The sequence below is a fragment of the Corynebacterium pseudokroppenstedtii genome (assembly GCF_019754945.1).
GTDB classification, from domain to species: Bacteria; Actinomycetota; Actinomycetes; order Mycobacteriales; family Mycobacteriaceae; genus Corynebacterium; species Corynebacterium pseudokroppenstedtii.
This window is the reverse complement of the sequence record NZ_JAEUWU010000004.1, coordinates 57,672-115,342: the sequence shown is the minus strand read 5'-3', so window position 1 is coordinate 115,342 and position 57,671 is coordinate 57,672. Positions and strand designations below refer to the sequence as shown.

48 protein-coding genes and 1 tRNA gene (2 of these 49 cut by a window edge) are annotated in these 57,671 nt (G+C 57.7%); 27 read left to right on the top strand and 22 right to left on the bottom strand.

What is annotated here, in order from left to right; genetic code table 11:
• The 3 genes from guaB to guaA form a co-directional block, all read left to right on the top strand.
• On the top strand, window positions 1-355 hold the final stretch of the coding sequence (guaB, locus tag JMN36_RS07770) for an IMP dehydrogenase (RefSeq protein ID WP_221924181.1). The gene continues 1,160 nt to the left of window position 1, outside the view; only the last 355 of its 1,515 coding nucleotides appear in the window; its start codon lies off the left edge, out of view; its stop codon occupies window positions 353-355.
• A 93-nt stretch (window positions 356-448) separates the two neighbouring features.
• Window positions 449-1,603 carry a GuaB3 family IMP dehydrogenase-related protein gene (locus JMN36_RS07765; protein WP_221924180.1) on the top strand — a complete coding sequence of 385 codons (1,155 nt, stop codon included), beginning with the start codon at window positions 449-451 and terminating at the stop codon, window positions 1,601-1,603.
• A 126-nt stretch (window positions 1,604-1,729) separates the two neighbouring features.
• A complete protein-coding gene (gene guaA, locus JMN36_RS07760) occupies window positions 1,730-3,304 on the top strand; it encodes a glutamine-hydrolyzing GMP synthase (protein ID WP_221924179.1) in 1,575 nt (524 codons plus the stop codon).
• Between the two features lie 80 nt (window positions 3,305-3,384).
• Here guaA and JMN36_RS07755 read toward each other — a convergent pair whose 3' ends face one another.
• Window positions 3,385-3,849, bottom strand: a complete 465-nt coding sequence (locus JMN36_RS07755; protein WP_221924178.1) for a hypothetical protein — start codon at window positions 3,847-3,849, stop codon at window positions 3,385-3,387.
• Between the two features lie 434 nt (window positions 3,850-4,283).
• Here JMN36_RS07755 and JMN36_RS07750 point away from each other — a divergent pair, with 434 nt between their 5' ends.
• The 3 genes from JMN36_RS07750 to JMN36_RS07740 are packed head-to-tail and all read left to right on the top strand — an operon-like array spanning window position 4,284 to window position 8,036.
• Window positions 4,284-5,156: a hypothetical protein gene (locus JMN36_RS07750; protein WP_221924177.1), complete on the top strand. Its 873-nt coding sequence runs from the start codon at window positions 4,284-4,286 to the stop codon at window positions 5,154-5,156.
• A complete protein-coding gene (locus tag JMN36_RS07745) occupies window positions 5,153-6,883 on the top strand; it encodes a Y-family DNA polymerase (protein ID WP_221924176.1) in 1,731 nt (576 codons plus the stop codon). The genes JMN36_RS07750 and JMN36_RS07745 overlap by 4 nt, the downstream gene beginning before the upstream one ends.
• A 31-nt stretch (window positions 6,884-6,914) precedes the next feature.
• Entirely contained in the window at window positions 6,915-8,036 is a 1,122-nt protein-coding gene (locus JMN36_RS07740) for a sucrase ferredoxin (RefSeq protein WP_221924175.1), read from the top strand.
• Window positions 8,037-8,096: 60 nt separating this feature from the next.
• Here the strand turns inward: JMN36_RS07740 and JMN36_RS07735 are convergent, their stop codons facing one another.
• The 3 genes from JMN36_RS07735 to JMN36_RS07725 are packed head-to-tail and all read right to left on the bottom strand — an operon-like array spanning window position 8,097 to window position 10,869.
• Window positions 8,097-8,867: a methionine ABC transporter permease gene (locus tag JMN36_RS07735; RefSeq protein ID WP_370659570.1), complete on the bottom strand. Its 771-nt coding sequence runs from the start codon at window positions 8,865-8,867 to the stop codon at window positions 8,097-8,099.
• Window positions 8,867-9,979: a methionine ABC transporter ATP-binding protein gene (locus JMN36_RS07730; RefSeq protein WP_236883035.1), complete on the bottom strand. Its 1,113-nt coding sequence runs from the start codon at window positions 9,977-9,979 to the stop codon at window positions 8,867-8,869. The genes JMN36_RS07735 and JMN36_RS07730 overlap by 1 nt, the downstream gene beginning before the upstream one ends.
• On the bottom strand, window positions 9,979-10,869 hold the full coding sequence (locus JMN36_RS07725; protein ID WP_221924174.1) for a MetQ/NlpA family ABC transporter substrate-binding protein: 891 nt from the start codon (window positions 10,867-10,869) through the stop codon (window positions 9,979-9,981). Before JMN36_RS07725 ends, JMN36_RS07730 begins: the two co-directional genes overlap by 1 nt.
• Before the next feature lie 608 nt (window positions 10,870-11,477).
• On the opposite strand from JMN36_RS07725, the gene JMN36_RS07720 reads away from it, so the two are divergent.
• The gene (locus JMN36_RS07720; protein WP_269150705.1) at window positions 11,478-14,669 is read left to right on the top strand and encodes an error-prone DNA polymerase; all 3,192 of its coding nucleotides are present in this window, start codon (window positions 11,478-11,480) and stop codon (window positions 14,667-14,669) included.
• Between the two features lie 37 nt (window positions 14,670-14,706).
• On the opposite strand, the gene JMN36_RS07715 is transcribed toward JMN36_RS07720, so the two are convergent.
• Window positions 14,707-15,294 (bottom strand): tRNA (cytidine(34)-2'-O)-methyltransferase, encoded by a 588-nt coding sequence (locus JMN36_RS07715; protein ID WP_236883036.1) that lies wholly within the window; start codon window positions 15,292-15,294, stop codon window positions 14,707-14,709.
• A 75-nt stretch (window positions 15,295-15,369) separates the two neighbouring features.
• The gene (locus JMN36_RS07710; protein WP_046202149.1) at window positions 15,370-16,134 is read right to left on the bottom strand and encodes an SDR family NAD(P)-dependent oxidoreductase; all 765 of its coding nucleotides are present in this window, start codon (window positions 16,132-16,134) and stop codon (window positions 15,370-15,372) included.
• A 723-nt stretch (window positions 16,135-16,857) separates the two neighbouring features.
• Between JMN36_RS07710 and JMN36_RS07705 the strand changes: the two genes are divergently transcribed.
• The gene (locus tag JMN36_RS07705; RefSeq protein WP_221924172.1) at window positions 16,858-19,575 is read left to right on the top strand and encodes an ATP-dependent Clp protease ATP-binding subunit; all 2,718 of its coding nucleotides are present in this window, start codon (window positions 16,858-16,860) and stop codon (window positions 19,573-19,575) included.
• A 35-nt stretch (window positions 19,576-19,610) separates the two neighbouring features.
• On the opposite strand, the gene JMN36_RS10915 is transcribed toward JMN36_RS07705, so the two are convergent.
• Entirely contained in the window at window positions 19,611-20,654 is a 1,044-nt protein-coding gene (locus tag JMN36_RS10915; RefSeq protein WP_221924171.1) for an HhH-GPD family protein, read from the bottom strand.
• Window positions 20,655-20,873: 219 nt separating this feature from the next.
• Here JMN36_RS10915 and JMN36_RS07695 point away from each other — a divergent pair, with 219 nt between their 5' ends.
• Entirely contained in the window at window positions 20,874-21,542 is a 669-nt protein-coding gene (locus JMN36_RS07695; protein ID WP_221924170.1) for a carbonic anhydrase, read from the top strand.
• A gap of 115 nt (window positions 21,543-21,657) precedes the next feature.
• A complete protein-coding gene (locus tag JMN36_RS07690) occupies window positions 21,658-22,371 on the top strand; it encodes a hypothetical protein (protein ID WP_221924169.1) in 714 nt (237 codons plus the stop codon).
• Between the two features lie 158 nt (window positions 22,372-22,529).
• Here the strand turns inward: JMN36_RS07690 and JMN36_RS07685 are convergent, their stop codons facing one another.
• Window positions 22,530-23,189, bottom strand: coding sequence for a hypothetical protein (locus tag JMN36_RS07685; protein ID WP_221924168.1), 660 nt, complete (start codon window positions 23,187-23,189; stop codon window positions 22,530-22,532).
• Window positions 23,190-23,400: 211 nt separating this feature from the next.
• Between JMN36_RS07685 and JMN36_RS07680 the strand changes: the two genes are divergently transcribed.
• The 3 genes from JMN36_RS07680 to rlmB all read left to right on the top strand — a co-directional run bounded on the left by JMN36_RS07680 (window position 23,401) and on the right by rlmB (window position 26,497).
• Window positions 23,401-23,991, top strand: coding sequence for a CarD family transcriptional regulator (locus JMN36_RS07680; RefSeq protein WP_012731009.1), 591 nt, complete (start codon window positions 23,401-23,403; stop codon window positions 23,989-23,991).
• 40 nt (window positions 23,992-24,031) lie between these two features.
• A complete protein-coding gene (gene cysS, locus JMN36_RS07675; protein ID WP_221924167.1) occupies window positions 24,032-25,453 on the top strand; it encodes a cysteine--tRNA ligase in 1,422 nt (473 codons plus the stop codon).
• 81 nt (window positions 25,454-25,534) lie between these two features.
• Complete coding sequence (gene rlmB / locus JMN36_RS07670; protein ID WP_221924166.1) at window positions 25,535-26,497, top strand: 23S rRNA (guanosine(2251)-2'-O)-methyltransferase RlmB; 963 nt, start codon at window positions 25,535-25,537, stop codon at window positions 26,495-26,497.
• Between the two features lie 241 nt (window positions 26,498-26,738).
• Here rlmB and JMN36_RS07665 read toward each other — a convergent pair whose 3' ends face one another.
• Window positions 26,739-28,118, bottom strand: a complete 1,380-nt coding sequence (locus JMN36_RS07665) for an MFS transporter (protein WP_221924165.1) — start codon at window positions 28,116-28,118, stop codon at window positions 26,739-26,741.
• 208 nt (window positions 28,119-28,326) lie between these two features.
• Window positions 28,327-29,268, bottom strand: coding sequence for a LysR family transcriptional regulator (locus JMN36_RS07660; protein WP_221924164.1), 942 nt, complete (start codon window positions 29,266-29,268; stop codon window positions 28,327-28,329).
• 172 nt (window positions 29,269-29,440) lie between these two features.
• On the opposite strand from JMN36_RS07660, the gene JMN36_RS07655 reads away from it, so the two are divergent.
• The 4 genes from JMN36_RS07655 to JMN36_RS07640 all read left to right on the top strand — a co-directional run bounded on the left by JMN36_RS07655 (window position 29,441) and on the right by JMN36_RS07640 (window position 33,004).
• The gene (locus JMN36_RS07655) at window positions 29,441-30,712 is read left to right on the top strand and encodes a flavin-containing monooxygenase (protein ID WP_221924163.1); all 1,272 of its coding nucleotides are present in this window, start codon (window positions 29,441-29,443) and stop codon (window positions 30,710-30,712) included.
• A gap of 9 nt (window positions 30,713-30,721) precedes the next feature.
• The gene (locus JMN36_RS07650; RefSeq protein WP_221924162.1) at window positions 30,722-31,135 is read left to right on the top strand and encodes a RidA family protein; all 414 of its coding nucleotides are present in this window, start codon (window positions 30,722-30,724) and stop codon (window positions 31,133-31,135) included.
• A gap of 62 nt (window positions 31,136-31,197) precedes the next feature.
• Window positions 31,198-31,866, top strand: coding sequence for a DUF1028 domain-containing protein (locus JMN36_RS07645; protein ID WP_221924161.1), 669 nt, complete (start codon window positions 31,198-31,200; stop codon window positions 31,864-31,866).
• Window positions 31,859-33,004 carry a M20 family metallopeptidase gene (locus JMN36_RS07640; protein WP_221924160.1) on the top strand — a complete coding sequence of 382 codons (1,146 nt, stop codon included), beginning with the start codon at window positions 31,859-31,861 and terminating at the stop codon, window positions 33,002-33,004. The genes JMN36_RS07645 and JMN36_RS07640 overlap by 8 nt, the downstream gene beginning before the upstream one ends.
• A gap of 165 nt (window positions 33,005-33,169) precedes the next feature.
• On the opposite strand, the gene JMN36_RS07635 is transcribed toward JMN36_RS07640, so the two are convergent.
• From JMN36_RS07635 to JMN36_RS07625, 3 genes are read right to left on the bottom strand one after another with little or no spacing between them, the layout of a single operon-like run.
• The gene (locus tag JMN36_RS07635; protein WP_236881747.1) at window positions 33,170-34,063 is read right to left on the bottom strand and encodes a metal ABC transporter permease; all 894 of its coding nucleotides are present in this window, start codon (window positions 34,061-34,063) and stop codon (window positions 33,170-33,172) included.
• 32 nt (window positions 34,064-34,095) lie between these two features.
• On the bottom strand, window positions 34,096-34,854 hold the full coding sequence (locus JMN36_RS07630) for a metal ABC transporter ATP-binding protein (RefSeq protein WP_221924159.1): 759 nt from the start codon (window positions 34,852-34,854) through the stop codon (window positions 34,096-34,098).
• 9 nt (window positions 34,855-34,863) lie between these two features.
• Window positions 34,864-35,865 carry a metal ABC transporter solute-binding protein, Zn/Mn family gene (locus JMN36_RS07625; protein ID WP_221924158.1) on the bottom strand — a complete coding sequence of 334 codons (1,002 nt, stop codon included), beginning with the start codon at window positions 35,863-35,865 and terminating at the stop codon, window positions 34,864-34,866.
• Between the two features lie 232 nt (window positions 35,866-36,097).
• Between JMN36_RS07625 and JMN36_RS07620 the strand changes: the two genes are divergently transcribed.
• A complete protein-coding gene (locus tag JMN36_RS07620; RefSeq protein WP_221924157.1) occupies window positions 36,098-37,291 on the top strand; it encodes a LacI family DNA-binding transcriptional regulator in 1,194 nt (397 codons plus the stop codon).
• Between the two features lie 24 nt (window positions 37,292-37,315).
• Here the strand turns inward: JMN36_RS07620 and JMN36_RS07615 are convergent, their stop codons facing one another.
• From JMN36_RS07615 to JMN36_RS07600, 4 genes are all read right to left on the bottom strand, one after another.
• Entirely contained in the window at window positions 37,316-38,173 is an 858-nt protein-coding gene (locus JMN36_RS07615; protein WP_221924156.1) for a trehalose-phosphatase, read from the bottom strand.
• Between the two features lie 8 nt (window positions 38,174-38,181).
• Complete coding sequence (locus JMN36_RS07610) at window positions 38,182-38,553, bottom strand: 2Fe-2S iron-sulfur cluster-binding protein (protein WP_221924155.1); 372 nt, start codon at window positions 38,551-38,553, stop codon at window positions 38,182-38,184.
• A complete protein-coding gene (locus JMN36_RS07605) occupies window positions 38,546-40,072 on the bottom strand; it encodes an alpha,alpha-trehalose-phosphate synthase (UDP-forming) (RefSeq protein WP_221924154.1) in 1,527 nt (508 codons plus the stop codon). The genes JMN36_RS07610 and JMN36_RS07605 overlap by 8 nt, the downstream gene beginning before the upstream one ends.
• A gap of 112 nt (window positions 40,073-40,184) precedes the next feature.
• Window positions 40,185-41,180, bottom strand: a complete 996-nt coding sequence (locus JMN36_RS07600; RefSeq protein ID WP_221924153.1) for a LysR family transcriptional regulator — start codon at window positions 41,178-41,180, stop codon at window positions 40,185-40,187.
• A gap of 102 nt (window positions 41,181-41,282) precedes the next feature.
• On the opposite strand from JMN36_RS07600, the gene JMN36_RS07595 reads away from it, so the two are divergent.
• Window positions 41,283-42,503, top strand: coding sequence for a TDT family transporter (locus tag JMN36_RS07595; protein ID WP_221924152.1), 1,221 nt, complete (start codon window positions 41,283-41,285; stop codon window positions 42,501-42,503).
• A 432-nt stretch (window positions 42,504-42,935) separates the two neighbouring features.
• Here the strand turns inward: JMN36_RS07595 and JMN36_RS07590 are convergent, their stop codons facing one another.
• Window positions 42,936-43,403, bottom strand: a complete 468-nt coding sequence (locus tag JMN36_RS07590; protein WP_012731021.1) for a hypothetical protein — start codon at window positions 43,401-43,403, stop codon at window positions 42,936-42,938.
• A gap of 101 nt (window positions 43,404-43,504) precedes the next feature.
• Window positions 43,505-45,127, bottom strand: a complete 1,623-nt coding sequence (gene thrE, locus JMN36_RS07585) for a threonine/serine exporter ThrE (RefSeq protein ID WP_221924151.1) — start codon at window positions 45,125-45,127, stop codon at window positions 43,505-43,507.
• A 226-nt stretch (window positions 45,128-45,353) separates the two neighbouring features.
• Between thrE and JMN36_RS07580 the strand changes: the two genes are divergently transcribed.
• A tRNA-Thr gene (locus JMN36_RS07580) sits at window positions 45,354-45,426 on the top strand.
• 523 nt (window positions 45,427-45,949) lie between these two features.
• Window positions 45,950-46,849 (top strand): Abi family protein, encoded by a 900-nt coding sequence (locus JMN36_RS07575; protein WP_236881746.1) that lies wholly within the window; start codon window positions 45,950-45,952, stop codon window positions 46,847-46,849.
• Between the two features lie 187 nt (window positions 46,850-47,036).
• Here the strand turns inward: JMN36_RS07575 and trhA are convergent, their stop codons facing one another.
• Window positions 47,037-47,747 carry a PAQR family membrane homeostasis protein TrhA gene (gene trhA, locus JMN36_RS07570; RefSeq protein ID WP_221924149.1) on the bottom strand — a complete coding sequence of 237 codons (711 nt, stop codon included), beginning with the start codon at window positions 47,745-47,747 and terminating at the stop codon, window positions 47,037-47,039.
• Complete coding sequence (locus JMN36_RS07565; protein WP_221924148.1) at window positions 47,744-49,828, bottom strand: alkaline phosphatase family protein; 2,085 nt, start codon at window positions 49,826-49,828, stop codon at window positions 47,744-47,746. The genes trhA and JMN36_RS07565 overlap by 4 nt, the downstream gene beginning before the upstream one ends.
• 308 nt (window positions 49,829-50,136) lie before the next feature.
• Here JMN36_RS07565 and JMN36_RS07560 point away from each other — a divergent pair, with 308 nt between their 5' ends.
• The 4 genes from JMN36_RS07560 (at window position 50,137) to JMN36_RS07545 (ending at window position 53,811) form a co-directional block, all read left to right on the top strand.
• Entirely contained in the window at window positions 50,137-51,039 is a 903-nt protein-coding gene (locus tag JMN36_RS07560; protein ID WP_221924147.1) for a S1 family peptidase, read from the top strand.
• Window positions 51,040-51,125: 86 nt separating this feature from the next.
• The gene (locus tag JMN36_RS07555; protein WP_370659572.1) at window positions 51,126-52,100 is read left to right on the top strand and encodes an ATP-binding cassette domain-containing protein; all 975 of its coding nucleotides are present in this window, start codon (window positions 51,126-51,128) and stop codon (window positions 52,098-52,100) included.
• A 42-nt stretch (window positions 52,101-52,142) separates the two neighbouring features.
• Entirely contained in the window at window positions 52,143-52,907 is a 765-nt protein-coding gene (locus JMN36_RS07550; RefSeq protein WP_221924145.1) for an ABC transporter permease, read from the top strand.
• A 103-nt stretch (window positions 52,908-53,010) separates the two neighbouring features.
• Window positions 53,011-53,811 (top strand): fructosamine kinase family protein, encoded by an 801-nt coding sequence (locus JMN36_RS07545; RefSeq protein WP_221924144.1) that lies wholly within the window; start codon window positions 53,011-53,013, stop codon window positions 53,809-53,811.
• Between the two features lie 39 nt (window positions 53,812-53,850).
• On the opposite strand, the gene JMN36_RS07540 is transcribed toward JMN36_RS07545, so the two are convergent.
• Window positions 53,851-54,945 (bottom strand): AbrB family transcriptional regulator, encoded by a 1,095-nt coding sequence (locus JMN36_RS07540; protein ID WP_221924143.1) that lies wholly within the window; start codon window positions 54,943-54,945, stop codon window positions 53,851-53,853.
• Window positions 54,946-55,135: 190 nt separating this feature from the next.
• Here JMN36_RS07540 and JMN36_RS07535 point away from each other — a divergent pair, with 190 nt between their 5' ends.
• Together JMN36_RS07535 and JMN36_RS07530 are read left to right on the top strand one after the other, a co-directional pair.
• Window positions 55,136-55,840 carry a response regulator transcription factor gene (locus tag JMN36_RS07535; RefSeq protein WP_204582289.1) on the top strand — a complete coding sequence of 235 codons (705 nt, stop codon included), beginning with the start codon at window positions 55,136-55,138 and terminating at the stop codon, window positions 55,838-55,840.
• A gap of 134 nt (window positions 55,841-55,974) precedes the next feature.
• Window positions 55,975-57,671: the 5' portion of a sensor histidine kinase gene (locus JMN36_RS07530; RefSeq protein ID WP_301731841.1), read on the top strand. 118 nt of this gene lie beyond the right edge of the window; 1,697 of the gene's 1,815 nt are visible here — the first part of the coding sequence; the start codon lies at window positions 55,975-55,977; its stop codon lies beyond the right edge, outside the window.

Genomic DNA, 57,671 nt, shown 5'->3' with positions numbered 1-57,671 from the left:
CAAGCAGTACAAGATGTATCGTGGTATGGGTTCGCTGGGGGCTATGCAGGGCCGCGGTCTGAAGGGTGAGCAGCGGTCGTACTCGAAGGATCGCTACTTCCAGGCGGATGTTCGCAGCGAGGAGAAGCTGGTCCCGGAGGGGATTGAGGGGCGTATTCCGTTCCGCGGACACATTGATGGCATTGCTCATCAGCTTGTGGGTGGTTTGCGTGCCGCCATGGGGTACACCGGTTCCGCGACGATCGACGATCTTCACGACGCCAAGTTTGTGCAGATCACGGCGGCGGGGCTTCGGGAGTCGCATCCGCATGACATCCAGATGACGGTGGAAGCGCCCAATTATTACCAGCACTAGAGGTTGGTCGGGTCTGTTGGCGCTGAGCGAATTGTTTTTGTTGTCGGCAGCCGGTTCGGGCTGCCTGTCACTGTGAGGAAATACAGAAAAATCATGCGTGAAGTTGTGGAAATTGGTTTGGGGCGGGAAGCTCGCCGGACATATGGGCTCGATGACATCACGATCGTGCCTAACAGGCGCACGCGGTCGTCGAAAGATGTGGATACTTCGTGGACGATTGACGCGTACCACTTCGGCATTCCCGTCCTGGCGCAACCGAGCGACGCATTAACCAGCGTGGATTTCATTAGTGAAATGGGCCGCCTGGGGGGCGCTGCGGTTATTAATGCTGAAGGTCTGTGGGGCCGAGTGGCGGACATGGACGCTGCCGTGGAGCAGATCGTGTCGACGGCCTTCGATGAAGAGGGCTATGACGATGGGCAGATGACCAATCGGGCTATCCCGCTGTTGCAGAAACTGCATGGTCTGCCGCTGGATAAGGATTTATTGTCGGACCGTATTCGCGACGTTCGTGCTTCGGGCGTGACGACGGTGGTCCGCGTTTCGCCACAAAACGCTCGGGAGTTAGCTCCGGTGGTGGTCGCGGCGGGTGCCGAGATCGTCGTCATTCAAGGAACGTTGATTTCTGCCGAACACGTATCGGCTGATGGCACGCCCCTGAACCTGAAGGAGTTCATCGGCTCACTGGATGTTCCCGTCATTGCGGGGTCCGTGTTGGATTACACGACCGCTATGCATCTGATGAGGACGGGTGCAGCCGGCATTATCGTCGGCGGCGGATCGACGACGAATGCGGACACGCTGGGTATCGACGCTCCGAAGGCGACGGCCATTGCCGACGCGGCGGCTGCTCGTCGTGATTATCTGGACGAGACCGGCGGCCGATATGTCCATGTGATCGCGGATAGTGAGCTGAAAACCTCGGGTGAAATAGCGAAAGCCATTGCGTGTGGTGCTGACGCTGTGATGCTGGGGAGCCCGTTGTCGCAGGCAAAAGAGGCTGCTGCGACCGGATATTACTGGCCTTCAGTGGCTGCGCATCCGCGGTTCCCACGCGGAGTCATTGAAAACTTTTTTATTGAGCGCGATGAAGCCCCATCCTTGGAGAAAGTTCTCATGGGGCCGGCGACGGAACCATTCGGCAGCTTGAATCTGATCGGCGGTGTTCGTCGTTCGATGGCGAAGGCTGGGTACACGAATTTGAAGGACTTTCAGAAGGTTCAGTTGAGCGTACGGTCCTGGCTGTAACAGGTGATGTGATGGCGTTGGCGCCGTAGTGCTGACTGGTTTTGATGTCGCGGCGTCGACGTCGAAGAATGAGATGGAGTGAGACGGGGTCGAGGTTTGTCCATCTGACGCGGTAGAGTCATCTGCGTGAGTGAACAGCAACAAACCCCGTCTCCTGTTCTTGTCGTTGACTTTGGTGCCCAGTATGCCCAGCTCATTGCTCGGCGCGTGCGTGAGGCTCGCATCTATTCCGAGGTCATTCCGCACACCGCGTCGGTGGAGGACATTAAAGCGAAGCACCCGGCTGCGCTGATTCTCTCGGGTGGGCCCTCTAGTGTGTATGCTGATGACGCACCTGTTTTTGATCCCTCGGTGCTGGACTTGGGCGTTCCGGTGTTCGGCATTTGTTACGGTTTTCAGGCGATGACGCACGCGTTAGGCGGAGTTGTCGCGCGCACGGGGGATCGCGAGTATGGCCGGACGACGATGTCCATCGTCGGTGATGGTGGCCTCTTGCACGATGGCGCGGTCAATGATGTGTGGATGAGCCACGGTGATGCCGTCTCCGAGGCCCCCGAGGGCTTCGTGGTGACGGGCCGTTCGTCCGGTGCCCCGGTGGCTGCGTTCGAGGATGCGGATCGGCACATGGCCGGTGTGCAGTACCACCCGGAGGTTATGCATTCGCCCGAGGGACAGAAGGTTCTGGAGCGTTTCTTGACGCAAATAGCTGGGCTGAAGCAGACGTGGACGCCCGGCAATATTGCCGATCAGCTGGTGGAACAGGTCCGTCAGCAGGTCGGGCCTGAGGGGCGGGCCATCTGTGGTCTGTCCGGCGGTGTGGATTCGGCCGTTGCTGCTGCTCTGGTGCAGCGGGCGATTGGTGACCGCTTGACCTGTGTGTTCGTTGACCACGGTTTGTTGCGCAAGGGGGAGCGCGAGCAGGTTGAGAATGATTTTGTTGCGTCGACGGGCGCGAACCTGGTCACGGTCGACGAAACCGACGCGTTCTTGGCGGCGTTGAAGGGCGTGACGGACCCGGAGAAGAAGCGGAAGGCGATCGGTAACGAATTCATTCGTTCATTTGAGCGCGCTGTTGCTGGCGTGTTGTCCGATGCTCCGGAGGGTGCGCGCGTTGATTTCCTCGTGCAGGGTACGTTGTACCCGGACGTGGTGGAGTCCGGTGGGGGCAGCGGTACCGCGAATATCAAGAGCCACCACAATGTGGGAGGTTTGCCCGACGACGTTGAATTTACGCTGGTAGAGCCGCTGCGTTTGCTGTTCAAGGACGAGGTCCGCGCGGTGGGTCGCGAGCTCGGTTTGCCTAGCGCTATTGTGTCGCGCCAGCCGTTCCCTGGTCCGGGCTTAGGTATCCGCATCATCGGGGAGGTTACTTCTGACCGTTTGGCGACGCTCCGTGAGGCGGATGCGATTGTCCGCCAGGAGTTGTCCGCTGCGGGGCTGGACGATTCGATTTGGCAGTGCCCCGTGGTCCTGCTGGCGGATGTGAGGTCCGTCGGAGTGCAAGGCGACGGCCGGACCTACGGCCATCCGATTGTGTTGAGGCCAGTGTCCTCGGAAGATGCGATGACGGCGGATTGGACGCGCATTCCTTACGACGTCATGGAGAAGATTTCGACCCGCATTACCAACGAAGTCGCTGAAGTGAACCGCGTCGTGTTGGACTGCACGTCGAAGCCCCCGGGAACGATTGAGTGGGAGTAGGCCGCATCGGCGTGAGCGGGGCGGCCGACGCTTGAGCGGGGACCCTGTCGGCGTGTGAACCGGGGGAGTCCCCGTCGGCACTACGGGTTGTCCGGTTCTTGGGTGTACGCGGTGCCGTCGATCCAGGGGAAGACGAGGTAGTTATAGACGCTGGCTACGACAAAAGCGATGATGCCCAGGAACGTTCCCTGCATGGGGATAACGGGGAGGATCATAAGGGCTAGCCAGTCGGGGAAGAGGGGGATGAGCCGTCGGACTGTGGTCCGGTATTCCCCGTATCGATTCATGTAGGCGGCGTTCACGTCGCGTCGGTACGGGTGAATAGTGATGAAAAGTAGCCCAGCTCCTGCGAGGACGATGAGCAGGATGACTTTAAGCAGCGGCGCGATGGCGAAACCCATGACGCCCACAGCGCCACCGAGGAGAAGCGACGCGATAGTTCGTACCAGATTCGGCGTTGAAACCGTGGTGATGTACTCGGATTCAGATAGTTCGTGGTCGGATGTTTCACGGTTGTTGTCGCGGTGAGTGTCGTCGTTAGTCATATGTTTCAGGGTAGTTGTTTGGCCATCACTAGCGGCTATTGTGCCTAGGTCTGGGAGACTGACCAGGCGTTTTCTTTGTATTCGGGGCCGGGCGGAAGATCATGCGCGGCCCCTCTAGACTTTTTATATCGAACATGCGTACGATAATTCCACGAGTTTTCGATTTTTATGTCCGGACGGACCGGTACAACTGTCCATAGCTCCTTCGGTTCGAAGGTGCGATGAGTATGAAGTATAGCCGACGCTCAACGAAGAAGAAGGTGGACGATAGTGGCTTATTTTTATGGGTACGTAAGTTCTAAAAATCGTATATCGTCCACTCTGCGAGCTATGTGGATGTGGTGGTTGTCTCTCCTTGTGTCGCCTCGTGGCCTTATATATGAGCAGTTAAAAGTGCATTTTTATCCTGCGCTGGGTGTGAGGGCTGATCAAAGATGACACAGGCGGGAGCTGGTGCAGTAGCTGCGGACCTTACTGCACTTTCGAATGATGAAAAAGTGGAGATCCTGCGCTCGCGCATGGCGCATCTGGTGTCGGTCCCAGACTATCCTCAAGCCAAGGAATCCGACTCTTTGCCGTATTCCGGTGAACGACGTTCACATACTGAGGAAAAAGAATCGTTCGAACGTTCGATGCTGGACGTTCTCTCTCTGCAGGGGCCACTGGGGGAGCTGACATCGCTGGGCGGTCTCCCGCGTGGCGCGGCGACGTCGATTGCGGATTGCCCGACCGCGCTGGTGCACATCATTGCCCAGGTAACCGCCGCAGGAAAACACGTTGCTGTTATCGGATTGAGCGACCTCTTGTGGGCCGCGGTCTCAGATGCGGGCGGTGATTTATCGTTAATCGCCGTGGTCGATTGTCCCGAAGCTACTGGCAACGCGGACATCAACGCCCCGGATCCTCTCAGCGTGCTGGGTGTGTTGTGCGAGGGGATGGACCTTGTCATTTATTGCGGCCAGGGGCAAGCAGATGTGCCGCCATCCTTGGCGCGGCCAGTGATGAGCCGTGTGCGCTCGTCTCGATGTGCCCTTCTTGTCTGCGGTGTGCGGTGGCCTGGTGTTTCTTTGCGTATCGACGCCACCGTGAGCGCTTTTCGCGGTTTAGGTCGTGGACGCGGGCGCATTCGTGGCATGAGCGTGGATATGCGTGTGGAGGATCGGCATCGCCCTCCCCAGCGAGGGCAGTGGCACATGGGCGTGGGGTCCTTCGCCCAGCCGATACGCCACCACCGCCCGACGCAGACACACCATTGGCGCAAGAGTGTGAAAGCCCTTGACCTGAACGCAGTGGAGGCCGCAGTATGACACCGGGTAACTCTATTGATGCAGGTCAGCGCGCAGATAATCCCCATGGTGACCAGTCAGGTGTGCCCGTCGATGAGCGAACAATAGTCCTCTGGGTTCCAGATTTCCCTCTCTATGCTGCCCGCTGTGACAACGAGGTTCCGGACGGGCCACTGGCATTGGTGGACCAGCATAGTGTGTATGTATGCGACCGCCAGGCGCGGCATGTAGGAGTCCGACGCGGCATGAAACGCAGACAAGCTCAGTCGTTATGCCCGACGATGCACATCATGCCCGCCGACGACGACCGTGATGCCAGATATTTTGAAGACTTTGTTGCCGACGTCGATTCCATTTCCGCTGGTATCGAGCTTTTACGCCCCGGGCTCATTGCTGTGAAGTCCGCACCGCTGGTGAAGTATTACGGCTCGGAAGAACGCGCGATCACCATGGTTCTTGATGCGGTCGCTCGGCCGGGAGTGGACGTTATCGCAGGAGCTGCAGGAACACTGCCGACTGCGGTGTTCGCTGCTCGTCGGGGGATGACTATCCCGGAGGGGCACGATGCAGATTTCTTGGCCGGGCTACCTGTACGAACATTGTGCGAGGACAAAGCATTAGGTCAACCCCAAGAACTCGTGGACACCCTAGAGAAAATGGGCATAACGCGCATGAAGGACTGGGCGGACTTATCGCGGCGAGATGTCTCCTCTCGTTTTGGGGCAGAGGGTTTGTGGTGGTGGTCTATCGCCCGCGGTGCTCCATCGCGGAGGCTAGCTCCCCAAGAAAACAGCAGTGGCCTGGCCGTTACGCATCATTGCGATTCGCCCGAGTCCCGTTCCGATACGGTCGCGTTTATTGGTCGGCGTCTAGCAGCAGATCTTCACGATCAGCTGTCCGATAGAGGGCAAATATGTTTACGCGTTGCTATACGAGCACTTATTCGCACTCCCGATGGGAATCAAGAATTGGAACGAGTGTGGCGGTGCACTGACCAGCTCACCCAGCTCACCGAGCAAGCCATTGCCCAGCGAGTGCGGTGGCAATTGGAAGGGTGGCTTCACCGTTTTGTGTCACATGCTGCTGCCACAGCCGGGGAGTCCGAACATGAATCGGGTGCGCTCAATAACACTGGTGTGCCCGATAGCGTCGAGGTCGATGCAACCCCGGTAGGTGTGGGCGTACGCGAACTCACCCTTGACCCCATTGAAACGACAAGCAGCTCCATGCGTGGTTTATGGGGTGCGAAGGAAGACCATGCCGCCCATGCCGCATTAGCTCGAGTGCAGACAATGTTGGGACCAGACAGAGTATGCACTCCTGTGTTGAAAGGTGGGCGTGGCCCTGAGGACCGCATTGCTCTTGTTCCCGTGGGAGAATCCGTCCCTGATCTCCCGAGCAGCACGTATGCGTGGCCAGGTCAATTTCCAGCCCCCATTCCAGTCACCAAACGCGTCGAACGTGGGCCTAGTGCTGCACACCCTGCGAGTGGAGTCTCTCTTCTCGACGAAGACGGCCACGACATTATCGTGACAGGGCGCTCACTACTCAGTGCCCAGCCAGCCTGTGTGGCATGGGGAACTAAGCGCTATGACATCACAGGCTGGTCCGGACCCTGGCCCGTCGATGAGCAATGGTGGGCACAAGGACGCCGCTTCGCACGACTACAAGTGACCACAAACCAACCCAGCGGTCTGCTACTCATCTGTCGGGGAAAGAAGTGGCGAATTGAAGGCGTATATCGGTGAACCACGCAGTACGCGGGTACCCTCATGCTCTATGACCACCAAGGAAGGGCACATGGAGGAAGAAGCCACACAAGAAAAGGCAGCGGAACAAATACGTGCGGAGCGCGCGAGTTCAGCCCGTCAGGATGCTGAGGCCAATCAGTCCGACGAGGCGTGGAAATCTATGCGATGCTCAGACTTTGGCAACGAAGCTCTCCCCGGTACGGCCAAATCCATGACACTTTTCCTGGCGGTCGAATATCTCAAAGGGTGGGGCCGGGACATCATGGATGACGATGTCTTGGGAGACCTCACCGCGCCTCTCAAGAAAGTCCTTAAAGACAATGGCGCATCAATGCAGTTCATCCGAAAACCCGGCAGAGCTGGGCAATTCCGCGATGAAAGAAAACTCTATATAGCCAGAACAGACCAAGGCACCTGCTTTACGACGCGCATCTCCGGCGTCGAAGATCTCCTGCATCTCGACATCCAAGCTCTTGCCGACGGCACATGGGGGAGAAGCGAACTCCCCGCCCGGCCCGTGAAACGCGTCAACCACCCGATCATGCTTGTCTGCACGCACGGGAAAAGAGACCGCTGCTGCGCAATCAAAGGACGGCCCCTAGCAGCGGGGATGCAAACGTGCTTCTCCGGAGATGAAGTGTGGGAGACCTCGCACTCCAAAGGACACCGCTTTGCGCCCACCATGATCCTGCTCCCCTGGGGATACTCCTACGGGCGGATCCCCACAGGTCAAGCCATCGACGCCGTGAAAACCAGCGCGCAAGGACACATGTACCTCACGGGCTTGCGTGGCCGCGGCTGCTGGGATGCGCCCGGGCAGACCGCCGAAATCGCCGTCGCGCAACAGCTCGGAGCGCACACAGTTCCTGTCGGCAGTCTCGTCGTCAAAGAAACGACAGACCAGGAACAAGAAATAGCAGAAAAAGAAATAGCGGCCCACGACCGCACGTCGTCCAGAACCAACTCTGACGACCGCCATCCGAAAGACGCCCACCACCCAAAATTAGCCTGGCGAACCGTAGAAACATCACGGGGAGAAACGTGGGTTGTTCAACTCGAGCAGGTGTCGGCTGGGGACGTCATGGCCTCGTGCGGAAAACCCCCGAAACATGGAAAAACCTGGGTGGCACACCATGTCACCCAGGTCTAGATTCTTGTGCTAAGCGCAGCCGTCACCGTCGGCGTTAACGCGCCAACTACGCCAACTGCGCTATCGGCGCATGACCAGCCGCGCAAGCGTGTTACCAATCAACTGGGCGAATTGCACCAGGACGATGATAATCACCGTAGCCACCAAAGTGACGTTCCAGTCGAAAGCACGGTAACCATAGGTGATGGCGAAGTCACCCAAACCGCCACCGCCGATGTAACCGGCCATCGCGGACATATCGACAATCGCGATAAAGATGAACGTGTAACCCAAGATCAACGGGCCCAAAGCCTCACGGATAACCACGCTCCACAAAATCTTCAGCGGCGACGCACCCATCGCACGGGCAGCCTCAACAACGCCAGGATCAACACTCACCAGGTTCTGCTCCACAATGCGGGCCACCGCAAACGTCGCAGCAATCACCATGACGAACGTGGCCGCCTCCGTGCCGATCGTCGTCCCCATCACCGCCTTGGTCAGAGGACCGGCCGCCGCAATCAAAATGATGAACGGTATCGGGCGGATAATGTTCACCAAAATATTCAGCGTCCAATACAAAGGCTTATTAGCCAACACACCAGACGACCGCGACGCATACAACAACACGCCGATGATCAGGCCAAACAGGCCACCCAGAAGGATCGTCCACCCGACCATCCACAGCGTCGTCCAAAACGCTGTGATCATCGTGGGCTTCAGATTGTCCCAGTCCGTCGTTCCCGCCGCAAGAACGAGATCGCGCGCCACGGCGCTGTGAGCCACAGCATTGTGAATTGATGCGCCCACGCCAGCCACGGCGTCGGCAGTATGTAACGCTACGCTGACCATTAGTTGATCTCCTCACACTCGGTTAACTCGGCAAGACGGGCAACAACATCCTTGACGCCGTCCTCTGGCCCGGTCAGCTTCACCGTCAACCGTCCAAACGAATGCTCCTGGATATTATTCACAGCCCCATGCACGAACCCGACGGTCACATTTCTGTCGTTAGCCAGGGCAAATGCCGAGCTCAGGTCGCGTGCATCGTCGACACGAACCGTGATCAGCCGCTCACGCGGATTATCGGCCACCTCCGTGAGCAGCGAATCACGCTCGCGGCCCTCCGGAGTATCGCGAAGAGCAGTCGCGACGAACCGCTTAGTCACTTCCTCACGAGGATGCGAGAAAATCTCGTGCACCGGCCCATATTCGACGACCTTGCCCTTTTCCATCACAGCCACGCGGTCCGCAATAGAACGAACGACTTCCATTTCGTGGGTAATCACAACAATGGTGATCCCGAGCTCCCGGTTCACCTTGTGCAGCAAATCCAGAACATCCTGAGTTGTTTCCGGATCCAGTGCCGACGTTGCCTCGTCGGCAAGAAGAAGCGAAGGATCGGTTGCCAGCGAGCGGGCAATGCCCACACGCTGCTTCTGCCCGCCCGATAGCTGGTCGGGGTAGTTTTTGCCCTTATCTCCCAATCCGACGAAGTCGAGCAATTCCTTGACGCGCTTTGAGCGCTGAGAGCGCGGCACCTTGGCCAGCGCTAGAGGGTACGCCACATTCGCGGCGGCCGTGCGGGAATTCATCAGGTTGAACTGCTGGAAAATCATGCCGATGTTCTTGCGCAGGCCACGCAGTTTCCGCTCCGGCAGATCGGTGATCGTGGTGGTACCCAGCGTGACCGACCCCGAAGTGGGCCGATCCAAACCGTTGATCATGCGAACCAGCGTGGATTTACCCGCGCCGGAATACCCGATAACGCCCAGAATTTCACCCGGTTCGACGGTGAGAGAAATCCCATTGAGCGCGTGAGTATCCCGTTTTCCCTGTTTGAACGTCTTGGTGACATCGCGGAACTCCACTCGGGTGCCATGATCCGTCGGACGGTCATCAAAAGTGAGTGTGGAGCCGCTGGATGTCGGTTGGGCGGAATTCTCCGTTGGAATCAATGCCATTAGGATTCCTCCCGTGTTTTCTTTTCAGTATCTTTCAAAATATCCTCTAGTTGGTTAGCGGGGAGGTCGACAGATACGGACGTACCCTTTGAATCCTCAGCATTCGCCTTTTGGACGGCATCGCTGTGCCAAACTTTCACCAATTTCTTGATGTTTTCGTCATTCTTCTTTTCGGGACGAGTGGCGAGAACATTGATATATGGCTTTGCATTGTCAGCTTTGGGATCATCAGCGGCAATTGCCGTCTTCGGATCAATTCCCGCACGAAGAAGATACGTATTATTCACGACGGCGGGTGTTCCCTCACCCCAAGCCGTAGCTGTTTGAGCAGCGTCGACAGGGGTTACACTGACCTTTGATTGTGATTGATCGATATCCGCTGGGGTGGGGTTCAAGAGGCCCGTTTTCTTCAGCGTCACCAAGTGCTGTGCTTCGAGGAGATTAATAGCTCGTCCTTGGTTAGTACTGTCATTGGGGATAGCGATAGACGTTCCGTCTTTAAGATCATTAATGTCTGTATGCCCCTTATAGAACAAAGCGAGCGGAACAATTTCGGTCGAACCAACGGGAACGAGATCCGAATTAGATTCGACGTTATACGACGCCAAGAATTTAATGTGCTGGAATAAATTCACATCCAACACGCCCTCGCTGAGCGCAGTATTCGGCGTGTTGTAATCCGAGAAATCCTGGACATCCAAGTGGATGCCTTCTTTCTCAGCTTCTTGACGGAAAGCTGTCCATGCCGTTTTCGACGAATCGGTCGTACCAATGGTCACGGTGTTAGATCCACCGCTGCTTTCTCCCGGTGGATGGCACGCGGTGACGCCGGTCAGTGTGAGCCCGGACGCCAGGATGAGCGCGCTGAGACGCCGTAATGATGTGACCATGATCGTTGTGTCCCTTCATTCATGTGGTTGTCGTAATGATGTGATTGTCAGTGCGAGTCTCTAAAGCGCTGCGTCTAACTCGAGGCCACAGCGGTGAGGCCAGACAAGGCTGGCCATGCTCGGACGGTGGAGTTGAGCTCACGTGAACCGATACCCCAACGGCCAAAATCATAGACCAAGCTGTCTAATTGTCGAGACTCATTCTGCCTTCTTGTGAAGAGATATAAAAATTTGGGCCTAACGAGCGAGGTAACAAGCCATGTTGCGGCGGGATTATGGCCGATTTACGACGGGGGCGTGATGGGGTAGCGACGCAATAGGCGACGGGGTATTGGTGGGGTGGAGAGTGGGGTAGTGAACGAAAAATAGGGCGCTGCCAGGCAATGTCTTGGGTGTGGCGAATGGCACTAGCGATAATCGAACACGCGTACTAACCTATCGCTATGGATTGGGTGACGGCTCGAGGTTCGATGAATGGTAGGCCACTGTCGTGGTCGCGGCTGGAGCGTATCTTATCAGGAACGGATACCGAGCCCATTTCTTCCTCGGAGACACCACAAAGCGCCATGTCATCCAGTGTTTCTCCGATGCAATCGGATACGGCGACGATGATCTCTCATCAGGACGAGAGTCCTCGCGCTGGAGCTAACCAACGCGATCATATTCCCTTCGCTGAACTGCACGCATGTTCGGCATATTCCTTTCTCCGTGGGGCGTCGTCGCCCGCAGAGATGGTGGATTCAGCTGCCGAATTAGGCCTCGAAGTGCTCGCGTTGGTGGATCGTGACGGGGTGTATGGCGCTGTTCAATTCGCAGAGGCTGCCGCCGATTCCGGAATCGCCACCATCTTCGGCGCGGAGCTGACATTGACGCCGTCTGTTTCCTCACCCCAGGCTGCGTCGTCGTCCGCAGCCTCGTCATCGTCGGCGTCGCCTTCGTCGCAAAACTCGGTTTATTCTTCCCAGTCTGCGTCGTCGAAAAACGAAAGAATTTTAACGGTGCTGTGTCGTGGGGCGGAGGGGTATCGACGCCTGTCACGCGTGATTTCCGAAGCGCACATGTGTACGGGCGAGAAGAATGAGGTGCGTTATCCGCCTATTGACGAATTGGCCCGGCGCGGTGGTGACCACTGGATTATCCTGGCGGACTATTCATGGACGCCCCACCTTGATGAGCTCGTGGAGCATTTTCCTCGGGTTGTTGTGGAGCTTGACCGGCTGCTCGTGCCCGATGATGCTGACCGTCATGAAGAACAGTTGGAGGCCGCTGAACAGCTGGGTCTAGCGGCGGTGTATTCCTCCGCGGCCACCGCGGCGCGGCCCAAAAGTGGGCGTCTAGCTGGGACGAAAACAGCGCTGAGATATCGGAAAGATGTCGAGGATGCAGAGCCATACACGCATCCCATCGGTGGGACATACCTGCGCAGTGGGGCGGAAATGTTCGACGCCGATTATCCGGAACTCACGGCGAACACGCTTGCCGTGGCCCGTGAATGTGCCTTCACACTCACTACCATTGCGCCGGAGCTTCCCGATTGGCCGGTCCCGGAAGGATATACGGAAATCACCTGGCTCGAGCACATGGTGGAGGAGCGCGGCGCTGCGCGTTACGGCTCACGGGAGGATAACCCCGCAGCGTGGGCGCAAATTGATCACGAGCTCAACGTGATTGGGAACCTAAATTTTCCGGGGTACTTCCTCATCGTGACGGACTTGGTCGACTTTTGCCGCCAGGCCAATATCTTGGCGCAGGGGAGAGGTTCGTCGGCGAACTCGGCGGTGTGCTTTGCCCTTGGAATTACCAATGTGGATCCCGTTGCCGCCGATCTTCTCTTCGAACGCTTCCTCAGCCCGGAAAGGGAAGGCCCGCCGGATATTGATCTGGACATTGAGTCAGGCCGTCGGGAAGAAGTTATTCAATATTGCTATCGCAAATACGGCAGAGAAAACGCCGCTCAGGTGGCTAATGTCATTACATATCGACGACGGGGAGCCCTCCGCGATGCAGCCCGCGCCCTAGGGTATTCACCCGGCCGCATCGACGCGTGGGTGCGTGGCCTCGACGACGCCCCCAACGATGTAGCCACCCTTGCCGAGCAACTCCGCGGGCAACCCCGTCACCTGGGGATCCACTCGGGCGGAATGGTGATCTGTGACCGCCCCATTGCCGACGTCGTCCCCGTCGAATGGGCACGAATGGAGAACCGCTCCATCATCCAGTGGGACAAAGACGACGCAGCCAGCGGAGGTCTCGTCAAATTCGATCTCCTCGGGCTCGGCATGTTGGAAGCCATCCATCACGCCATCGACCAAGTCCGCGACCACCGCGGACGAACAGTGAATCTGTGGCAGCTAGGGCTCGATGACCCCGAGGTGTACGCCATGCTCGCCCGCGCCGACGCTGTGGGCGTATTCCAAGTGGAATCCCGTGCCCAAATGTCCGCCCTGCCCCGGCTCAAGCCACGCGAGTTCTACGATCTCGTCGTCCAGGTTGCCCTCATTCGCCCAGGTCCCATCCAAGGCGGGTCGGTCCACCCCTACATTCGACGTCGAAACGGTGAAGAAGAAGTCACCTTTGACCACGCCTGCCTCAAGGACGCACTAGCAAAAACGCTGGGTGTCCCGCTGTTTCAGGAACAGGTCATGAGGGTCGCCGTCGACGCCGCAGGATTCACCCCCGTCGAGGCCGACGCCCTGCGGCGTGCCATGGGGTCGAAGCGCTCCGCCAAGAAAATGGAGCAGCTCCACGCCCGCTTCGCTCGCGGCTGCCGGGATAAGCACGGCATGGATGAGACCACCATCACCACGCTATGGAAGAAAATCATTGCCTTCGCCGCCTACGGATTCCCCGAATCCCACGCACAATCCTTCGCGTCGATCGTCTACTTCTCCGCATGGTTCAAGCGCTACTACCCGGCGGAATTCTGCGTCGCCCTTCTCCGAGCCCAGCCCATGGGGTTTTATTCCCCACAATCACTTATTGCCGACGCCCGACGCCACGGCGTCGATATCCTCCCCATCGACGTCAACCACTCCGACGTGGAGGCCACCGCCCTCGACAACCCTGACCTGGAACCCGGCGCCGCCAACAGTCTGAGGCTGGGGCTCGGCGCTGTGAAGGGGCTCGGCGCCCGTGGGGCGGAAGCTGTCGTCCAGGCGCGCGCAGACGGCGGCCCCTTTACGCGAATCGCGGATCTGTCGCGCCGGGCGGGAATCAGTGTGCCCCAGGTGGAGGCGCTTGCCACCGCAGGTGCGCTCCGCAGCATGGGGATTGACCGGCGCGAAGGCCTGTGGGCTGCAGGAATTGCAGCTCATGAGCGGCCCGGCATGCTTCCCGGGATGAGTGAAATCTCGATACCGTCCCTACCGGGGATGAGCGCGTTTGAACTTGCCGCGGCTGACATAGCGTCGACGGGCATCACAGCCGATATCCACCCCGTCGAACTGCTGAGAAAACACCTGGATAATGCGGGGATCGTGTCCATTAGCCAGTTAGCGTCGTGCGAAGACTCCACCCGGGTGACCGTCGCGGGGACAGTCACCCACCGTCAGCGGCCAGGAACGGCAGGTGGTGTGGTTTTCCTCGGTCTGGAAGATGAAACAGGTCTTGCGAACATCACAGTGTCCCCCGGGTGCTGGACGCGTTACAGAACGGTGGCCCAAACATCGCGCATGGTCACTGTACGAGGAATCGTCCACAATGCAGCAGGAGTCGTCGCCGTGGTAGCAGATCGCATTGAATCTCTGGATACCACATTGGGAGGCGCCGCCCTTGCCGGACCATCACGAGATTTCCGGTGACAACCTATACGCCCCGGGCAAGCACTACTACGCCCACCTATACGCCCTGGTAACCAAGCTGCCGCCACGCTTCATAAGCACCCACCGCCGCCGCGTTCGACAAATTTATCGACCGGCGCCCAGGAAGCATAGGGATCCGCACGCGACTCGTAATCCGAGGATCGGCCAACGCCTCAGCACTCAGGCCCGTGGGCTCACAACCGAAAAGGAGCACATCGCCCCACTGGTAGGACACAGTGTCCACGCGCACCGACGTATGCGACGTGAACGCATACACCTTCGGGCCATCCGGCGCCCCCGCGCCCAGCGTCGTCAAACACTCGTCCAAGCTGGGGTGAATAGTCACATCCACCAAATCGTGATAGTCCAACCCGGCCCGTCGTAAATTCTTTTCCTCCAAATTGAACCCCAACGGTTCGCACAAATGCAGATGTGCCCCCACACCTGCACACATGCGAATCGCATTGCCAGTGTTCGGAGGTATCACCGGCTGGTCAAACACAACATGAAGAGGAGGGTTAGGGTTGCGGATCGTGTCTTCGCCCAGCGCACGCGCTATCCCATGGGCCCGATCATGCACCGAATTAAGATCGCGCACCGAATTCACATCAGCTTCACTCATCATGGATTACCGTACTCACCCTCAATCCACCGATTCCCGCTGCCACTGAGCCGAACTCGCTAACGTGCTCACTGCCACTTAGCTAGCCGTAGCACCACCGTCGATAGACAAGCTAGAGCCGGTAATCAGGCGCGCATAGTCGGAGCACAACCAAATAATCTGTGCAGCGACCTCATCCACCGTGGCCATTTCCTTGATCGAATTACGGTTCAGCAGCACTTTCTCTACGACTTCGTCTTCTGGGAGCCAATGGAGCGCAGCCTGCTGCCGGATCTGCTTCTGAACCTGTGCAGTCCTTGTAAAACCGGGGTTCACACAATTCGCCGTCACACCGTGAGGCCCACCCTCAATCGCCGTGACCTTCGTCAAGCCCTCCAAACCATGCATCGCGGACGTGTAGGCCACCCGCCCTTCCGACCCGCGGAGCCCATGCACGCTACACACATTCACAATGCGCCCCCACTCTTCCTCGTACATGTGGGGGAGTGCCGCCCGCGTCAGCAAAAATGGGGCCGTCAACATGGTGTCGATAATCCGATCCCAGTCCGCTGGTTCGTAATCCTCAATATGGGCAATCACCTGCGACCCTGCGCAGTTGACCAAAATATCGCAATCTAGCGTCATCTCCGCCAGGAGCTCATGGTCGCGCAAATCCACATCCCACACTTCCGCGGAACCACCGAGCTCATGGATATCGTCCACCGTTCCATCGGTATCCTGACCAATTAAATCAGCGACGATGACGTGCGCACCCGACGCCGCCAAAGCCCGCGCCGCAGCCGCACCAATCCCGCCGGCACCCCCAGTGACGACGGCGGTACGGCCACTTAAATCGACAGAAATAAAACCATGCGGTTCAGTTTCGACGACACTCTGGCCGGCGTTTGATTTCACATTCAACGATGATGCGGTGACGCTCTGGTCCTGCCGTGCGCCCGTGGTGTCGGTGGTATTCGCGGTGGCCTCGGCGCGGTCGAAATGTGATCCTTGTGCTTCATTCGTCGAGGAAGTCGAGGTTGAAGCGCTATCGGTGCCTACTGGTGTATCCGAGCCCTCCGAGCCGCCTGCGCCTCCTAAGCCTTCCGAGCCGTCGGGGCGAGGCGAAGCCGATTTCTTCCGAATCATGATGATGTGTCTCCCACGTGGTGTTGTCGATTAGTAATCATGCGCGCTGGAGCGCGATCGTTATGTTGGGCTACTTTAGCCAGCGCCGGGGAACCCCGCAGCCGCCGTCGCGGTGAGTTCGGGCGGGGGTGCCGTCGATCGTGCGATTTTGGGCCTCATATGGCTATGTTCGCTCCCGGCGTACGCACGTCTGAACAACCGTCGACAATGCCTTTGACCTGCATAAATAGGGGTGTGGCAGTATGTCTGATGTCCCGTTTTTGACGTTTTCGGGCAAGTAATCTCCTCCAAGGGGAAGTTCATGTCCGGCCCAGCCGTTACAGTGGTGTGAAACCATAAGTCGCTGGTGTGTCTGCAATCCAGTTCGGTGGGCATCCACCGTCCCGGAGGATAGAACCCAACGGCCGGACAACGCTTATTTTTCAACGCGAAGGACAGTACATGTTTGAGAGGTTTACCGACCGCGCCCGTCGTGTGGTTGTGCTCGCCCAGGAAGAAGCTAGGGCATTAAATCACAATTACATCGGTACAGAGCACATTCTGCTCGGCCTCATCCGCGAGGGTGAAGGCGTCGCTGCCAAAGCTCTCGAGTCGATGGGAATTTCCCGCGAGGCTGTCCGCAGCGAAGTAGAAGACATCATTGGTAAGGGATCACAGCCGCCCAGCGGTTACATCCCCTTTACCCCGCGCGCGAAGAAAGTCCTGGAGCTTTCCCTGCGTGAGGCTCTGCAGCTAGGCCACAAGTACATCGGTACGGAGCACATTCTGCTCGGCCTCATCCGCGAGGGTGAAGGCGTCGCCGCCCAGGTGCTCGTCAAATTAGGGGCAGATCTCCCGCGCGTCCGTCAGCAAGTTATCCAGCTGCTGTCGGGCTACGAAGGCCAGGGCGACGAGTCTCAGGAGCCGGGAACGAGCGAGCCCGCCGGCGCTGGCGTCGGTTCGGCCACGTTAGGGCGTTCGTCCAATAACGAGTCTGGGCGCAAGTCCAACTCGCTGGTCCTTGACCAGTTCGGCCGGAACCTCACCCAGGCCGCGAAGGACGGCAAGCTCGATCCGGTCGTCGGCCGTGAAAAAGAGATCGAGCGCATTATGCAGGTCCTCAGCCGCCGGACCAAGAACAACCCGGTCCTGATCGGCGAGCCCGGCGTTGGTAAAACCGCCGTCGTCGAGGGGCTTGCTCTGGACATTGTCAATGGCAAGGTCCCGGAGATTTTGAAGGACAAGCAGCTGTACTCCCTGGATATGGGCTCGCTGGTTGCTGGTTCTCGTTACCGCGGTGACTTCGAGGAGCGCCTGAAGAAGGTTCTTAAGGAAATTAACCAGCGCGGCGACATCATCCTCTTTATCGACGAGATCCACACCATTGTTGGTGCGGGTGCCGCCGAAGGTGCCATCGACGCCGCGTCGCTGTTGAAGCCGAAGCTGGCTCGCGGTGAGCTCCAGACCATTGGTGCCACGACGCTGGATGAGTACCGGAAACACATCGAAAAAGATGCCGCCTTGGAGCGTCGTTTCCAGCCTGTTCAGGTTCCGGAACCATCTGTTGAGCTGTCGGTCGAGATCTTGAAGGGCCTGCGCCCGAAGTATGAGGCACACCACCATGTGTCCATTACCGACGCTGCCCTCGTCGCAGCTGCGTCGCTGTCTGACCGTTACATCAACGACCGCTTCTTGCCGGATAAGGCCGTTGACCTTATCGACGAGGCTGGCGCGCGGATGCGCATCAAGCGGATGACCGCGCCGGAGTCCCTCCGCAAGGTCGACGAGAAGATCGCGAAGATCCGTAAGCAAAAAGAGGCGGCTATTGACGATCAGGATTTCGAAAAGGCTGCTGGCCTGCGCGATCAGGAGCGGAAGCTCGGCGAAGAGCGCGAGGAGAAAGAACGCCAGTGGCGTTCCGGTGAGCTGGAAGACGTCGCCGAAGTCGGTGAGGAGCAGATCGCTGAGGTCCTGGCGAACTGGACCGGCATCCCCGTGTTCAAGCTCACCGAGGAAGAGTCCGACCGGTTGCTGCACATGGAGGAAGAGCTCCACAAGCGCATCATCGGCCAGGAGGACGCAGTCAAGTCTGTCTCCCGCGCTATCCGACGCACCCGTGCCGGCTTGAAGGACCCGCGTCGTCCGTCCGGATCGTTCATCTTCGCCGGCCCGTCCGGCGTCGGCAAGACCGAGCTGTCGAAGGCATTGGCGGAATTCCTCTTCGGCGAAGACGATGCCCTCATCCAGATCGACATGTCCGAGTTCCACGACAAGTTCACCGCGTCGCGCCTCTTCGGTGCCCCTCCGGGGTACGTCGGCTACGAAGAGGGCGGCCAGCTGACCGAGAAGGTCCGCCGCAAGCCGTTCTCCGTGGTGCTCTTCGACGAGATTGAGAAGGCCAATAACGAGATTTACAACACGTTGTTGCAGGTCTTGGAAGATGGCCGGCTCACCGACGGCCAGGGCCGCGTGGTCGACTTCAAGAACACCGTTCTGATCTTCACCTCGAACCTGGGCACCGGAGACATTTCGAAGGCCGTGGGAATGGGCTTCTCTGGGGTCGGCGAGACCGACGAAGAGGGCCGCTACGAGCGGATGAAGTCCAAGGTCAACGATGAACTCAAGAAGCACTTCCGCCCCGAGTTCCTCAACCGTATCGACGACATCGTCGTATTCCACCAGCTCACCCAGGATCAGATCATCCAGATGGTCGACCTGCTGGTGAACCGTGTGGGTATCGCCCTGCGCTCCAAGGATATGGACATCGAGCTCACCGACAAGGCCAAGAAGCTGTTGGCTAAGCGCGGATTCGATCCCGTTCTGGGTGCCCGCCCGCTGCGCCGTACCATTCAGCGCGAGATCGAGGACCAGCTCTCGGAGAAGATCCTCTACGGCGAGGTTGCCGCCGGTGAACTGGTCACCGTGGATGTTGAGAGCTGGGATGGCGAAGGCAAGGGCGACGACGCCAAGTTCACGTTCTCCACGTCGACGAAGCCGGGTGCCGTGATGGGCGAGGGCGAGTCCAGCCTGGAAGAACGCAAGGAGGATGCGGACGACTCCTCCGGCGAGGCCGACCAGATCGTGCCGATGGAGTACTCCTCTAACGCATCATCGGGTAGTGGCCCCGACGCTGGTACCTCAGGTTCCGGATCCGGCGCCGCCCAGCCCGAGTCGGAGTAGTTAAAGGACCCGGCCCCAAACCTGCTCGGCTAGGGCTATCGAGGGAGCCCTAGCTTTCCATCCGTGTCCACAACGAGCTCATCAACCAGGAGTGACTGGAGGGCTCGGTGGAGCTGTTCCTCGTCCTTCGACGCGTGTGCGATCGCGTCCCTATCAACGGGGCCAGTCGCCTCGCGCAGAACCTTCATGATCGCACCGCGGACTTGTCGATCCGTGCCTTCAAACTTCTGCACCCGGCGCGCCACAGCGGACCGTTCCGATTCGGTTGGCTCCGGGCAGCCCGCCAGGCGCCACGCACATGTGCGAACAAGGGGGCACTGCTCGCAGCGTGCCACTCGCGACGTGCACACCAGCGCGCCGAGCTCCATGATTGACGCCGAAAATACGGCAGAGCGCTCCACATCCGTCAGCTGCTCATTGCTCAGATGCCCGAGCCCGACGCCAGGACCGTCGAAAAAAGTCCCGGCCTCGACAGGGATCTCGGGCATTCCAGCCTTCTCCCGAATGCGCTGCACAATCGCGCCCACCGAGGAGCCGGCTTGTTCCTCCGATATCGGCATCAGCGCCCGCATATCATCCAGATCCGCGCGCCGCGCCGGGCCCTGCAAATACTTCCCGTGAACAGCGCGCGCCATCACACGCCGAATATTCGTATCCACGACAGGCACCGCCCACCCGTAAGCAAAACAGGCCACCGCCCGCGCGGTGTACTCACCGATACCGGGCAAATCAAGCAGCTCATCCACCGTGGTCGGCACCGCACCAGAATGCTTATCGACGATCCTCCGCGCGCACTCGTGAAGCCGAAGCGCGCGACGAGGATAGCCGAGACGACCCCACGCGCGAAGGACCTCATCACGCCCGGCGCGGGCGAAATCGGCTGGAGTGGGCCAACGGTCCATCCATTCGCGCCACGCAGGTTCGACGCGGGAGACCGGCGTTTGCTGGCTCATGACCTCGCTGAGGAGAACTCCCCACGCGGAGCACCCGGGCTCACGCCAGGGGAGATGGCGGCCCGCCAGGATAAACCAGTCGTTGAGTTCGTCGACAAGAAAAGGTTCTGAATGGCCAGTAGACATTGCGAATGATTGTAGTGCTGTGGCGAGTGAGTTGCTGCGGGCGGTCACGGGGCTGAGTACGGTTATTGAGTGACGCCCCTGATCACATCGCCCGGTGGTGACCTGCGTGTCCGTGTGCCCCTGATGACGCGCGCCGGTGATGAGCAGAGGTAGAGCCACCCATGACGAGTAGTGGCAATCAGCCAACCAGTATGTGGACTTTTCATCCGGAGGATTCTCATGACGACATCAGCACCCGGCTCCGACCCGCAGCCCACTCCCAGTACGAACGCGGACGATCGCACCCCGCAGGCCGTGTTGCAGCAGTTGCTGGACGGCAACGACCGCTTCGTGCAGGGCAAGGCATTGCGCCCGCACCAGGATCGCGACCGGCTGTCCAGCCTGACCCAGGGGCAGGCTCCGAAGGCCGTGGTTCTGGCGTGCTCGGACTCCCGTGTGCCTGTCGAATTGCTCTTTGACCAGGGCTTTGGCGATGTCTTCGTGATCCGCACAGCGGGCGAGATCGTGGACATGTCTGTGCTGGCCTCCCTTGAGTTCGCGGTGGAGGGCCTCGGTGTCTCACTGGTCGTGGTCCTGGGGCACGAGAGCTGCGGCGCAGTCAAAGCCGCCTCGGAGGCCATGACTCAGGGTGCCGTCCCGGAATCCTTCCAGCGCGTGCTGGTGGAGAAAGTCGCGCCATCGGTCATGGTTGCCCGCTCTAAGGGGCACACCACCACCGACGACTACGAAAAGCAGCATGTGCGGTCCATTGTTGATCACGTGGTCGGCCGCAGCCCGGAAATCACATCAAAGCTTGCCGACGGCACCGTCGGCGTTGTTGGTCTCCGGTATTTACTGGAAAACGGCCAGGTAGAGGCGGTGACCGCGCGCGGCGTTGCGATGCCGTGAACCGCAGCGGGCCGGGCGCGCACAACCACTCCGCGTCGGACTCCCAGACCTCCCATGAGGTGACACGCCGTCCGCTTTCCGGCGGGGCAGCGCGAGTTCCCGTTAATCTAGTCACGTGAGCGCTCAAGGTAACTACAACGGTCTTCCACATCCACCCGAGATCTATCGCCGGCGGAGAATCGCTGCCGTCGTCATCGTGGTTGTTGTCATCGCGTTGTTGTGGTGGATCATTTCGGCCTTGAGCGGAGGCGGGAACTCGTCATCAACCGCGACGGAATCCAGCGTCATGACGACCACGACGAAGTCGACAAAACCGACGACGTCGTCGCGCTCGTCGGAAAGCACGCGTCCATCGTCGGAATCTGAGAATCCTGATGAGTCCGAGTCGGAAGAGCCTGACGCTTCAGAAGAGCCGTCGGTGGCACCCGACGCGAAAGAGACGTGCAATGTCAATGACCTGCAGGTTGAGGCGCGCACGGATGCGGATTCTTACGAGCCGGGGCAGATGCCGCGCTTCTACTTGATCGCGCATAATCCCACCAAGGGGTCCTGCCATGTGGACCTGGCTAAGGCTCCGATGAAGTTTGAGGTCTACAACCTCGAGACCAATGAGCGCGTCTGGTCCGATGTGGACTGCAACAATCCGGCAGCAACGGGCGCGTTGGATATCGGCGCTGGTCAGACGAAGAATTACATGCTGAGTTGGTCCCGGACGACGTCCGCGCCGGGCGAGTGCTCGGACCGCGTCGCCGTCCCTAGTGGCTCGTATTACCTGCACACCTTGATTGGTGATCAGCACTCAGAGCCGACGACGTTTAACCTGACGTAGCAGCAGGGTGGCGGCGTGTGGCCGCCCGTGCGTGACAGCGGCAGAACGACAAAGTGACAGAGCGACACCGCGACATTACAAAGCCCCGGAAGAGTTCACTGTGAACTAGCCTCCGGGACTTCGGTCTACCTAGCTGCGCTTTAGCTCTCAGTCAGCTATTAATTGCTGAACTCGTCCTTCAAAACGCCTTCCTTGTCACGGTAGGTCTGGCCAGCTTCCGGAACGGACGCAGCGACCGGGGCCTTCATGGAAACCTCACCGTTATCCAGGGTGAAGGTGACGTTGACGGCGGTCCCTGGCGTGGGGGTCCCGTCGAAACTGGTGTGAACGTAGCTGACGCAGTTGATGCGCGATTCGCCATTGGGATCAGCCTTGGCGCTCTCCGACGCGGAGCTGTTGGTGTGCACATCGTTGGCCCCCATGGCCTCGATGGCCTTTTCGTTATTGCCGACGATCTGGCACTGTGGCTTCAGATCCTTGTTGCCATCGACCTTGACCTCTTGGCCATCGACGCTAATACGCTGCAGCTGGCGCTCAGTATTGGTGGGGTCGATGTTAGAAAGAGCGAAGGCGACGGCACCACCGTGGTCGTCGGTCTTGGGCTGGACGGTCACATCGCGCAGCGTGATGTTGTTGTCCTCAGCATTGGCTGCTCCCCCGTCGACGGCGGGGACTTGGTTGGCGGTCTGGGAAATTTGGCCCGCGCCGCATGCACTGAGGGCCAGTGCGGAACCGGCAGCGACAATGGCGATGCCGGAACGTAGGGAAGCCGACTTCAACGACATTTTGTCCTCCATAGGAAGCTGTGGGGCAGCCACGTATTCGTCTTATTTTGCGTCAGGGTTTTCTGTTCAGCGCACAGAATTTAATTATTACATTAACGCGACGTATCTGTTTCCACATAGTCTTGTGACGTTCGTCGTGGCTAATCAGGGGGTAGTGCTATGATAGACGCGCTGAAACGTAAATTTTCACACTGGTTTACCTGTCCGCACGCGGTGGGCGTGCGCGGCGGATCTGAAGGGACTCATGGAATTCAACATTGGGGATACCGTCGTTTACCCGCATCATGGTGCTGCCGTCATTGAAAAGAAAGAGCAGCGCCAGATTAAAGGTGAGACTGTCGATTATTTGGTCCTGAAGGTTCACCAGGGAGACTTAACGGTCCGTGTTCCGGAAAAGAACGCGGAGTCTGTCGGTGTTCGCGATGTTGTTGGGGAAGAGGGGCTCCTCAAGGTTTTCAGCGTTCTCCGTGAAACCGATGTTGAAGAGGCCGGCAACTGGTCCCGTCGGTACAAGGCCAACCAGGAGCGTTTGGCGTCGGGCGATGTGAACAAGGTTGCAGAGGTTGTTCGTGACCTGTGGCGTCGCGACCAAGACCGCGGCCTTTCCGCTGGTGAGAAGCGCATGTTGGCGAAGGCTCGCCAGGTGTTGGTGGGTGAGCTCGCCCTTGCCGACGGCACTGACGACGCCAAGGCCGACGCGATGTACCAGGAGGCCCAAGAGGCTATTGCCCGGCACCGCGCCAAGCTGTTGGGGGAGGACGAGGACTCGACGAAGAAGCCGGGCCCCTCGGATGATTCCGACATTATCGACTTGGACGAGGACGTCGAGGATTAGTTTTTCGCTAGGTCACGCTCCGAACCGATAAGCTGGGGGCGTGACTTTACGTATTTTCGATTCCGCGTCCCGTCAGTTACGTGATTTTGTTCCCCTCCGCGAGGGGCATGCGTCGGTGTATTTGTGTGGTGCGACAGTGCAGTCGGCACCGCATATTGGCCACCTGCGTTCGGGCGTGGCTTTCGATATTTTGCGTAATTGGCTGACCTACATGGGCCTCGATGTGGCGTTCATCCGGAACGTCACTGATATCGATGACAAGATTTTGAACAAGGCCGCGGAACACAATCGCCCCTGGTGGGAATGGGCCGCGACGTATGAGCGCGAGTTCCAGTGGGCCTACGATCAGTTGGGCGTGACGCCGCCGTCTTTGGAGCCTCATGCGACGGGGCATGTTCCTGAAATGATCGAGTACATGCAGCGGATTATCGACGCTGGCCACGGCTACGCTGTGGATGGAAACGTATACTTGAGTCCGATGTCCTTGCCTGATTATGGTTCCCTGTCTGGCCAGAAGCTCGACGAGATGGACCAGGGCGAATCCGCGGGAACGGGTAAGCGCGATCCGCGTGACTTCACGTTATGGAAGGCTGCGAAGCCGGGGGAGCCGAGTTGGGATACTCCGTGGGGTCGTGGCCGTCCGGGGTGGCACTTGGAGTGCACGACGATGGCCACGAAGTATTTGGACGCGGAGTTTGATATCCACGCCGGTGGCCTGGATTTGAAATTCCCGCACCATGAGAACGAGATCGCTCAGGCCCATGCTGCGGGTGATGGATTCGCCCGCTATTGGATGCATAACGGCTGGGTGACCATGGCTGGCGAGAAGATGTCGAAGTCCTTGGGCAATGTGCTGTCCGTGCCTAACCTTCTTCAGATCGTCCGGCCGGTTGAGCTGCGTTATTACTTGGGGTCAGCGCATTATCGCTCCATGTTGGAGTTCTCCGAGGACGCTCTGCGTGAGGCAGCCGCCGGGTATCGGCGTTTGGAGAAGTTTGTTCACGCGGCATCGAGTGTGGCGGCGAAGAATAACCGCACCTTGGGTCGCTCCGAGGTCACGGACGCGTTCACTGATGCGATGAATGATGACATTGGCGTTCCTGCCGCGTTGGCTGAGGTACACAATGTTGTTCGTTGGGCTAATTCGCGACTGGATGCGGCTCGTCGTGGCGATAGTGATGCCGTCGAGAATGTGATATCTGCAGGTGAGCAGGTTCGTGCGATGCTTGGTGTGCTGGGTGTTGACCCGTTGGACGAGAAGTGGCAGGAGATTGCCGCGGAGTCCGGTGTGGAACACGACGCCTTGGATACGTTGGTTCGCGCGGAGTTGGATATCCGTGCGAAAGCTCGCGCCGAGAAAGACTGGGCGACGGCCGATGCGGTGCGCGATCGGTTGGCAGCTGCGGGCATCGTTGTGACCGATACTCCCGCTGGGGCCGAGTGGGAGCTGTCGGAGCAGTAGGATCGTCGGGCGCTGAGAAATCGGGCCCCGAACACGACGGGCCCGGGAGTACATAGGCAGCTGGGGGCATAAGGAGGATTAATGGCAGGTCATTCACGGAACCATGGTGCTATTCGTAAATCGAACAAGAAGGGTGCGACGAAGGGTTCTGGTGGTCAGCGACGCCGCGGCTTGCGCGGCAAGGGGCCGACGCCGAAGGCTGAAGACCGCGTGTACCACAAGGCGCACAAGCGGAAGGTCGAGCAGCAGCGGAAGGCGTCCGGGCGTCACGACCGGCGTAATTTGCATGGTTCGGAGCTTGTTGTTGGCCGCAACCCGGTTGTGGAGTGCCTGCGGGCGAAGGTTCCGGCGACGGCTTTGTACGTTGCGGAGGGCACCGATAATGACGACCGCCTAACCGAGGCAGTGCGCGTTGCCGGTGATCGTGCGATCACTGTCCTGGAGGTTCCGCGCATTGAGCTGGACCGGATGACCGGGAACGGGATGCACCAGGGCCTCGGGTTGCTGGTTCCGGAATACCAGTATGTTGACGTTCAGGATTTGATTGATCGCGCCCACGCGTCATCGTCGCCGGGATTGATCGTGTGCCTGGATAACATCACGGATCCGAGAAACTTGGGTGCCGTGATCCGTTCAGTGGCTGCGTTTGGTGGTCACGGCGTGGTCATCCCGGAGCGCCGGAGTGCGTCGGTGACGGCGGTGGCGTGGCGGACCTCGGCGGGTACGGCTGCGCGCCTCCCCGTCGCGAAGGCGACGAATATGACTCGCACGCTCAAGCAGTTCCAAAAAGAGGGTTACCAGGTCGTCGGTTTGGATGCTGGCGGGGACCATACTTTGGATACCTACGATGGGACGACTCCGGTCGTGGTGGTTGTCGGATCTGAGGGCAAGGGCCTGTCCCGTTTGGTGTCCGAGACGTGTGACACGATCATGTCGATCCCGATGGCGGACAATGTTGAGTCACTCAACGCGTCCGTGGCGGCCGGTGTGGTGCTGAGTGAGTTTGCGCGGCAGCGTCGCGCGGTGAAGCCTCGGGGGCAGTAAGTCGGTTAAGCGACAAGTATCAGGATGGCCATCGGCTATATGTACGGCTTTGGCCCGCACATCGGGACTGTACTTGCTAGGTGTGTTCAAATCCTTTTAGGTCATGGACCGGAACGAACCCCCGAGCGAATCAGGCTGAATGCAAAGTCGGAGTATCAGAGTCCCGGGCGACCAGTGCGCGCTGGTCTGGATGGAGCCTGCAGCGTTTGGGTAGGCCCACACGGGGAGCGCGTGGGAGTGGTTAAGTAAGTCTCGGGTCCCGTTGGCCATTTAGATCGGTCTTCTGAGTCGACGGGGACTTTGCTTTCTTCAGGTCTGATGCGTGCAGGAGGGCGATCCCTTTAGTCTCGGGAATGGTCGCCACCGTGATAAGGCCGATCATTGCAACGACCATCAGGGTGTAGGCGGGAATCATGTCATTTCCAGTAACGTAGATAAGCCAGGTATTGATGTAAGGAAGAGTTCCAGCGAAGAATGCGCCCGCAATCGAGTAAGCTATGGAAAGACCTGACTGGCGGGTGCGGGTCGGGAACAACTCCGACACTGTTGCTGAGTGGGTACCTAGGATGAGCGCTAGCGGAGCTGCCAGGCCTAGGGTGGCCAGCAAGCTGTGAGCTACGGCACTGCTCTTCATTAAACTAAACAGGGGGAACGCTACCACGAGAAGCAGAATTCCAGCAGTGAAAAGGATTGGCTTACGCCCGATCCGGTCCGAAAAAATGCCGGAGAGGGGGATGAGCAGGATGGCAATGAGAGAGGCGACTGTGGAGAGCGTGGAGGCTACACCCGAATCAATACCGGCGACGGTCTCCTGGTAGGTCAGCAAATACACCATCACGACGTAGAAGGTACAGTTCATGAAGATTTCAATGCCAATTGTTTGGAAGAACTGTTTTCCATTTTGCCGGAAAACCTCTTTGATGGGGGCGTCGGGCACAGCGTCCTGGTCCTGCAGTACCTGAAATTCGGGGGTGTCCTCGATTTTCAGGCGAATCCACAGACCGATCGCAGCGAGCGGCACTGTCAGGAGAAACGGGATTCTCCAGCCCCAAGCGGTTGTTTGATCGGTGGTGATTGTCATATGCATGCCTGCGACGACCAGAGAAGCGAGAAGGAAGCCGAGAACGGAACCGAATTCAATCCAGGAGGTTCCGAAGCCACGGCGGTGCCGCGGTGAATATTCCGCGAGGAAAGCGGCTGCAGAACCAAACTCGCCACCGGCCGCGATTCCCTGAATTATGCGAGCAGCCACCAAGAGGATAGGCGACCAGATCCCGATTGTGGAGTAGGAGGGCAGTAGGCCAATGAGGAGAGTGCCGGCTGCCATCATGATGATGACTAGGGATAAGGTGCGTTTCCTGCCCAGAGTGTCGCCGATGTGGCCGAAAATCACAGATCCGAGTGGGCGGACGAAGAAGGCCACTGCGAATATTGCGAACACGGAGAGGAGAGCCGCAGTATCGCTCTGCTCGGGGAAAAAGACGTGAGAGATTGTGCTCGCTAGGTAGGCATAAATTGCCCAGTCGAACCAGTGGACCAAGACGCCGATGGCGCCCGCGATCGTATTCTTTTGTAAGGCCTTAGCCGTTGAGAATTTTGGGGCTGTAGTAGGGACGCTCATGAGGGTTCCCCTCTCTATTGGGTGAGCGCCACACGGTGACAGCGCACCGCGAGGCAGATCCTTAGTGGAGTTACCTACAGCCCAATAGGTGACTCACACCATAGTCAGATTTTCGAGATCCTGTCTAGGTCTACCGTCAAAATCCTTCTGCAGTCGGTTCACGATGGGGCCAAACGGCCGTTCATCCCACCGAAGCGAGTGCGGGTACTCAGAAATTCACCGTGCCTCGCATGAGTCCAGAGGAATGCACTTGTTCGAATTCCCTGCGACACACTTCTACGAAGGCGTTAGCTTTGCTGGAAAGGACCTGCTCAGCCAGATGAACGACGCCTATGCCTAATTCGACTCCAGGATCCTCGACAGGAATGCACACGAGCGTGTAACCATCGTTCGTGAGGTTGTGCAAGGGAGCATGGTTGAGGAGAGTGAAGCCGTGCCCCCTTGCCACCATGGAACGCACAGCCTCGAAGCTTTGGAATTTGTACCGAACATTCGGCTGTATTCCACGCTGCCGGAAAATCGAGAGGAAGTAGTTGGAGGATTTTCCTAGATCAAGCAGCACCATCGGTTCTTTCGCAAGGTCGGTTAGGCGGACCGATGAGCGGGAGGCGAAGGGGTGGCCCGCGGCGAAAGCGGCGTAAAGAGTAGCAGTGGCCAGGGGGATGAATTCCACTTCGTTGCCGTAATCGAAGTCATAAGATACGACGGCCTCGACGTCCCTTCGTACGAGCATCGGGGCAATCTCGCCAGCGGTAATTTCTTTCGTAGTCAGCTGGATCTCAGGGAAGCTGAGTTCGAAGGCCTCCACGAGTCGAGCGAGCCAGAATTGTGCCAGAGTGACAAAACAGCCAGCTTTGAAACGCCCGCTAAGTTCGTCGCTTCCGACGGCTTCGTGAGCTTCATCGACTGCCTGTAGGAGAGCAAGTCCGGCCTCATAGAACCGCCGTCCGCTTTCTGTGAGGATTACTCCCTTGGCGCGCTTTCGCTCCAAAAGTCTCGATCCAAGTGACTTCTCCAATTGCGCGATAGCGCTCGAAATTGACGATTGGGCGACATTCAATTCGTCGGCAGCGGCACTCATCGACGCTAGTTCGGCACTGCGACAGAAGTACATGACCTGCGGAATTGAGAAGTTCGGGACCTTCTTCATAGATAAAAATGATATAGAACTTCGGAAATTACCGCTTGAATTTCGATTTTATCTTTATGGATCATTGTTTCAACGGACACTGCTTCTCCCGGGATTGTTGCACCGGTAGAGGACAAGCCCCAGTCAGCCGTTACTCTCTCAGTTCATCTGCGACGTCCCGAAAGGAGCAACCTTGTCCATTACTAGAAAAGAGGTTGTAGTCATTGGCGCCGGTCAGGCGGGGATCGCCACCTCAGAGCATCTAGCGGCCAAAGGACTTGACCACGTGGTGTTGGAGCGTGATCAGATCGCATCGCGCTGGCGTAAGGAACGTTGGGACTCCCTTGTTGCCAATGGTCCGGCGTGGCACGACCGCTTTCCCAACATGCGTTTCACCGGCGATCAGGAGCGATTCGCCAAGAAAGAGGAGGTTGCCGACTACTTCGTTAACTACGTCGAGAAGTTTGATTTGCCGGTTCGTGAGGGGGTGGAGGTCAAGCGCGTCACCCGCAGGACAAGCGACCACGGCTTCACCGTGGAGACTTCAGATGGCGACTATGAGACTGAGTTCATCGTGGCCGCGACGGGTGCCTTCCAGGTTCCGGTGATCCCTGCCGTGGTGCCCGAGGAGGACGGGATATTTCAAATGCACTCCTCGAGCTATCACCGCCCCAGCGAGGTGCCCGACGGTGGCGTTCTCGTTGTTGGAGCGGGCTCGTCTGGGGTTCAGATCGCTGATGAACTCAATGATGCAGGTCGCACTGTGTATCTCGCGGTCGGTCCCCACGACCGGCCGCCGAGGTCGTATCGGGGCCGTGATTACTGTTGGTGGCTAGGTGTATTGGATAAGTGGGACATGGCCACGCCGGGATCGGGCGCGGAGCATGTGACGATTACGGTTAGTGGCGCCAAGGGCGGCCACACCGTGGACTTCCGAGACCTAGCGGATCGCGGGATTACTCTAGCGGGAAGAGCCGGTCCTTATGCACACGGGGTTATGAAGTTTGCCGACGATGTTGCCATCAACATTCACAATGGTGACGAGAACTATTTGTCTCTCTTGAGGGAAGCCGACCTCTACGTGGAGCGAAACGGCTTAGATCTCCCTGAAGAGCCTGAGGCATACGAGCTGCGAGACGACCCTGAGTGCGTCAAGAGTCCCATTAGGTCGCTCGACCTTAAAGCGAACGGCATCAACAGTATTGTCTGGGCTACTGGATTCGGCCGAGACTATCAGTGGTTAGACGTAGCCGAAGCGACCAATCATCTTGGCGTCCCTCAGCACGTGCGTGGCGTTTCCGCTGCCCACGGAGTGTATTTTGTGGGGCTTCCTTGGCAGTCTCGCCGTGGCTCATCTTTCATATGGGGTTCATGGCACGATGCCAAATACGTCGCCGACCAGATTGGCATCCAACACATGTACATGGAGTATCCCTCTCGGGACGACCAAACGATATTTTCCTAGGAGAAGCACATGAAATATAACCGCATTCGGCCGTTCAACACTGCGGACACCTACCCCGAGCAGAATCTTTCCAATGACCTTTGTCAGGCCGTCGTTGCAAACAATATGGTGTTCCTCCGCGGCCAGATAGGCCAAGACTTAGATACCCGTGAATCCGTAGGTATAGGCGACGTTAAGGTTCAAGCGGAGAAGGCGATGTCCAACATCGCCATGCTTATGGAGGAGGCCGGTGGTTCCTTAGAAGATATTGTCAAGGTCACCGTTTACCTCACAGACATTCGCTATCGTGAGGCCGTCTACAACGTGATGGGGAAGTGGCTTAAGGGCGTCTTCCCTGTCTCCACCGGTCTGGTGGTCGAGGCCCTTGCGCGACCGGAATGGTTGGTGGAAATTGACGCCACGGCTGTCCTCAGTGACAAGTAGTCTGAGGGACACAAAGTGTGACTACGTGGGGCTTCAGTGCTCCGAGAAAGGTTAAATCCACGATGACGTTCTCCATTCTTGCGCGTGATGAAACCGGAGCCCTCGGCCAGGCTGTGTCTTCATCTTCACCAGCGGTTGCTGCACGATGCCTTAACCTTCGTTGCGACATCGGCGCCGTTTCGTCTCAGAACATCACTGACCCTCGGTTCGGTCCGGCGCTTCTTGATCAGCTCGAGAAGGGTGAGACCGCCGTTGCAGCGCTCAAATGGCTCGAGACGAAGGATGACACCCTAGATTTCCGGCAGATCACCATCCTGCCGGCAAGGGGTGAGGGTGTTTCCCACTCCGGCGCTAAGACTCTGGGGACACATAGTCAAGTTGTAGGAAAAGACTGCGTCATAGCTGGAAACATGCTCGCCTCCGAGGACGTACCACAGAAGATGCTTGAGGTCTTCGAATCCGTCGCAGGCGATCTAGAATACCGGCTCTTGGCCGCCATGAAAGCCGGTTTGGAAGCTGGAGGAGAAGCAGGGCCAGTACATTCGGCAGGCTTGGGAGTGGTGCGCAACTCCGGCTGGATGGAAACGGATCTTCGAGTCGACTGGTCCGAGCGCCCGCTAACTGATCTGGAAAACCTCCTTGAAATATGGATGCCACAGCGGGACGACTACGTCACCCGCGGTATCAATCCCTCCACTGCACCCGCTTATGGAGTACCTGGGGATGAGTGATCAGATCCAAGACCTGAAGAAGCAGACCTCAACCTTTTTGTCGGATAACAGAGCCGAGCTCATCGAGCTGTCCGAGTGGTTGCATGCACACCCAGAGATAGCTTGGGAGGAGGTTGAGTCGTCGAAGCGCTGCGCAGAGTTTCTTCGTGAGCGAGGTTTCTCTGTCGAGCATCCCTATCTCGGATTCGAAACTGCCTTCCGTGCGGTGAAGGGAAGAGGGAACTTTACTATTGGGATAATGGCCGAGTACGACGCCCTTCCCGGGATTGGTCACGCTTGTGGCCACAATCTGATCGCCAGCATGTCGATCGGTGCTGGTCTGGCGCTCGCGAGCGTCGCCGACGAGTTGGGTATATCGGTTGAGGTCATCGGTACTCCCGCTGAGGAAGGCAAGGGGGGAAAGATCGAAATGCTCGACCGCGGCGCCTTCACGAACTTGGACTTCGCGATGATGGCGCACCCAGCGCCCGTTGACGTGGCGCGCGCTCGTCCCTTTGCCGTGCTGCATTGGGAGATTAACTTCTCTGGTCATGCGGCCCATGCCGCTTCTTACCCGACACAGGGGATAAATGCCGCAGACGCCTTCACGGTTTCGGAGGTCGCGATCGGCTTGTTGCGTCAGCAACTTCCTCCGACTGTTAGGGTCCACGGCATGATCACCAAAGGTGGCGACGCCCCGAACGCGATCCCGCACCGTACCCAGGGCCGTTGGTATGTGCGTGCCTCCACAATGGACGAACTCGAAGAGACCAGCAAGAAGGTCATCAATTGCTTCGAGGCCGGCGCCTTGGCTACAGGGTGCACTGTTGCCATTGAAGATGAGTCAAAGCCGTATTCAGACTTCGTCACGGACGAAGATGGACTGTCCTTTTACGAGGCGAACGCCGTGGCCTTGGGTCGAGATTTGCGCACAGAAGGGCCAGAGACGCTTATGTGTCATGCATCCACGGACTTCGCCAACGTCTCGCACGTCACCCGGGCCATCCACCCCTACATCGGTGTGGAGTGCTATCCGGTGCTTAATCATCAGGCGGAGTTTGCAGACGCTTGCACAGGCGAGATTGCGAACAAGACACTTCTCGATGGAGCCACCGCGCTAGCGTGGACGGGAATCGACGTCGCCAACGCAGAGAAGTAATTCGGCCTGCCCCACAAAGATTGGCTCGTATCGATGGAGACGGCAATTAAGTCATAGCGAAGCCAGCGACTAGTTCCCCGATAAACGGTAGGGAATGGAATTCGCGTTAGCGTATAGGGTTCCGCTCAACGCGGTCTTACTGAGGACGGTTCCCCCAGAGGGAAACTACCCATAATGTACTGGAGTGGTTTCGCGCGACGTAGCCTCCGATCCGATGATGACACGCTGCGTTCGCCACCCAATGAGGCGGCATACCAGGTAGATCGCGAACGAAATCGTCGTGACGAACACACTGACGGGGAGCCCGGGAGCCAGGGAGAGAACAAGCCCGCCCACTGCGGACACCTCGGCGAAGATCGTCGATAAGAGGACTGCTTTTCGTGGCGACGCTGTGACGTGAACGGCTGCCGCGCCGGGGGTGATGAGCAGGGAAACGACGAGGAGCGCACCGACGATCTGCACCCCTTGCGCGGCGACGAGTCCGACGAGGGCGGCGAACACGATGCTGATGGTGCGCAGGGGTATGCCGCTTGCTGCGGCGACGTCGGGGTCAACGGACGCGAAGAGAAGCGGGCGCCACAGTAAACCGAGCGTCGCGATGACAATGATGGTGATGGCGATGAGCATCCCCACAGCCGCGCCGGACACGCCCACGATTTGGCCGGTGAGCAGAGAGAATGCGTTGCTCGCTTTGCCGGGATAAATGTAGATGAAGAGGACGGAGAGCCCCATCCCGAAGGAGAGGATCACGCCGACGGTGCTGTCGGTATCTCGCATTCCGAGCACCGCGAGGGCGATGGCCGCCACGATGGATCCGACGACGGCGCCGGCACCGACATTAATCCCAGCGAGTAGCGCAGCCGACGCCCCCATGAGCGCAAGTTCCGATGTGCCGTGCACGGTGAATGACATGCGCCGCATCACGATGAGAGGTGCGATGAGCCCCGAGATGATCCCGAGCAGTGCGGCGGCCAGCAGGGCGTGGTGGACGAAGGGGTAGTGCAGGAGTTCGGTGGTGTCACTCCACCAGGTGTCCCAGGTGATCGTGGTGTTGGGCATGAAGCGGTGCGCTCTCCTAAACGATGACGTGCCTAAACGATGACGAGTCTGCCGTTGACGTGAACCACATCGACGTGGGTGCCGTACAGCTCGCTGAGGACGTCGGTCGTGATGACGTCGTCAATCGTGCCGATAGTGTGGCCATTCGGCGCAAGGTATAGCACGCGGTCGGTGACGTCGATAACGGGATTGATCGTATGCGTGACGAAAACGACGGCCGTGTTGTGGTCGCGTCGTTGTGCGTCGATGGTCCGGATCGCTTGCTTTTGTGCAGCGTAATCCAGGCTGAGCAAGGGTTCGTCGCACAGGAGGATATCGGGGTGCGTTGCGATCGCGCTGGCTTGACGGATCAGCTGCTGCTGGCCGCCAGAGAGGTGGCCGATGCGCCTATTTGCCAGGTGTGCCGCGCCGACGGTGGTGAGTGCCTCGGTGATCTGCGCTGCTGGGAGCCGTCGGCGGCGAAAGATACCGTGCCCACCGGATAGACCGACAATGTCCCGCGCGCGCAGTGGCAGCGTCGGGCTGAACATGCGTTGCTGTGGGATAAAACCGGTGGTCCCGTTGACATGGACATGCCCTGAGGTCAGTTTTCGCGTCCCGGTGAGGGCACCAAGGAGCGTGGATTTTCCTACGCCGTTGGGCCCGAGGACGGTGAGCCATTCGCCGGGGTTCAGCGTGAGGGACAGGTCGGTCCAGAGTGGCTCGATACTCGCTTTGCTGAGTTCGATGACGGCCCCGGAGGTACGGTCGGTAGCCCCGGCGTGACGGTGAGTAGTGCGCGGATTGTTCACGCGTTGGTCTTACTCCTTGCTGGCATCGTGGAGCCGTTGGACGGCCTCAGAGAAAAAGTCCAGGTAGTGGGTGCCTTTTTCCGGTGTTTCGTAGATATCCACAACCGGGATTCCCGCCTTCTTGGCAGCGGAGACGAGGTCCTTGGACACACTATCTTCGGTTTGCGGATTGTTAACCAGAATATCGACTTTCTTATCGTTGATGAGCGACGTGAACTCGGCAACATCAGCCGCGGATGGATCCGACTCCTTCAACGACGCACTGAGATAACCGTGCGGAGTCACATCCTCCATGGGGGATTCCTTTAGCAGGTACCCGGAGACGGACTCGGTGCTCGCCACCTTCTTGGCTGGCAGTGCCTTGATCTTCTCATCAATAGCGTGGAGTTTGTCGCTGAAGTCCTTGGTCGACGCCTTGATATCGCCGTTCTTGTCATTCAGCGTGTCCGCAATCTTTGTTGCAAAACTGTTGACGGTGGCGACGTCGTACCACACGTGAGGGTTGGTGGGCAGGTCGGAATCATTGTTCGCGTCGTGATCGTGCGCGTCTTCGCTCTCGTGATCATGCGCATCATGCGCGTCCGCGTCATGGTCGTGCCCATCATTCTCGTCCCCGTCGTGATCATGCTCCTCCTGAGGGAGGGCAGTGATGACGGTGGCGTCGGAACTGGCGTGCTCTGTCAGCCAGGTGTCGTACCCGGCCCCATTCCCGACGACGACGTCGGCGTCCTTAATCTTCGCCATATCCTTGGCGGAGGGGTTGTAGTCGTGGGGGTCGACGGAATCGCCCTCGATCAGGCCCGTGATCTTGACGTGGTCGTTGTCCTCCGCGATGTCGTGGACGACGTCGGCCCACAGCGCGGTTGATGCGACGACATTCACAGTGTCCGACGAACCAGACGTCGGGGAGGAGTCGTCTGAGCAGGCCGTGAGCCCGCCCATTCCGGTAAGAAGCCCAGTGGCGAAAATGAATGCTAGTGCTGACTGTCGCCTATTTTTTATCGCTCGCATGTCCCCCAATGAACCACTAATGAAATATGATGTCAATTGGTTTTCTTAAGCCCCTCCCAGCCCCGATAATGCGGCTTATTGACAACCAAAAGAGTTCGGGCACACCTCAGGGCAGAAAACAGATCATGGGCGCAAAACAGAAACCAAGCGCCCGCACCCAGCAAGCCTGCCCTCACCCCGGAATGCGCGAAAGCCCCTTCCCGGTAGTGTCGAAGGTCTAAGATTGCTACACATGAGTCCGCGGCGATCCCCGAAAAATAGTCATAAGGCTACGTTGGCGTCACTCGCGGAGGCCGTCGGGGTGTCGCGCACAACGGTGTCCAACGCCTACAACAAACCCGACCATCTGTCGCCCGAAACTCGCGCCCGCATCTTCGCCACCGCCGACAAGCTGGGGTATTCCGGTCCAGATCCTGCCGCCCGCTCTCTGCGGACGCGCCGGGCAGACGCGATCGGCGTCCTTTTTACGGACGAACTCACCTACGCTTTCGAGGACCGCTCGTCGGTCGATTTCTTGGCGGGCTTGGCGGAGTCCTGCCAGGTTCTGGATTCCTCCCTGGTGCTCATTCCCGCTGCTCCCGGGCGTGCCGCGTCGGGAATTAACCGCGTGGCGCAAGCCGCCGTCGACGGTTTCGTGGTGTATTCGGTCGCCTCGGACGATCCCACGTTGGAGGTTGTGGCCTCGCGCGGCCTCCCGACTGTCGTGTGCGATCAGCCGTATTCCACACCGAAGCTGAAGGATTACGCTTTCGTCGGCATTGATGACCACGCTGCCATTCAGCCCGGGGTTCAACAGCTTATCGACGCCGGCCACCGGAAAATTGGTGTGTTGTGCATTCGTCTTGACCGTGAGGCCAACGCGGGCGAGGTGTCCCCGCAGCGCCTGCGTACTGCCCACATGCATGTGCAGAAACACCGTGTTGAGGGCATCGTCGATGTGATCCGCGGTGCCCACCCGGATTCGGCGGAGGACATTCCGATCGTGGAGTGCTATATCAACGACGCCGACGGCACTCGCGATGCCGCCAGCGCGTTATTGGATGCGCACCCGGGCTTGACCGCCGTGGCATGTACAACGGATTCCTTAGCGCTGGCGGTGATGCAGTGCGCTGCTGCTCGTGGGTTGTCCGTGCCGGGCGACCTATCGGTTACCGGGTTCGACGGTATCGACCTCGCTGTGCAGCAGCAGATCACCACGGTGTCGCAGCCGAACAAGGACAAAGGGCGGACGGCTGGTCACGTTCTTCAGGACCTTATTTCCGACGCCACACGGGGAAAAGGAAGCACCGGCGCGTCTTCTTCCAGGAGCACGGTGACATCTATCAGCTCTGGTGGTGCCCGCGGTCAGGCATCGGCAACCCGCGGTTCACACACGCTGTTGGAGACGACGTTGATCACGGGGCGCACGGTCGGCCCGCCGCGGTAACGCCGCACTCTAACGTCGTCGCCGCTATAACACTCCGTTCTCAGTGAGGTACTCCCGCCGCATGGTGGCCAAGCGCTGGTATACGTCGGCAATAGCGTCGGTATCCGGAACACGCAACACAGCCGCGGTGTGAGAGTCACCGACCTTAATGGACACATCATCGCCATGAAGGACGCGGAACGCGTTCTCGTCGGTCGTGTCATCGCCCGCATACACGATGGCGTCAACGTTGTACCGGTCGCGGGCGCTTTCCAGCCATTTGCCCTTATCGACCTCCATGATCTGCGCTTCCAGAATGTGCTTGCCGTACATGTAGGACCCCGTCGTCCCATCCAGCAGCGAATCAAGGATGTCAGCGAACTTTTGCTGCAGCTGGCGTTCCAGCTCGTCATTATTCATCGCCACACCATGCAGGCCGACACCCAGCGGTTTTTCCTCCACAAACATGCCCGAGTGCGGAGCGCTATCGGCCACGGCATGTGCCTCACGGATCATCCGCCCAAGGAGCTTCTTTTGCTCCTCATTGGGCTCGACGCCACTGCCGTCATTTGCTTCAGCACCGTGAGACCCCGCCAGAATTATTCCGGAGATGTCGCGAACATCATCGGGGCCGTCGTCGGCAATGTTTTGTCCCTGTGGTCCGGTGCGGCGGGCGAGGCGTTCGAGTTTCGAGATGTCCCGCCCGGAGACGAGTGCGCCGAAAGTGTGCGGCATGTGGGCGAGGTCGATGATGGCATTCATGGCGGTGGGATTCGCGGTGACGGCCATGGCGTCTTTGTTGAGCGGTGCTAAGCAGCCGTCGAAGTCGCTGGCCAGCATCAGTGTGGGGCTGTGGGCAGCGGTGCGAAGGGCCCGGTTAATGTCATCGGACGGGGTAAACACTCGTTCTCCTAAAAGTCGTAGCTGACGTCGAATTTTCCGCCAGGAGTGTCGGACACAGTTTGGCAGGCTAAGGTCATGTCGTCGGCGATGTCGTACTCATCCAGCACATTGTTGTGCACCATGTGTGTTGTTGCATTGTCATGGGGTTCGACGACGCACTGGCAGGCGCCACATTCGCCCTCGGTGCAGCCGTAGGGTGCGTCCAAGCCCGCGTCCAACATGGCGTAGAGGAGTCGTTTCCCCGCGGGCCATTCGATATCTTCCTCCGTGTCCTCCATGAAGACGTGCGCGGTGGAGGGCTTTGCGTCGGAAGGGGTGGCGGCGGAGTCGTCAGCGGGGTCGTCGCCCGCGGAGTTGTCGTCGGGAATGCTGTTAGTCATTGTCGCTCTCTAAGCAGTCGAGGAATGCTGATGCCCAGGCGTGGACGTCGTGTTCGGTCACTTCGTTGAACATGGACATCATGCGGTCACGCAGGTCCTCTTTCTTCGCCACCGCTGCGGAGTGAACCTGCCGCTTGATCGAATCAATGTCATGCGGGTTGCACAGGAACGCTCCATCAAGCTCAGCCGCGGCACCCGTAAACTCGCTGAGCACCAGCGACCCCGTGCCATCCGGGTGACACGCCACATACTCTTTGGCGACGAGGTTCATGCCGTCCTTCAGGCTCGTGACCAGCATAATGTCGGCCGCCTTGTAGTAGGACACGAGGTCCTGGAAAGGAATAGACCGGTGCATATAGGTGACCGCGGAGTGCCCAATGCTGCTGAAGTGGCCATTAATCCGCCCGACGGCTTCTTCCACTTGCCGACGCGCCACCTTGTAATGCTCAATCCGCTCGCGCGATGGCGTTGCCACTTGCACGAACGTGGTGGTCTCGGGGTCCAGCGCACCGGTTTCCAGGAGCTCCTCGTACGCTTCGAGACGCTGGAGGATTCCCTTGGTGTAGTCCAGCCTGTCGACGCCGAGGATCAGGGTTTCTGGGTTGCCCAGTTGAGAACGCACCTTCTCCGCGTCGGCGTCTTTGGCGGCGGCAGTCACTGACTTCGTGTCGATAGAAATCGGGAATACACCGACGCCGACGGGGCGGCCGTCGGATGCGGTGATCGTGGCGGTAATTTCCCTCATGCTGGCTTTGCCACGGACGGGGAGGCTATCCGGCTGTCCCGTACTGGGTGTCGCGAACCCCCCGACGTCGCGGGACAGCTCCAAGAAGTTCGTTGCGTTGTGAATGGAATGGAAACCGATAACGTCTGCCCCCAACAGGCCACGGACGATCTCCTCACGCCACGGAAGTTGCCGGAATAACTCTGCTGGTGGGAACGGAATATGCAGGAAAAAACCGATTTTCAGGTCCGGGCGCATTTGTCGCAAAATGCCGGGCAGCAGTTGCAGTTGGTAGTCCTGCACCCACACTGTTGCGCCTTCCGCTGCGCGCCGGGCTACTTCCATGGCGAAGCGCGTGTTGACGTCGCGATATGTTACCCACCAGTCGCGGTTAAAAATCGGCGTCACGATCAAGTCGTGGTATAGGGGCCACAATGTGGCGTTGGAGAACCCCTCGTAGTATTCGCTGTAATCCCTCTTGGTCAGGCCCATCGGGATCAGCGTGATGCCTTCGTCGGTCGTGAACGGGTCGGCGACGGGGGTTGCCGTGGGGCCTTCGGATGTCGCGCCGGGCCAGCCGATCCATGCACCTTCGTGTTCTTTGAGGACGGGTTTGAGCGCGGTGACCAGGCCACCCGGGCTTGGTTCGAAGTGCTTGGTGCCGTCGGGGTCGATCTCAATATCGACGGGTAAACGGTTAGCGACGACGATGAACGAGTAGGTGTCTTTCACGGTGTCGTCGGTGGATGCGTCGGCGTGCGTGTCGGTGCCGGTGGTGTTGTCGGTTGAAGGCATGGTGTTGGTACCTCGTTTGGGTTGATGGGTGCTCCGGATGTTTCTGTCTTCCAGGGTAGTGCCGAAGGAGCCAATGCAGCGACTGCGGCCTAGCTCCGCGGTCGCTGTGATCTCAGCGTCTTTTTCGCCCTCGTGCGCTGGCACGTGTTGCAGTGGCACGCGTTGCGCTGGTCCTCGTCGCCGAAGCCCGAGCCGCGCTGGCCCGCGCCGCCTCCAGGAGTGTGCGCGCGGATCCGCGTAGCGTTGTGCCCTTCCTCCACAAGGCCCGAATTGGCCGTGACAGACGGGTGTCGTCGATAGTGATTTCGCTTAACCGGCCGTCGGCTATCTCTTGTTCCACCACACAGCGTGGAAGGATCGCTGGTACCCGCGTCGCCAAAACTGTTGACTTGATGGCGGTCGCTGATTCAAGTTCGGCGAAGGGTGCTTGAAGAGCCTGGGGGAGGACGCGCTCGATGGCGGACCGGGTACCTGAACCGGGTTCGCGGACGATGACCGGCGTTTGGGCGACCGTGAGCGGAGATACGTGACCGAGCTCGGCCCATTCATGATCAGGTCGGACCACAAGGGTGAGATAGTCGGTGGTAATGACCGTGCTCTCGAAGTAATCCTCGGTAGGGATGCCTTTGAGTTCCGGCAGGGTGAGGGATTCGATAAACCCAATCGTTGCGTCCCCGCTGGCAATCGTGTGGGCTACCTGTTGGCTATTGCCCGTCGTTATGGCAAACCGGACTCCGGGGTGCGTGTCGGTGAGGCGGGCAATCCAGCGCGGAATGTAGTGGTCGGTGACGGTCTGGCTGGCAGCCGCTCGAATAATGTGATGAGCAGGGTCTTTGTCGAAGGAAACGGTGTCTGCCAAGCTGTTCGCGCTGCGGATGACATCGCGAGCGTGGTTGATAAATTCCCTGCCTTGGGGCGTGGGATGCGTTCCCCGTGGTGTGCGGCTGACCAGGGTGAACCCCAGAATAGATTCGGCGCTGCGCACTCGCTCAGAAACACCTTGCTGAGTCATGCCCATCTGCCGCGCCGCCGCACCGAGGGATCCTGTATCGGCGATAGCGATCAGTATTTCCAAGGTCCGAAGATCGGGGATTTGAGCGAGCGACATGGGCCCATCCTAGGCTACTTGTGACAGTCACAGGAAATACTTGTGACTACCTAAAGAAATAGTGTCTGTTCAGGCTAAATGTTGATGCATAGGCTCATTGCCATGACCATGACTGCTACTGAAACTGCCTCGTCCGAGCCCGTGCTCTCTCGTATCCGCCCAGCCCGGTCCCACCCTCGCCCTCGTCGGCAACCTGCCATCGTCCCACCGGCCGGCCCCGCGTGGTTCGGCTCGATTATGGGTACCGGGATTCTCGCTAACCTTCTGGTTTCTGTCGCATTACCTCGGTTTGGGGAAGGTAGCTTTCTTGCCGACGTTACTCTGACGGCCGCTGCAGTCGTCCTGGTTATCGGGTGGATCGCGTTTATTGGCCTGACCGTGGGGTTCGTCGGGCGGTGTCTTCGTCAGTTTAAGGTTTTCCACCAGTCGATCGTCCACCCCGAGCAATGCACGGCTTGGGGAATGGTGTCGATGGGGATACTCTCTCTTGGCTCAGCTACCCCCATTGTTCTTGATGAGCTCACCAATTCTGGGGCCGGATCGCATAACTCAGCTGCGAATCCGATCCAGTGGCTAGCGCCTCTCCAAGGCCTCGGGTGGAGCATTGATCTCACCTTCTGGTGGATCGGCACCATCCTCGGCATCGTGACAGCGTTTGGCTTCGCGTTGGTAGTCGTGCGAAATCGCTGGTCCGAACCGCGTCCGGTCTGGGGGCTACCCATCGTTCCGCCGATGGTGTCTGCGACAACCGGCGCAAGCCAGCTCTCCCATATTTCGACGATGTCACTTCGTATGACCATGCTGATCGTGAGCGTCGGTTGTTTTTTCGTTGCCCTGACCCTTGGCGCCATCATTTTTGTTGTGGCCTACGAACATGCCTGGCGACGCTCACCACTACCACTGGCAGCGTCCGCCTCGGCGTGGATTCCGCTCGGTATCGTCGGCCAATCCACGGCGGCAGCTCAGGCCATTGCTCACCAGATCGACGCAGTGATTACTCCGGCGGGGCAGCAGTGGGTTCAGGCGGCGGCCAACCTTTATGGGCAGGTGATCCTTGCTTGTGGAATACCACTGATTGCCTACGCAGCCTTCTGCACAATTCGAGGATTTGCTGGACGCATGCCCTTTAGCCCTTCGTGGTGGGCGCTGACATTCCCAGTGGGAACGTTGTGCCTGGGTAGTCATCTTCTTTCACACGGGACGGGCTGGGAATGGATGAACTGGGTCAGCCTCGGGTTCCTCGTCCTTCTAACTCTCCACTGGCTAACGGCCTCTGCGGGAACCGTCAAGGCTCTCAGCGGAAAGGTGTTCGCGACGGCCTAGATGGCCGAGCACTCGGCATCGTCGTTGTGCCGCGCTAAGGGGTGACAGCAACAGCGAGGGTAATACGACAGAAGGCGGTGCGGACAGAATCGTGGGGCGCGAAGCGCCGACGCGCGGAATCAGGAGCCGGTACACAGAAAACTGCAGGGAAGCTACACCTGAAGCCCAAAAGTGCGGGAGTGTATGGTCAATTTTCGGCCATTTTTTAACCATATTCCCCCGCAGTTTTCACCACCGACTCTGATATACCCGCGCAGTTTTCCGGCACGCGGACACACTTTTGTCGTATCACGGAAAAACGACCACCCCCGCAATGCAAAAGCGACCGCCTCCGCGCGTGTGGCGCATTAGGTGGTCGCTGCTTGTCGTGCCGTCGAGCCCGGCCCTATTAAGTAGCCAAAGCTCAATACCGCTTCTAATTACCCCGACTAATTATGAGGACTTCTTAGCCGTCGATTTCTTGGCCGTCGACTTTTTCGCGGTGGATTTCCGCGTGCTCTTCTTCGCCGCGGATCCGGACGATTTCTTCGTAGTTTTCTTGGTGCTCTTCTTGGTCGACTTCTTCGTGCTCTTCTTTGCTGAAGACTTAGTCGACTTCTTGCTGGTTTTCTTTGTGCCCTTGCCGGTGGACTTCTTACCGGTCGATTTCTTGCTGGACTTCTTGGCTGCTTTCTTCTCCGGTTTCTTGCCGGGGATTTCGGGTTCGCCGAGTTCTTTGGCGACTCGACGGTAGATCAGCCCTTTGGGTTCGACGCCCAGCATGCTGGTCAGCGTGGTGTAGTCAAAGAAGTCCTCTGCATATGTAGCGACGATGCGTTGGGCCGCGATAGCTGTTTCTTCTTCGACGGCGTGCAGTGATTCTGCGTTGGTTGCCCGTTTATCAGTGACCTTGGGGGGCACAAATCCTCCTGGAAAATCCTCCTGGGATGGATGGTGAACAGAGTAATGGTAGCTCACGCGGCGGGTTTCGTGGTAGCCGCCACCGTGGGTTTTTCCGGTTCTTATCGACGACGCCACTGCGAGCGCACTTTTGTGTTTCGGTAGGAACGGTTGCGCCAGCGAGCCCGGATGGATCCCGTGTTCGGTGTCCGAGGGGCCCCGCGGCTATTGGTGCGTTGGCCATTAGCCCGGGGGCCATTGACGCGCGACCCGTTGGTGCGCGCCTTCACCGCGAGCGGCCGTCGGACGATGTTGCGGACTCCGCGGTAAGCAGTGGCGATGCGGGGCCGTCGTAGTCTGCGCGCAATCCATTCACCAAGAACGACGCCCGCCGCCAGGCTCGTGGCGATGGCAAAGGCAGTGGCCATGGAAGAGAACCCGATGGACGGCCGGTCGTTGAGGAGCGAATACATGCCGCGGTAGAGGGCGAAACCGGGCAGGAGTGGGGTAATGCCCGAGACTGCGGTAATCAGCGGTGGGATCATGTACCGGCGGGAGAGCAGACCACCGAAAAGTCCGATGAGCGTGGCGGCCATGCCGGAGGCCGCGATGGTTCCGAAGCCGATGGGGATGAGGATCATGTAGTAAATCGCGGCACCGATGAGGGTGGTGACCGTCGTGATGACGGTCGATCGCAGGCGCGCGAAGCACGCGACCGCGAAGAATGCGCCCGCCAGTGCCCCGGACACCGTAATAACCACGTTTTGCACGACGTTGGTGGACGCCGACCCCTCAAATCCGGGGAGAGGAATGCCCAGGCGGGAAGCGATATTGAGCCCGAAGGCAACGCCAGCGATTATGGCGCCCGTGGAGAGCGCGGCTTCGAAGAATCGTGCAGACGCCGTGACCGGCGCGCCCGTGATGCCGTCTTGGAGCGCTTGAACCAGGGTGAGCCCGGCCAGCATGGCGACGATTCCAGCACCGATACAGACCGACGGGTTGACTTCTATTCCATAATGTTGGCCCACGTGATAGGCCAGGGCGGCGGGGACGGGGGCGACCAGCCCGCCGAAGACGTTTTGGAAGAACAACGGCAGCCCGTGTCCGGCCAGCACCGCGGATCCCCACATGATAACGATGGCTGAGAGGCAGGAAATGATGGCCTCGGGTAGGTGTCCACCGATCATGAACGCCACCGATCCGGTGAAAACGCCCCACATGATCAGCACAAACGCCGAGTTGTAGGTCGGCGGCGCCGTGACGATTTCGTGGAGTTCGTCGGCAGCTTCGGCCCGCGTGAATCCACCGGTGAGGATGCGTCGGACAAGAACGTCGATTTCCTCTAATCGGGCGAAGTCCATGCTGAGTTTACTGACGACGCGGAACGCCGAGAGCGCGCCTTCCGTGGGTCCCATGGTGGTGTACAGCATGAGGGTGTTGAGGGTGATGTCGACGTGGACGTCGTGAATACCGTATGTTTCGGTGATCGCGTGCATATGGGCTTTGACGTCCCCGTTGCTCATGCCGCTGGCCAGGAGGACGTCGCCAATGCGGGCGGCGAGGTCGAGCACCGCGTTGATTTCGTCGGCATTGGTGAAGTCGATGGGTTTTAGCGGCGACGGTGCCGGGGCGGCTTTGACGGCGTCGATGGTGGCGACAGGATTGGACCCGCCGGCGGTGGTGCCGGGGGCGCGGGAGCCAGCGACGCGGCGGAATGCCTGGCTGAATCCTGAGACAAAATCCATGGGGAGACCGTTGCCTTCGCTGATCGGGATCGGTGGGGTGAGGAATCTTTGTGGTCACAGGCTACGACAGAACCTATGGTGCGGGCGAGTGGGGTGGAGCCAGGGATTGTTTGCGCTGGTGGTGGGGTACTTGTTTCGTTGTTGGTGCAGTTATGTGTATTATGGCGGGGCTGGTTAACGGAACCTGGCCGGGTATTCATGCTTGGCGCGGGTCAATGCCCAGTGTGCTGGAGTGGCGCAATCGGTAGCGCAACGGTCTTGTAAACCGTAGGTTGTGGGTTCAAGTCCCATCTCCAGCTCAAAATAGCAGGTTGGGGGTTGAAAGTTACCTTTGAGGCGTTCTTGAAGCCGAAAGGGTCCAAAAGATGTCCAAATAATAGGTCACCTGCACCGCTGCATAGCTGCCTCAAAACCCGATTCGTTACGGCTTCGCGGACCGCAGAACGCATCGTAGCCCAGCCCAGTAGTATTGCACTTCGCGTGTAGGCGTCGCTGTAAGCTAGCTCGCGGAAAGACGTTTGAAGTACAGCACCAATTGCGCTGTGGAGTGCGGTCTCGTCGCGCACTCCGTAGTTTGCATAGACTTCTTCATCTCTTATCGAAAGCACTATGGCCAGACTAGTTTTGGTTTTTGTTGTCATCCCCCGATGTTGATTCAATTCGGTCTTGGTTCCCTGGGTGCTTTGCGCTTGTTGTATTTTCGCTAACCGGCACGTATCCTTAATTACAACATGACCGGTTCCGCTGCCTATTTCGATGGGAGTCCAGGGCCGGTCTTTGTTTTAGAAAGGCACCAGACCATTGAGCCCGGCGAAACGCTTCGTGACCTACGATGACCAGGTCAAACTCCTTTGTGCACGGGGGATGCACATTGAGAATGAGGATCGCGCCAAGGATATTTTGGCGTGGCTGAACTATTACCGCTTGTCGGGGTATTGGTATCCGATGCGCCGCTTCGACTACGGCACTCGGAGAAAGTGTAATAGTTTCATCGAAGGTTCATCTTTTGATTTAGTAGTCGAGCTTTATAAATTTGACGAGCGACTTCGGCACGATGTTTTTATGGAGCTAGATCGTGTTGAGATGGCTATTCGAACGATGCTCGGATATGAATTGGGCCGTCTTCATCCATTGGTCTATCTTGATCCAAAGAGTTTAGGAGCTCGGGCGGAACAGCGACGTAGAAAAGATAATCGTAGGAAACATGACGTCTGGCTAGACAAATACGAAAGAGCCTTGGAAAATTCCAAGGAGGTTTTTGTTACCCACCACAAAAGGAAATACGGTGGTGAGTTGCCGATATGGGCAGCAGTGGAGATTATGGACTGGGGGATGTTGTCTCATTTATTCGGAATGTCGCCGAACATCGTGCGGAATCGTATTGCTGAGCGATGTGCGCTGACTGCTCCCCAATTGGAATCTTGGCTTAAATCGTTGAATATTGTTCGCAACTATGCCGCCCATCATGCTCGGATGTTTAACCGTGTTTATGACATTAAGCCCAAGCTCAGTGATGATCAACGGCTGAGCTCAGTAGCCGGGAAAATGAATCGTACGTTTGGTCAGCTATCCTTAATCCAATACTTGCACCGTCAGCTTCATTTATCTCCGGCAAAGCGTTTGCCAGAGCTACTGGATGCTTATCCAGACAACCGAATCGTCCCATTGGAGAGGACAGGAGCTCCTCGTAACTGGTCAGATCTTCCGCTCTGGGTATGTTAGTTTCAAAATACTCGATGTCTTTAGAGTTATTTTATTAAAAGTAATGTTTGCTGGACAATCTCAAACGTTTTAAATGGTTAAAGTTACTTCGGCTTCGAAGATTAAATACCGACAGAGTGTCCGCGCCACCTCTAGCCAAGTAATCGGTTATAACCGCAAAATAGCTGAGCGTTCTCTTCGATACCTCTTAGCTCACCACCAATAACCAGATAGCAATGTGGTGCAACGCGGCCGCGACGATGGTGCTTGCGTGGAACACCTCATGGAAGCCGAACCAGCGTTCGGACGGATTGGGGTGCTGGATCCCGTACACAACGGCGCCGAGCGAATAGATAATCCCGCCGACGATAATTAAGACCAGGGCAGCAACGGGCACAAGTGATACCAGAGCAGTGGCTTTTACCACCACCAGCCAACCCAAAACAAGATAAATAACGACATCAACCCAGCGGGGATGGTTAGGCCACAGAAGGTTAATCGCGACGGCCCCACCTGCAGCGATCCACGCAGTAGGGAGGATCCACAGTCCGTCGCTCATCGAGTTAAACGCGTACACCGCGACGGGCGCATAAGTGCCCGCAATAAAAATGGCGATCATGGAGTGGTCCGCACGTCTCCATATATCCACGGCCCGTTTCGTCTGCCATGGCACTCGGTGATAGAGGGCCGACACCGTAAGCATTCCAAGCAGGCACACGGAGTAAAGAACGATGGCAGCGATGAATCGAGCACTGTTATGGAGTGCAGCAGTGGTGGCCACTAGTGCGGTACAGGTACCTGCGAAATAGATGGCGGCAATTTCATGCAGGCGGCCACGAAAAATGGGCCTGGGCCCGCGATCATACGGCACGGCGGAAGCTGCATGATGTCGTGGCGAGTCCACCGAATCAGGAGTCATAGAGGAGAGTGTATGTACGAATGATGCACGGTGCCATTGGTTTCAAAGTGAAACTCCGCTGGGCCTTTCACGACGATGGCGTAGCGGCCGTCTCTCGCTGTGGGGATCTCAAGGGTCACCGTGCCGCGAACGTCGCACACGATGACGTCTTTCCCAGGTGTTCCTAAATTGCCGTCGTCCGCGCCCACACGGTGGTTGACTGTGGCCGTTCCCTCACGACGCTCCGCTAGGTCGTCTTTTGTCTCGTCGCTCGGCTCACGTTTGTTTTCTAACCGAATAGGGCTTGTCATTCGTACCGGGTCTTTAGCTTCGTGGAAGCAAAACACCAGAAAATTCGCGGTGGCAGGACCGTCGTTAGTCAGGTGGAGCCGGATAGATTTATCGGAGGATTGCTCCGTAGTTGCTGCAGATAGTCGGTAGGGCAGGGGTCGCTGAGGACGTCGGCCTGCTTCTTGCTGTGGCATAATGCCCTTTTTTGGTGGCTGGGGGTGCCAGCGCGGCTCCAGCTCCGTCATCGGTGGTGGCTGGGATGTAGGTGTAAAAGGCTGAGGGTGGGAGAAATCAAAAGCACTGGTTAAGTCTCCGCTAATTGTGCGGCGCCATCGCGACACGGTGGGAACCGAAATTCCCTTCCACGCCTCTAAAAATTGTGCCGCAGAGGTGTGGTCGAAGACCTCTGAACAGCGATATCCACCGACGCTCCACGGAGACACCACAATCATGGGCACTCGGTTGCCGAAGCCGAGGGCTTTCTCCTGGTACCACTCGTCTGTTTCACTCCGTGGTGGTCGTGGTGGTGGAACGTGGTCGAAATATCCGTCGTTCTCGTCGAAAGTGATAAATAGTACGGTGTGTTTCCACACATCAGGGTGCTTTCCCAGAGCATCTAAGAGGCGATAAATAAGGTTGGCCGACGCTCGTGGTGACGAGGCTGACGGATGTTCAGATTCCTTGCTCGACGGCACGATCCAGGAGACAGGTGGTAGCGTTCCTACGGCGATGTCGCGCTCAACTCGCTGAGTTATTGTGTGCGGCTCAGAGCGATAGAGTGCGCGGTCGAAAATACGTCGCTCCGTTGGCGTTAACTGGTTAAGCTTTCGTGTTAGTTCCTCGGTGAGTTGTTGCACCGTAGAGTGGTCGTTCGTTTCAGTCGCGGTGGCGAGCGCCGAGTAGTAATTCTCTCCGAAGTCGTTGTAGTCAGAGAAAGCTTTCTCCGAAATTCGCTTGGTGTAACGGAAGTACTCGAGGTTGTTATCGGTGAAGTTGTCCCACTCTTGGTATACACGCCAGTCAATGTCAGCATTATCCAGGATTTCCGCTAGGCAAGGCCAGTCGTAGCCGGGGTGTCCGTCATCGTAGGCTCGGTTATCCACAGCTCGTGTCGACGGGGACGCGGGCTCGAATCCCGTGTAGCCGGAGAAATAGTAGTTTCGGTTAGGCGACGTGCTCGTCGGCACGGAGCAAAAGTACTGGTCGCACACCGTGAATGTGTCGGCGAGTTCATATTGGAATGGCAGGTCGTGCCGGTCGTAATAGGCCATGGTGGAGGGTGTTTTGGCCTCTATCCAGTTATCGCACCATCCGCCATGTAAGGCAGAGGTGCCTCCTTTCCATTCGTGGTCGAGAGCGTCGACATTTTCCGCGTTCATTGACTGGCGGCCGGCAGCGTCTCGAATGGAGAAGGGCAGAGTTACGGCCCCGCGCGAGTCTTTTTGCTCGAACACCGTTCCGCCGGTTCGTTGAGGCAGTGGGTGGAAATCACCGAAACCTTGAACGCCCTTGAGGCAACCGAAATAGTGATCGAACGCACGGTTTTCTTGCATGAGAAAAATAACGTGGTGAACATCCTGGAGGGAACCAGCAGGTGCGGCGGTAGCAATTTGCTGAAGAATAGACCGGGGGAGAAGTGAGCCACCAAAAGTAGAAGCGCCGACGGACGCTGCGCCGGCTGCTGCGCCTTTGAGGAACGAGCGCCGGCTCAGGCCCGTACGTTGTCCGCGAGGCCGGTCCTGTTCGCCGGATGTTTGTTTGTCGGGCTCGTTGTTGTCCTGGGGATTAACTGCGTGCTGGAACCTTTTCACAGGGTTTGTAGCGTATCTGGGGAAGGGAAACATGAGGTGACAGGCGCATGAAATCTAAAAGAAAGGAACTCACACAAATGCGATCGTGCTATCAGTGCGTTCGGTGGGAAAGGACTAAATGAGGTGTTCTCTTCTCGTGAGTTAATTGGATAGCTCTCTAGGTAGTTGAGTGTTATGCCTGATTGTGGGGGTGATAATAATCTCGATCGCTCCGTTAATGCTGCTAAGTGAATGTAAAATGTGCCTATGAGTAGTGGGGCAAAAAATTATTAGCAGGCGTCGTTGCTGTTGCGCTAGTAGCTGTCGTTGTGTCTCGAAATAATGATGATTCGGACAAATCCAGCTCGCCAGAGACTTCAGTTACACAGAAGATAGAACCATCGTTCAATCCTGATTGGTCGAATCAGACCCGACGTTCACGTCCGACTATCGATCAATCTCAAGTCGGCGGTGGCAACCTCGGACGGGCTGCAAGTGGACAACGAGTGCGGCAGGATTCTTCCATACCTCAGAAAAGAAAAATTCTTCGGAACTCCCAGGACTTTGAATCACTGGAACAAGGTAATCTGTTTACGCCCGGTGGAAAATATTATATTGAGGATTCAAACGGTAATGTTAGTAAATGTTCCTGGGGTTGGACGGTATATGACCCAGGTAACTCAGGTCGTGTTTTTAATCTCACTGCGGGACATTGCGGCAATAAGGGCGACAAAGTTTATCTGGAGACCGACGATGGTGAGGAAGTCAATGTAGGTGAATTTGTATGGAGCGCTCTCGATGGAACTATGGAAAACATTGGTCCAGGAAGAGACTATGGATTGATCGAGATTTATCCTAAGTACCGCAAATTTATTCATACGGCTCCGGGGGTCACATGGGGTGGTGTTCCAGTCACAGTGAAAGGTTTTTGGGGTCCGAAAGAATTAGAACAGATTAGGCCATATACTTGTCGCCTGGGCTGGCGTTCGGGTTTGTCGTGCGGAGATTACCAGTCAATGGTCTCGAAATATTCATTTGAGTTTGATGGCATTCAGGACCACGGCGATTCTGGCGGGATCGTATGGGCTACGGATCCGAGGGATCCATCTAATGCGACTGCCTACGCAGTAGGTATAGCGAGTTATGGTAGTGAAGAGGATGCTACTACCCCAGGGGCCAAGGTCATTCAGCCCGTACTCGAAGGTTTAGGTCTTCAGTTGGTGACGTCGTAGGTTTTTCGCCGAGGGGTTGTGTCCCGTGCCAAGCTAGCCGGTTTTCTGGCATGATGTGAGCCATGCCTAATAGCCCTGGTAAGCCGATGATTGAAGCGCATGACCTGACCCAAACCTTTCGTGGTCGCGGTCGTGATAAGAAACCGGTAAAAGCCGTCGATGGTGTGAGTTTGCACGTTGATCCCGGCGAAATTATCGGCTTCTTGGGCCCTAATGGTGCTGGTAAGACGACGACGCTTCGCATGCTCACGACATTGTTGAAGCCGACGAGCGGTTCTGCCCGTGTTGCAGGCTTCGACGTGGCTACCCAGCCCGTGGAGGTCCGTCGCCATATCGGGTATGTCAGCCAGGTGGGCTCGGCCGGTTCCAATGCGCACGCAGGTGAGGAACTGGTGGATCACGGCATGCTGTATGGTTTACGTAAAAAAGATGCGCAACGTCGCGCACATGAATTATTTGAACAGTTTAGTTTAGATGGTTTGTGGGACAGGGAACCCAAGAATATGTCGGGCGGTCAGCGCCGGCGTCTCGATATCGCGATGGGGCTGATCCATAGCCCGGGCCTCGTTTTCCTTGATGAGCCGACGACCGGCCTGGATCCACAGGCGCGGAGCAACCTTTGGGACCACATTCGTAGCCTTCGTGAAGATCAAGGTGCAACGATTTTCTTAACAACTCATTATTTGGATGAGGCGGATGCTTTAGCAGACCGGATCATTGTTATCGATCACGGACGAATTATTGCATCAGATACAGCAGAGAATCTGAAGAGCTCGGTGTCTGGGGATCATGTTTCTCTCCGCCTTGATGACGCCACCTGCCAGGCTGACGCCACGGAGATCATCACCCGCGTGATGTCAGGAGCAAATGCGTCGACAACTCCTGATTTAAAGGTGACTGGCGACCTCATAGAAGCAGACCTCTATAACTCCGGCCATCTGTTGCCGGATCTGATCAGGTCGTTAGATGAGAAGTCGATCGGTATCGCGGATCTTAATGTCCGGCGCCCCACCCTGGATGACGTCTTTTTATCACTGACTGGCCGGTCGTTGCGAGATTAATTCTCCACCATGTTATTTTGAGGATATTTCAGAGGATATTTCATGGGTATATCTAATTTCTTCCGTGAGAGTTTCATTATCTGCCGCAGACAATTGCGCATGAATCTCCGTAACCCCGCCTGGATCATCATCGGCTTATTGCAGCCGGTGATGTATTTGGTATTGTTCGGCCCCTTACTTAAGCCATTGACGGCCCAATTCGGTGCGACGAACGCCTATACATTCTTCGTCCCCGGTTTGCTGGTTCAGCTGACCGTTTTCGGTGCGATGTTCGTCGGCTTTGGCGTTATTGCCGAGTGGCGTGACGGAGTGATCGAAGCTGAGCGCGTTACCCCAGCTAGCAGGACTGCGCTGTTATGTGGGCGCCTCATGCGAGACGTGACGCAACTGGGCGTCCAATCCACCATCCTCATTGCCTTGGGTTATGCGATGGGGATGAAAGCGCCTATTGCGGGTGTGGTCCTAGGTATGATCATCACGCTGTTTGCCGGTGCGGCCTCGGCGGCTGCGTCGAACGCGCTGGCCTTGACCAGTAAAGACGAAGATGTCATGGGTCCCCTAACCAACATGCTTATCATGCCTATTCTCTTGTTATCCGGGATCATTTTGCCGATGTCACTGGCTCCCGCATGGCTCGAACGTCTATCGGACTTTATGCCTACTCGATATATTGTCGACGCTGTTCGTGCAATCTTCGCGGAAAACCCTGATGCTGCCACGGTGACCTGGGGAATTCTGTGGTCACTTGTTATTTTCTTTGCCGGTATCTGGTGGGGGACTCGTACATTCCGTAAAGAAAATTCATAGCAATAGCCCGGATTGCACCATAGACCGTGAATAAAAGTCATGAATAATCGTTAGGGAAAAAATGATGTCACTCATAGGCGCGTAAACGTCTACGGTTGGGGGCATGGCTTTTATTGACGATGATACGTTTACCAAGAACACACATGGCCGGGCTGCCGAATGGGAAGCGGCCGGCTTGAATTGGCTGCGCGAGGCTGAATCGTCGGGCGGGGCACGCGTCGTTAAGGTTTTCGGTCAGGATGATTCCGTCCCTGGTGGCGGGCTTGTCCTGGAGCGCTTGGACAATGGCCGCGCCTCAACCCGGTTTGCTCGCGAGTTCGGTGCTGCCCTGTCACACACCCACGAGGCAGGAGCTGCGGCATTCGGTGCTGGCCCAGACGGTTGGGAGGGCGATGGTCTTCACGGCCCGAATGATGAGTTAATGCCGCTGAGTTTGAAGCATTATGACCACTGGGGCGAAATGTATGCGGAAGCTCGCATCATGCCGACGCTCGAGCGCATCAATGGTTCGCAGCGCGGAGCATCCCTGGGAGAACAGGGTAATAAGGCTGTTGAGGCCGTGTGTGAGCGTCTTCGTGACGGTGATTTCGACGATATCGACACTCCGGCCCGGATTCATGGAGATCTATGGGCGGGCAACGTGATGTGGACCTCGTCCGGGGCAGTGTTGATCGACCCCAGTGCCCACGGCGGTCACCCACTGACGGATCTCGCTGCGCTCGCCCTTTTTGGAGCGCCCAAGCTCGATGCTATTTACGAAGGCTATGAAAGTGAAGGGTTTCTCAATAAGGGATGGCGGAAACTTATTCCGTTGCACCAGCTAAGCATGTTGCTTAGCCACGTGTACCTCTTCGGTAGCAGCTACGTCCCGTCGACGATTCAAGCAGCCAGCCAGTACGTATAGTCCTGGGGAGGCCACCTGCCGCCACTGACATCCACATGATTAGTGGTGCGTGGCGGAGTTTTTGATCCGTCGTAAAGCGCGGATGAGCTGTGGCACAAAAGCAGTGACAATCAGCATGACGATCATCCTGGTTACCTGCATGACGGTAACAATGGGTCCCGCTCCGCGGTCGTGGGCGATAGCCAGGACGATATAAAGGCCGCCAGGTGTCGTCGCTAAGTATGTTTCAGTGAGCGTTCCAAGGCCTAAGGCTGTAAGTATTCCGGCCATAACACCACACCCGCCCATCAAAACAATGATGCACAGGAACGCGAGCGGAAGGCGTTTAGCGTTAGTTACCAATGATTGACGGTCGAACGCGCCACCGGCCTGCCAGCCGATCAAAACAAATGCGGCCGCTTCCAAAACGCCAGGTATCGCAATGAGATGTGGTTGCCATTCACCTATCGCGATGGCTATGGCCAAAGGTGCAAGCAGGCGGGGTGCGGGCAATGGCGTAAAACTGGCAAGCCACCCAGGAATGGTGATCACAGCCAACACGACTAGCCAATTCATTACCGAGTGAGAGGAAAGGTTCACGAGGGGTTCTGAACCAACATCAACATTTCCGCCAACCAGTAATGGAATTAAAAATGGCAACGAGAAGGAAACGATAAAAACGCGGAGATACTGAGCAACAGTGACATATCGGAAATCTGCCCCCAGTTCTTCGGAAAGAACAGACATTGCCGACGCCCCACCAGCAAGTGTGGACATGACTGCTGTTGGTGAATCAATGGTTGAAAAACGCGTAATCACCCAGGCACAGGCCGCGCAGAGAAGCAAAGTGATTCCGATAGCGATAAGTGACGGAAGCGCATAGGAGGCCAAACGGTCAGGGGAAGAATTAACCAAAGGTCCTGCCGCTAAGAGCGAAATAACACCTTGCGAGGGGCCGATCGTAGAGCGTGGCGGCCGGATCCGTGTGCTCGCGATGATGGCTCCACACAGCCCACCCACCATCGAGCCCAACATGAGAGGGGAGGGAAGTTGCGCTACCCGGCAGAGTCCTACGGCAACTAGCGTCGCAATGATTGCGATGGTCCACCCGACTAGTGACCTGCGGGTGCTGGACTTGATGTGGTGGGTAGTCACCTGATGCATCGCCTCCCGGTTGGTATTGCTAAGTTTACGCTGATCGCGGATGAACTGAGCATTCACAGCGTACGTACACCAGGCTCCCAGAATGCTCACACCCGACTTACAGGAAATAGGCTGAAAGTGCTCAGTAACTTCATATGCGGTGTATGCAGACAAATCACCAGTAATCGTGCACACTGGAACTATGAGTTCTGCTGAAGCCCCCACACGCGTTCTTGTTGTTGATGATGAAGCAAACATCGTAGAGCTTCTCAAAGTGTCGTTGAAGTTCCAAGGTTTCGAGGTTGCGACAGCGAGTGACGGTGGGGAAGCGTTGGATATTGCGCGTTCGTTCCATCCCGACGCATTTATCCTTGACGTCATGATGCCCCGCATGGACGGGTTCACCCTATTGAGCAAGCTCCGTGCGGACGGCCACGATGCACCGGTCCTTTTCCTGACAGCCAAAGATGCGGTTGATGACCGCATTCATGGTTTAACAATTGGTGCCGACGATTACGTCACCAAACCGTTTAGTTTGGAAGAAGTCGTTACGCGTTTGAAAGTGATTCTCCGTCGCGTCACACCGCCAGAGGTGGACGACGATCAACGAATCACCTACGCCGACCTCACCCTGGACGACAATTCACATGAAGTAACCAAAGCAGGTGAATATGTGGATTTATCCCCAACGGAATTCAAATTGCTCCGTTACTTGATGGTTAATGCCGAGGTTGTCCTGAGCAAGGCAAAAATCTTGGACCATGTGTGGAATTACGACTTCGGCGGTGATGGAAACGTTGTTGAATCTTACGTTTCTTATTTGCGTCGGAAAGTGGATAAGGACGAGCCACATTTGATTCAGACCGTCAGAGGCGTGGGATACGTTCTCCGCACACCCAGGGCGTAACGAGTATCGCCATCTGGATGCACTGGTGGACCGATGTGCGGTGCACCAGTGAATTTCATTTGATCGTGTAAAGGTCATTCGATTGCTTAACGTAAGGGGCCATTGCCATTTCACTACATTCGCGTTTCAACGCAGTGTTACAACGTCTGAAAAAGAGTGATGCGCCGAACGACGCTGACACGAGCCAGCCGGTAGCCGCGCCGCAGCCCAGTACTATCGATCAAACGAACTCATGGGCACTTCCTGCAACATCTTCCTCCGACGAGGGCACCACCGACGTCGCCGACGTCGACGAAGCCACCGCCTCCAGTCCCACGGAGGACTTTTCCGGCAACGACGTCGAGTCCTCCCGCAACGACGATGATTCAGCGCAGAAGAAAAGCGTGCCGGTCGCCCCGCCGGGGCGGCAAACAACGCGCCCACGAAGCTATAGCGAAAAACGTCGGCAAGAATGGGAACGCAAACAGCACACAGGCGCAGCTAAGCGCGGCCTCTCGCGGTTGCCGTTGCACACCTCGCTCATCATCATCGTGATGGTGATTTCCGCAGGCGGAATGTTCTTCACCGGACTCGCAGTGACCTCCACGCTGAGGGAATTCATGCAGTCGCGCATCGACGCCTCGCTGGAATCCACAGCGCATTCGCCCTTCATCGAGCAAGGGCGCTTGCCCGTACAAAGCGCGTACAGCGAAAACCCTAGGCTTCCTAGCCAATACTTTGTGCAGGTCACACACTCCGATGGGTCTGTCGTGTCCTACGATTACGGGTTCGAGTCCTACCCCAACCTCGACTCGGTCACCCACGAGACGGGCCCCGTCACCGTCTCGGCCGCGCGAGGTTCGAAATCCACAGCACATTGGCGCGCTATGGCGCTAAAAAGCCAAGACGGTGATCTCGTTGTCGTCGCGGTCTCACTCGACGACAATGAGCGAACAATCTCCCGCCTCTTCCTCCTCGAAGCCGGCCTGGGAATGCTCGTCCTCGCGGTGCTCCTCATTCTGACCTGGTACGTTGTCCGACGATCACTCCGGCCCCTCAGCCACGTGGAACGCGTCGCTGGAAAAATTGCCGACGGCGACCTCTCCCAGCGTCTTCCAGAATGGCCACCGGACACGGAGGTCGGCGCGCTCTCGCGGTCGCTGAACAAGATGTTGGCGCAAATCGAGCAATCCTTCGTCGCAGTGGAGCGAAGCGAGGCGGAAGCCCAGGAAAACGCTCGCGTGGCACGCAAAGCAGAAGCGCAAGCGCGTGAAGCAGAGCAAACAATGCGTCGTTTCATAGGCGATGCATCTCACGAATTGCGTACTCCATTGACATCCGTCAGCGGATACGCGGAACTCTATCGGACAGGCCAAACCGACGATCTCAACCTCGTGCTGGATAGTATCTCCGCCGAGGCAGAAAGAATGAGCGTTTTAGTTCAGGATCTTTTGGATCTTGCTCGGATGGATAATTCGCGTCCATTGGAGCACAAGAGCGTCGATATCCTCAGTGTCGCAATCAGTGTTATTCAGAACATGAAAGTGAATTACCCTGATCGCGATATTTCCATGACAAACAATTGTGTGGAACCGCCCACTGTGACAGGAGATAGTGCCCGCCTTCACCAGGTGCTCACCAACCTCATGACGAATGCGCTCAAACATGCAGGTCCAGAGGCTGCCGTGCGCATCGCGCTGGATGATTCCACCCTGGGAACGTCGCCGAAGAAGAAAGCGGTGCGAATTCGAGTCATCGATAACGGTGTAGGAATACCGCCAGAGGATAGTGAGCACATTTTCGAGCGCTTCTACCGAGCCGATTCATCCCGATCACGGCACCAGGGTGGAGG

Bases quoted from the DNA above. Each gene is read 5' to 3' on its own strand.
- JMN36_RS07765 (WP_221924180.1), top strand. From the start codon at position 449: ATGCGTGAAGTTGTGGAAATTGGTTTGGGGCGGGAAGCTCGCCGGACA.
- JMN36_RS07755 (WP_221924178.1), bottom strand. From the start codon at position 3,849: ATGACTAACGACGACACTCACCGCGACAACAACCGTGAAACATCCGAC.
- JMN36_RS07750 (WP_221924177.1), top strand. From the start codon at position 4,284: ATGACACAGGCGGGAGCTGGTGCAGTAGCTGCGGACCTTACTGCACTT.
- JMN36_RS07745 (WP_221924176.1), top strand. From the start codon at position 5,153: ATGACACCGGGTAACTCTATTGATGCAGGTCAGCGCGCAGATAATCCC.
- JMN36_RS07740 (WP_221924175.1), top strand. From the start codon at position 6,915: ATGACCACCAAGGAAGGGCACATGGAGGAAGAAGCCACACAAGAAAAG.
- JMN36_RS07735 (WP_370659570.1), bottom strand. From the start codon at position 8,867: ATGGTCAGCGTAGCGTTACATACTGCCGACGCCGTGGCTGGCGTGGGC.
- JMN36_RS07730 (WP_236883035.1), bottom strand. From the start codon at position 9,979: ATGGCATTGATTCCAACGGAGAATTCCGCCCAACCGACATCCAGCGGC.
- JMN36_RS07725 (WP_221924174.1), bottom strand. From the start codon at position 10,869: ATGGTCACATCATTACGGCGTCTCAGCGCGCTCATCCTGGCGTCCGGG.
- JMN36_RS07720 (WP_269150705.1), top strand. From the start codon at position 11,478: ATGATCTCTCATCAGGACGAGAGTCCTCGCGCTGGAGCTAACCAACGC.
- JMN36_RS07715 (WP_236883036.1), bottom strand. From the start codon at position 15,294: ATGATGAGTGAAGCTGATGTGAATTCGGTGCGCGATCTTAATTCGGTG.
- JMN36_RS07705 (WP_221924172.1), top strand. From the start codon at position 16,858: ATGTTTGAGAGGTTTACCGACCGCGCCCGTCGTGTGGTTGTGCTCGCC.
- JMN36_RS10915 (WP_221924171.1), bottom strand. From the start codon at position 20,654: ATGTCTACTGGCCATTCAGAACCTTTTCTTGTCGACGAACTCAACGAC.
- JMN36_RS07695 (WP_221924170.1), top strand. From the start codon at position 20,874: ATGACGACATCAGCACCCGGCTCCGACCCGCAGCCCACTCCCAGTACG.
- JMN36_RS07680 (WP_012731009.1), top strand. From the start codon at position 23,401: ATGGAATTCAACATTGGGGATACCGTCGTTTACCCGCATCATGGTGCT.
- rlmB (WP_221924166.1), top strand. From the start codon at position 25,535: ATGGCAGGTCATTCACGGAACCATGGTGCTATTCGTAAATCGAACAAG.
- JMN36_RS07665 (WP_221924165.1), bottom strand. From the start codon at position 28,118: ATGAGCGTCCCTACTACAGCCCCAAAATTCTCAACGGCTAAGGCCTTA.
- JMN36_RS07660 (WP_221924164.1), bottom strand. From the start codon at position 29,268: ATGAAGAAGGTCCCGAACTTCTCAATTCCGCAGGTCATGTACTTCTGT.
- JMN36_RS07650 (WP_221924162.1), top strand. From the start codon at position 30,722: ATGAAATATAACCGCATTCGGCCGTTCAACACTGCGGACACCTACCCC.
- JMN36_RS07645 (WP_221924161.1), top strand. From the start codon at position 31,198: ATGACGTTCTCCATTCTTGCGCGTGATGAAACCGGAGCCCTCGGCCAG.
- JMN36_RS07640 (WP_221924160.1), top strand. From the start codon at position 31,859: ATGAGTGATCAGATCCAAGACCTGAAGAAGCAGACCTCAACCTTTTTG.
- JMN36_RS07635 (WP_236881747.1), bottom strand. From the start codon at position 34,063: ATGCCCAACACCACGATCACCTGGGACACCTGGTGGAGTGACACCACC.
- JMN36_RS07625 (WP_221924158.1), bottom strand. From the start codon at position 35,865: ATGCGAGCGATAAAAAATAGGCGACAGTCAGCACTAGCATTCATTTTC.
- JMN36_RS07620 (WP_221924157.1), top strand. From the start codon at position 36,098: ATGAGTCCGCGGCGATCCCCGAAAAATAGTCATAAGGCTACGTTGGCG.
- JMN36_RS07610 (WP_221924155.1), bottom strand. From the start codon at position 38,553: ATGACTAACAGCATTCCCGACGACAACTCCGCGGGCGACGACCCCGCT.
- JMN36_RS07605 (WP_221924154.1), bottom strand. From the start codon at position 40,072: ATGCCTTCAACCGACAACACCACCGGCACCGACACGCACGCCGACGCA.
- JMN36_RS07600 (WP_221924153.1), bottom strand. From the start codon at position 41,180: ATGTCGCTCGCTCAAATCCCCGATCTTCGGACCTTGGAAATACTGATC.
- JMN36_RS07595 (WP_221924152.1), top strand. From the start codon at position 41,283: ATGACCATGACTGCTACTGAAACTGCCTCGTCCGAGCCCGTGCTCTCT.
- thrE (WP_221924151.1), bottom strand. From the start codon at position 45,127: ATGGATTTTGTCTCAGGATTCAGCCAGGCATTCCGCCGCGTCGCTGGC.
- trhA (WP_221924149.1), bottom strand. From the start codon at position 47,747: ATGACTCCTGATTCGGTGGACTCGCCACGACATCATGCAGCTTCCGCC.
- JMN36_RS07555 (WP_370659572.1), top strand. From the start codon at position 51,126: ATGATTGAAGCGCATGACCTGACCCAAACCTTTCGTGGTCGCGGTCGT.
- JMN36_RS07550 (WP_221924145.1), top strand. From the start codon at position 52,143: ATGGGTATATCTAATTTCTTCCGTGAGAGTTTCATTATCTGCCGCAGA.
- JMN36_RS07545 (WP_221924144.1), top strand. From the start codon at position 53,011: ATGGCTTTTATTGACGATGATACGTTTACCAAGAACACACATGGCCGG.
- JMN36_RS07535 (WP_204582289.1), top strand. From the start codon at position 55,136: ATGAGTTCTGCTGAAGCCCCCACACGCGTTCTTGTTGTTGATGATGAA.